This is a genomic window from Pseudonocardia sp. (genome assembly GCF_050250275.1).
GTDB lineage: Bacteria > Actinomycetota > Actinomycetes > Mycobacteriales > Pseudonocardiaceae > Pseudonocardia.
Genome location: NZ_JBFWOY010000023.1, coordinates 57,672 through 113,751, shown reverse-complemented (window position 1 = coordinate 113,751; position 56,080 = coordinate 57,672). Strand labels below are relative to the sequence as shown.

The window sequence follows — 56,080 nt, the reverse complement described above, 5'->3', positions numbered from 1 at the left end:
GCGCACGCTGCCGGCGTAGCCGTCGGTGGCGTAGACGGCCTCGCACGTCTCCTGCGGCAGCGCCAGCTGTGTGGTGCGCACGGCGTTGCCCGACGACGTCGCGTCGGCGAGCGAGCGGTAGATCTCGAAGTGCACGTGCGGCCAGCGGCCCCGGTAGCAGGCCGGGAAGATGCTGGTGAACGACACCTTTCCGGCGGCGTCGGCGGCCTGGACGCCGCGCAGGTAGTTCTCGCCCGCCGCGGCGCGGGAGTAGAGCGAGTAGTTGGCGTCGCGGTCGCAGTGCCACACGTAGACCGCGGCACCGGCCAGGGCGGCACCGGTGCCGTCGCGCAGGGTGAGGGCGATCTGCAGGGGCACACCCGCCGCGGTGGTCGTCGACGAGCCGAAGCTCGACCGAATGTCGCTACGGACGAGCCCGGCGTCGTCGAGGACATCGGGGACGTTGGAGCCGTCGGCCGGGTAGGGGCCGCCGGTCTCCTCGGGGATCGCGCCGGAGGCGGCGTCCCCGGCAGCGGCGGATCCCGGCACGGGCGCCGACGAGCATGCCGCCGCGAGCGTCACCGCAGCCCCGCCCGCGAGCAGCCCCAGCATCCGGCGGCGGCCGAGCAGCCGGGGCAGGTCGCGGGAGATGCCACCGAAGTCGTCGTGGTCGTCGGACATGCGCGCTCCTGAACAGTGGTGGCGGGGCGTTCCGTCACCACTGTCCCGAATACCCCCCGGCGCAGCCTGGGAGCGACCTGTGCGTCTGCTGTGCGTCGACCCGGATCAGCCCCGGACGACCTGCACCAGGTGCTCGACGGCACCGTCGAGGGCGATCTCGACGCGCTCGCCGCTGCGCCGGTCCTTGACCTCGATCTTGCCGTCGGCCAGCCCGCGGCCGACGACGACGATCGTCGGCACCCCGACGAGCTCGGCGTCGGCGAACTTGACCCCGGGCGAGGCCTTGCGGTCGTCGAGCAGCACCGAGAGCCCGGCGGCCTCCAGGTCGGCGGCGACCTTCGCACCGCCGGTCATGATCTCCTCGTTCTTGCCGGCGATCACGACGTGCACGTCGTAGGGCGAGACGGCGCGCGGCCAGATGAGACCGGACTCGTCGTTGCTCTGCTCGGCGACGACGGCGACGAGCCGCGAGACGCCGATGCCGTAGGAGCCCATGGTGATGCGGACGGGCTTGGAGTCGGGGCCCAGCGCGTCGAGGGAGAAGGCGTCGGCGTACTTGCGGCCGAGCTGGAAGATGTGGCCGATCTCGATGCCGCGCGCGCTCTCCAGCGGACCGCTGCCGTCGGGCGCCTCGTCGCCGTCGCGGACCTCGGCGGCCTCGATGGTGCCGTCGGGGGTGAAGTCGCGACCGGCGACGAGGTCGACGACGTGGTGGTCGTGCTTGTCGGCCCCGGTCACCCAGGCGGTGCCGGTGACGATCCGCGGGTCGACGAGATAGCGGACCCCGTTGGCGGCCAGCGAGCCCGGGCCGATGTAGCCCTTGACGAGGAACGAGTTCGCGGCGAAGTCCTTGTCCTCGAGCAGCGCCACCTCGGCGGGCGCGACGGCGGCCTCGAGGCGCTTCATGTCGACCTCGCGGTCGCCGGGGACGCCGACCCCGAGCAGCTCCCACTCGTCGGCGCCGGGCTGCCGCAGCTTGACCAGGACGTTCTTGAGGGTGTCGGCGGCGGTGAACCGACGGTCGAGGCCGGCGCCGTTGAGGAACGTCACCAGCGACTCGATGGTCGGGGTGTCGGGGGTGTGGTGGACCTGCGCGGCGGGCAGGCCGTCGACCGGCCGTGCGGGCGGCGCGGGGGTGACGACGGCCTCGACGTTGGCGGCGTAGCCCGACGCGGAGCGGACGAAGGTGTCCTCACCGGTCGCGGCCTCGGCGAGGAACTCCTCCGACGCCGAGCCGCCCATCGCCCCGGACGTGGCGGAGACGATGACGTAGCGCAGCGACAGCCGGTCGAAGATCTTCACGTAGGCCTTGCGGTGCAACGCGTAGGACTCGGACAGTCCCTCGTCGGTCAGGTCGAACGAGTAGGAGTCCTTCATCAGGAACTCGCGGCCGCGCAGGATGCCCGCGCGGGGACGCTCCTCGTCGCGGTACTTGTTCTGGATCTGGTAGAGCACGACCGGGTAGTCCTTGTACGACGAGTACTCGCCCTTCACCGCGAGGGTGAACAGCTCCTCGTGGGTGGGGCCGAGGAGGTAGTCGTTGCCCTTGCGGTCCTTGAGCCGGAACAGGTTCGGGCCGTACTCGGTCCACCGGTTGGTCGACTCGTAGGGGTCGCGCGGCAGCAGCGCGGGGAACTGGATCTCCTGGGCGCCGATGGCGTCCATCTCCTCGCGCACGATCTCCTCGATCCTGCGCAGCACCCGCAGGCCCAGCGGCAGCCAGGAGTAGACGCCCGGGGCGACTCGGCGGACGTAGCCGGCGCGGACCAGCAGCTTGTGGCTGGGCACCTCCGCGTCGGCCGGGTCCTCGCGGAGGGTGCGGAGGAACAGCGACGACATCCTGGTCAACACCCGCGCAAGGGTAGCGACGACCCCACGGGCACTTCGCCCCGGTTACGACCTCCGCGCCGACATCGGCTTGGATGTGCGGATGAACAGCCGAGTGGTGGTGCTGGTGGCACGTCCCACGCCCTCCGGTGTCGACGCCCGGTCACTCGCGGGGCTCGCCGCCGCGGTGGCGGCCACGGTCGACGGCCCCGTCCGCGTCGCGCATCTCGACCAGGCGGAGCCGTCGATCCACGACGTCCTCGACGAGGCGGTCCGCGAGGGCGCCGGCGGCGCCCTGCTGGTGCCGCTGGCGGTCCCCGCGGACGCCTATCTGCGCACGTGGATCGGCAAGGCGGTCGCGAACTGGCGCGAGACGCGGGCGCCGCTGACCCTCGACGTCCGGCTGGCCGGCGACCTCACCGCGACCGCGGGCGCGGCCGCCGCGGTCGCGGCCCTCACCGTCGACGGGGGCGCGGAGATCACCGCGTCGCCGGGCGGGTTCCGGGCGCCGTCGTGGTCGGAGCTACCCGGTCACGACCGGCATCTGCTGCTGTGCCGCGGGCCCCGCTGCACCGCCCACGGCGCCGGTGCCACCCACCGGGCCCTGACCGCCGCGACCCGCGACGACCCCCGCACCCTGGTGACACCGATCGGCTGCCTCGGTCCCTGCAACCTGGGCCCGATCGTGATCGAGACGCCCGGCCGGGACCCCGAGGGCACGTGGCACCAGCGCGTGGACCCGCAGGCGGCGACGGCGCTCGCGGCGCGACGGGCGGAGCTCAGTAGCGGTTGACCCTGGCGGCGGTGGCGGGTGCCGCGTCGATGTCCGCGGCCGGCACCGTCACGGCGGGCCGCCGGCTGCGGACGATCGTCCCCGCCGACGGGACGTCCTCGCGGGCCGGCCAGGTCGCGGACCCGTCGCGATGAACCGCGCCGACTGCGCGTCGACGTGGTCGATCGCCTTGTCCGCGATGGCGGCCGGCGGCTCCGGGACGATCTCCCGTAGCTCCGCCCCGGCGCCGATCACCTCATGCGGGCGAGGCCGGCCTCACTCGTGCAGAAGCGACGTGAGGTGTGCTCCGACCACCTCGTCCTCGATGAGGAACGCGTCGTGCCCGTACGGGGCGTCGATGACCTTCAGCTCCGCACCGGGGATGCCCTCGGCCATCTCGATCTGCTGCTCGAGCGGGTAGAGCCGGTCGGAGTTCACCCCGGCGACGAACGTCGCCGCCGTGACCCGCTTCAGGGCGGCCGCGACCCCGCCGCGGTCGCGGCCGACGTCGTGGGCGTTCATCAGTTCGGTGAGCCGCACGTAGGAGCCGGCGTCGAAGCGGCGCACCAGCTTCTCGGCGTGGTGGTCGAGGTAGGACTCGACGGCGTAGCGGCCACCGTCGAACGGGTTCTCCCCGTCCTGGGCCTCGCGGCCGAAGCGGGTGCTCAGCTCGAACCCGCTGCGGTAGCTCAGGTGCGCGATGCGCCGCGCGACGCCGAGCCCCGCGTGCGGGCCCTTGCCCGCGGGCAGGTCGTGGTAGTCGCCACCGTTCCAGCCGGGGTCGGCGCGGATCGCCGCGAGCTGCGGGGACGCCCAGCCGATCTGGTCGGCCGAGGTGGCCGCGGGCGAGGCGAGGACGAAGAGCCTGCGCACCCGGTCGGGCTGCGACGCAGCCCATTCGAGGGCCCGCATCCCGCCCATGGAACCACCGATCACGCACGCCCAGGTGTCGACGCCCAGCGCGTCGGCGAGGACGGTCTCGGCGGCGACGGTGTCGCGCGCGGTCACGATCGGGAACCTGCTCCCCCACGGCACCCCGTCGGGTGCCGTCGAGGACGGGCCGGTGGAGCCCTGGCAGCCGCCGACGACGTTGGGCGCCACGACGAACCAGTCGGCGGGGTCGAGCGCGCGGCCGGGGCCGACGAGCGCCTCCCACCAGCCGGCGGTGGGGTGCCCGGGGCCGGCAGGCCCGGCGATGTGACTGTCGCCGGTCAGCGCGTGCAGCACCAGCACCGCGTTGGAGCGGGCGGCGTCGAGCGTGCCCCACGTCTCGTAGGCGATCCGGACGTCGGGCAGGTCGCCGCCGGACTCCAGGCGCAACGTGCCGGGCAGCTGCACCCACTGTCGACGGCCGGGGTCGTCCCCCTCCCGCCAGGCACCGCTGGCGGGAGGGAGGACGATCTGTTCGGAGATGATGACGGCCTCTCTCAGGCGCCCTTGGCCGCGCGGAAGCCCGCGTCGAGGTCGGCCTTGATGTCCTCGATGCCCTCCAGGCCCACCGAGAGCCGGACCAGGCCGGGGCCGACACCCGTGGCCAGCTGCTCCTCGCCGGAGAGCTGGCTGTGGGTGGTGCTGGCCGGGTGGATGACCAGGCTGCGCACGTCGCCGATGTTGGCGAGGTGGCTGTGCAGCTCGAGGGCGTCGACGAACTTCTTGCCCGCCTCGACGCCGCCACGGATGTCGAACGCGACGACCGCGCCCGCCCCCTTGGGCAGGTACTTCTGCTGGGCCGCGTGCCACGGGCTCGAGGGCAGGCCGGCGTAGTAGACGGTCTCGACCTCGTCGCGCGCCTCGAGCCACTCCGCGATCGCCTGAGCGTTCTGGACGTGGCGCTCCATGCGCAGCGACAGCGTCTCGACGCCCTGGATGATCAGGAAGCTGTTGAGCGGCGCGATGGCCGGGCCCACGTCACGCAGCAGCTGGACGCGGAACTTGATCAGGTACGACAGGGGGCCGAGGGCGTCCCAGTAGTTGAGGCCGTGGTAGCTCGGGTCCGGCGTGGTGAGGCCGGGGAACCGGTCGGCGTGCGAGCCCCAGTCGAAGTTGCCGGAATCGACGACGATGCCGCCGATCGACGTACCGTGCCCGCCGAGGAACTTCGTCATCGAGTGGACGACGAGGTCGGCGCCGTGCTCGATCGGACGGACCAGATAAGGGGTCGGGACCGTGTTGTCGACGATCAGCGGGACGCCGGCCTCGTGGGCGATGTCGGCGACGAGCCGGATGTCGAGCACGTTGCTGCGCGGGTTGCCGATGGTCTCGGCGTAGAACGCCTTCGTGTTCGGGCGGACCGCGGCGCGCCACTCGTCGGCGTTGTCCGGGTCGTCGACGAACGTGACCTCGATGCCCAGCTTGGGCAGCGTGTAATGGAACAGGTTGTACGTGCCGCCGTAGAGGGAGGCGCTGGAGACGAAGTGGTCGCCCGCCTCGGCGATGTTGAGGATCGCCAGCGTCTGGGCGGCCTGGCCCGACGCGACGGCGACGGCCGCGATGCCGCCTTCGAGCGCGGCGATGCGCTGCTCGAGGACGTCCTGCGTCGGGTTCATGATCCGGGTGTAGATGTTGCCCAGCTCGGCCAGCCCGAACAGCGCCGCGGCGTGGTCGCTGTCACGGAAGGTGTACGAGGTGGTCTGGTAGATCGGGGTGGCCCGCGCGCCGGTGGTCGGGTCGGCGGTGGCGCCGGCGTGGACCTGCTTGGTCTCGAAGGACCACGCTGCGGTCGGGTCGGTGGGCTCGGTCACGATGAAACTCCTGCGTTCGTACGAGAAACGGCTGGATGGAGGGACGAGCGCGCGCCCGGATGCGGACATCCTGCGCGACCGGCCGGCCGACGGTCACCTCGGGGCCTGTGTGATCGGCCCCGGTGCGAGCATCCGCGCTCATGCGGACCGGGGACGTCGGCGGGTCGAGTCAGCGACCGCAACAGGCCGCGCTCGTGACCCGCATGTTGTCGACATGCAGGCGCGCCACGAGGTAGATCACCAAATGAAAATATCGGGTGCCCTGCCGCCTGCACAACCGGCCCCCGGGCCGGTTGGTAGCGTCCAGCGCCGTGCTCGTGCTGCTGCCGCCCTCCGAGACCAAGCGCGACGGCGGCGACGGCGCCCCGCTGCGCCTCGACGCCCTGTCGTTCCCCGAGCTCGGCGGAACGCGCAAAGTCCTGGCCGACGAGCTCGTCGAGCTGGCCGCCGACGTCCCCGCCAGCCGTGCCGCGCTGGGCCTGTCGCCGCGCCAGGACGACGAGGTCGCCCGCAACGCGGCGCTGTGGTCCGCGCCGACCCTGCCCGCGCTGCACCGCTACACCGGTGTCCTCTACGACGCGCTCGACGTCACGACGCTGCGAGGTGCGGCGGCGGCCCGGGCGCGGGCCCGGCTCGCCGTCGGTTCGGCGCTGTTCGGCCTGGTCCGCGCCGACGACCCGATCCCCGCGTACCGGCTGTCGGCGGGGTCGGCGCTGCCGGCGGGCGGCACCCTCGCGGCGCGCTGGCGGCCCGTCCTGGACCCGGTGCTCGCCGCTGTCGCCGCCCACGAGCTGGTGGTCGACCTGCGGTCCGGGTCGTATGCGGCGCTGGGCCGGGTTCCCGGCGCCGTCGACGTCACCGTCCTCGCGGAGAGGCCCGACGGCACCCGCTCCGTCGTCAGCCACTTCAACAAGGCCCACAAGGGTGCGCTCGCCCGGGTGCTGGCCGGGACCCGCGCCGAGCCGACCGACGCCGCCGGGGTCGCCACCATCGCCCGGCGGGCGGGGATGCGCGTGGAGCGACCCACCGCGTCGTCACTGTCCGTGATTGTCCCCGCCTGAGTCCATTGCGACCGACCTCCGTCCGGTTACGAGATCCGCGACACGCCCAGCGCGGTGTCCGATCCGGGCGAGTCGCCCGGTAGCGTCAGGATGCGGTACGGCCCGGCCCGCGGGCCCGAGCGGAGAGCCATGCGGACCCGGAGCAACCTGGCGATCGCCGTCGCGCTCGTCGCGGCAGGCCTGTTCCTCACCATGGCGTTGACCGCGCCGAAGGCCGAGGTCGACGGCGTGCCCGTGGCCGCCGAGGCCTCCGCCGGGGATCCCCCACCGCCGGCACCGCCGTCGCCACCGGAGTGGATGCGGCCGCTGAACCCGGGCGAACGGCCGCCGCAGTTCGTCCTGTTCTCCTTCGACGGCGCGGGCGCCGACTCGCACTGGAAACGGATCCTGCCCCTCGCGCAGCGGTCCGACGCGAAGTTCACCGGCTTCCTCACCGGCCTCTACCTCGTCCCGAACTCCGAGCGCACCCGCTACACCGGCCCCGGCCACGCACCCGGCAAGTCGTCGGTCGGGTTCGGCGGCACCGAGGCCGACATCGCCACCCGCATCGGCAACCTGAGGACGGCACTGGCCGCGGGTCACGAGATCGGCACCCACTACAACGGTCACTTCTGCGCGGGCGCCGAGCCGTCCGGGGCGAAGTGGACCACGGCGCAGTGGAACTCCGAGCTCGACCAGTTCTTCCGCTTCGTCCGCGAGGCGCCGGGCCTCGACCTGCCCGACGGCACCGTCAAGGGCGGGCGCACCCCGTGCCTGGAGGGCAAGAAGGACCAGTTCTTCCCGGCGATGCTCAAGCACGGGATGGTCTACGACAGCAGCGGCACGTCCGGCTCGCTGGCCTGGCCGTCGAAGGTCGCCGGGGTGTGGGAGTTCCCGATGCCCTCGGTCACCGTCACTGCGCTGAACAAGCGAGTGATCATGATGGACTACAACCTCTGGTACTCCATGAACGGCGCGAAGGACGAACCGGAGAAGGCGTCGCTGTTCACCGAGTGGACCGTGGCCGCCTACTTCAAGGCCTACGACGCCGCGTACTCAGGCAACCGGGCCCCGCTCGTCGTCGGCAACCACTTCAACGACTGGAACGGCGGGGCGTTCAGCACCGCCGTCGAGACGTTCATGGGCGAGGTGTGCCTGCGCCCCCAGACGGCCTGCGCCACCTACGGTCAGGTCCTGGAATGGATGAGCCTGCAGGACCCGGCGACCCTGGCGGCGCTGGAGGCCGAGCCGCAGCCGCGGCCCTGAAACTCGCTTGCGGCCCGACGTAGTGTGGGCAGTGCAGTGATCGCCGCACGGACGGAGCAGGGATGACGGGCAGGGACCGCGCCACCGGGTGACATGTCCCCGGGGGCGCACCGCGACGTTCTGTCGGCCCTCGTCCCGTGAGGTCACCCCGTGCCCGATCCTTCGATCGTCTGCTCCGGTCTGTCCTATGTCCTGCCCGACGGCACCGTCGTCCTCGACGGCGTCTCCTTCACCGTCGGCCCCGGCCTGACCGGGCTCGTCGCCCCCAACGGCGCCGGCAAGACCACCCTGCTGCGCCTCGTCGAGGGTTCGGCCGCGCCCACCACCGGCGCCGTCACCGTCGACGGCACCGTCGGGCTGCTCCCCCAGGAGCTGCCGTTCACCGACGACCTCACCGTCGCCGAGGTGCTCGGCGTCTCCGACACGCGAGCGGCGCTCGCCGCCATCGAGGCCGGCGACACGGGCGAGGACCACTTCGCCACGATCGGCGACGACTGGGACGTCGAGGAACGCAGCCGCGCCGAGCTCGACCGCGTCGGCCTCACCGACATCGGCCTCGACCGCACCCTCGACACCCTCTCCGGTGGGCAGGTCGTGTCCCTGGGCCTCGCGGCGCTGCTGCTGCGCCGCCCCGACGTCCTGCTCCTCGACGAACCCACCAACAACCTCGACCGCGCTGCCCGGGAGCGGCTGTTCGCCGTGCTCGACGGCCGGCCCGGGTGCGTGCTCGTCGCCACCCACGACCGTGAGCTGCTCGAACGCGCCGACCGCATCGCCGAGCTGGGCCGCGACGGCATACGGGTGTTCACCGGCAACCTCGACGCCTACACCGAGGCCGTCCGCGTCGAACGCGAGGCCGCCGAGCGCGCGGTCCGGTCGGCCGAACAGGACGTCAAGCGGGAGAAGCGGGCCATGCAGCTGGCACGCGAACGCGCCGACCGCCGGGCCAACACCGCCGCCCGTGGGGTCGCCGACGCGGGGCTGCCGAAGATCGTCGCCGGCAAGCTGAAGCGCAAGGCGCAGGAGTCGGCGGCGAGGTCCGACCGCACCCACGGCGACCGCGTCGACCAGGCCCGCACCCGCCTCGACGACGCCGAACGCGCCCTCACCGACGACGCGATGCTCGTGCTCGACCTCCCCGACACCACGGTGCCGGCAGGCCGCACGGTCGTTGCCGCGCAGGGCATCCGGGTGCGGGAGCTGTTCGGCGCCGGGGTCGACCTGACGATCCGCGGCCCGGAGCGGATCGCGCTCGTCGGCGCGAACGGCTCCGGAAAGTCGACGCTGCTGCGCGTGCTGTCCGAGGAGCTGGTCCCCGACGCGGGCGAGGTCAGGGGCGCCGGCGGCCGGGTCGCGCGGCTCTCCCAGCGCCTCGACCTGCTCGACCCGGCGCGCACGGTGCTGCAGAACCTGGAGGCCGTCACCGACGGGATGGCGCTGTCGCAGCGGATGACGTTGCTCGCCCGGTTCCTGTTCCCCGGCGACGAGGCGCACAAGCCGGTCGGGGTGCTCTCCGGCGGCGAGCGGCTGCGCGCCACCCTGGCCTGTGTGCTGCTCGCGCGGCCCGCGCCGCAGCTGTTGCTGCTCGACGAGCCCACCAACAACCTCGACATGGTCTCCACCGCGCGGCTCGCGGGCGCGCTGCGGGCGTTCCGGGGCGCGCTGGTCGTCGTCAGCCACGACGAGCGCTTTCTCGCCGACGCGGGGGTCGGTCGGCGGGTGGCGCTGGCGGCCGGCGCCCTGACCGACGCGGCCCCGGCCACCTGACCCGAGCACCCGGCCGAGCACCTGCCGGGGCGACGCGCACCGGGGCCGACCAGCCGTCGCGCACTCCGGGCCGACCAGCCGTCGCGCGGGGGTAAATGCGTTGCGGGCGGGGTGGGCCGTCCACCACCATCGTGCCCGGCCGGAAGAAGCCGGATGACGACGCGACCCAGGAGGTGCCGGATGTCGACCGCCGCCCGGGACCTGGCACGTCCTCGTCCCTTCCCCGCCCCACCGCTGGAACCCGTGCGCCCGTAGCGCACCCCGGTGGGGCCATCCGGTCAGGAGACCCACCCAGTGCCCACGCACGACGGTTCCTTCTCACGCGGCCGCCGTTCCGCACGCCGCCGCTTCGACGACGAGTACGACCCCGCCGACGACGCGTACGTCTCGCGCCGCCGGCGGCGCACCACCGGTCCGACCCCGCCGCCCGTCGAGCTCGACGGGCGCGCGGGCGAGGACGTCGACGGCCCACCCGAGGGCGACCGCTGGTCGACCTGGGACGGCGCCGACCACGGCCCCGTCCCGCGCCCGGACTGGGTGGTGACGGCGACCGGCGCCGTCGACACCGAGCTCGGCGTGCTCAAGACCGGCAAGGAGGCCGACGTCCACCTGGTCCGCCGCGGCGTTCCCGGCGATGCCGCGATCCTGCTGGCGGCCAAGCGTTACCGCTCACCGGAGCACCGGATGTTCCACCGCGACGCCGGCTATCTGCAGGGGCGGCGGGTCCGCCGGTCCCGGGAGACGCGGGCGATGGCGTCGCGGACCGACTTCGGTCGCGACCTGCTCGCCGGGCAGTGGGCGCGCGCCGAGTTCGCGGCGCTGTCCACGCTGTGGTCGGCGGGCCTGCCGGTCCCGTACCCGGTGTCGGTCGACGACACCGAGGTGCTGCTGGAGTTCGTCGGCGACGGGGAGGCCGCGGCACCGCGGCTGGCCCAGCTGCGCCCCGACCCCGACGAGCTGGCCGACCTCTGGGCGCAGCTGCGCGCGGCGCTGCAGGGGCTCGCCCGGCACGGCCTCACCCACGGCGACCTGTCGGCGTTCAACCTGCTGGTCCATCGCGGCCGGCTGGTGATGATCGACCTGCCGCAGGTCGTCGACGTCGTCGGCAACCCGTTCGGGCCCTCCTACCTGGGGCGTGACGTCGACCGGATCGGGGCGTGGTTCGCTGCCCGCGGGCTGCCGGACGCCGCGGCGGCCCAGGACGCGCTGCTCGCCGACCTGATGGGCGAGCTGGGGATCACCGGTCCGGCAACATCACACCCGTGAGGTTGTGGCCGGGCGCTCGGGTAGTCTCACGAGGAGCGTCCGGCCCGGCCGACCCCGGCCCGGTGACCCCGACAGGGTCGCACCCCGTTGTGGACGCGTCCGAAGTTCCATTCCCTGTGGGCGCTGCGTTGCGCCCGGGCTCGTCCCCGCAACAGCCCGCCCGTCCCTGTCGACGGGTGTGGCCGGCTCCGTGCGACGTGCCACGTCCGGAGGTCTTTTCTTGGCTCCCCAGCAGGCCCGTTCCTCGGGTCCCGCCGATCGTTCCGTCCGTTCGGGTGCGGGTCGTCCCCGTCCCCAGCGGGCCCGTGGCCGTGGGCGTGGTGGCGACCGCCGCCCCGCCGCGGCTCCCGCCCGTGCCGGCTCGCCGATGCCGGTCGAGCAGCTGTGGACGGCGCCCGAGTCGGGTATGCCGTCGTTCGCCGACCTCGGTCTTCCCGAGCCGGTGCTGCGCGCGCTCGCCGCAGAGGGCTTCACCGCACCGTTCCCGATCCAGGCGGCGACGCTGCCGGTCACGCTGAAGGGCCAGGACCTGCTGGGTCGTGGCCAGACCGGTTCGGGCAAGACGCTGGCCTTCGGGCTGGCCCTGCTGTCGCGGCTGGCCGGTGGCCGCGCGACGGCCCGCAAGCCCCGCGGTCTCGTCCTGGTGCCCACGCGTGAGCTGGCGCAGCAGGTCGTCGACGCGCTCGACCCGTTCGCGCGTGCCCTCGGGCTGCGCACCGCGGTCGTCGTGGGCGGGCTGTCGTTCAACCGGCAGGCCGACGCGCTGGCCCGTGGGGTCGACCTGCTGGTCGCCACCCCCGGCCGGCTGACCGACCACACCACGCAGCGCACCGCCGACCTGTCGGCCATCGAGGTCACCGCGCTCGACGAGGCCGACCGCATGGCCGACATGGGGTTCCTCCCCCAGGTCCGCGCCATCCTCGACCTCACCCCCGCCGACGGGCAGCGGCTGCTGTTCTCGGCCACGCTCGACGGTGACGTCGCCGCGCTCGTCTCGCGCTACCTGCACGACCCGGTGACGCGTGCCGTCGACTCGGCCCGGGCGTCGGTCGACACGATGGACCACCACCTGCTGCGGGTGGACTCCGCGGCGAAGGCCCAGGTCGTCGCCGAGATCGCCGCCCGCGAGGGCCGGACGATCCTGTTCGCGCGCACCAAGCACGGCGTCGACCGCTGGGTGCGCAACCTGCGCCGCGACGGGATCGTGTCCGTCGGTCTGCACGGCGGGAAGTCGCAGAACCAGCGCAACCGCGCGATCGCCGACTTCAAGGAGGGCCGCACCCCGGTCCTCGTGGCCACCGACGTCGCGGCGCGCGGCATCCACGTCGACGACGTGAGCCTCGTCGTGCACATCGACCCGCCGGCCGACCCCAAGGACTACCTGCACCGCGCCGGCCGCACGGCCCGCGGTGGCGAGTCCGGCACGGTCGTCACGCTGGTGACGCCGGAGGAGCGTCGCGATGTCGACACGCTGACCCGGCAGGCCGGGGTGCGCCCGACGGTGCACGACGTCTTCCCGGGGGCGGAGTCGCTGGCCCGGGTCACCGGCTCGCGCGAGCCCAGTGGTGTGGCGATCGTCGAGCCGAAGCCCGTGCAGGCCGCGCCGCGCGGTCAGGCCCGGCGTTCCGGCGGGCGCCAGGGCGGAACGCCCGGCGCCGGGAAGGCAGGGTCGGGCAGCGGCGCGCGCCGTGGCGCGCGCGGCGGCGGCACCGGCGGGGGCCGCCGGTCCTCCGGTGGCCGCTCCAACGCCGCCTGACCCGGGAACGACGAGAGAACCCGCCGCAACCCCGCTGCGGTGTCCGGTCCGGACACCGCAGCGGGGTTGCGGCTGTCAGGGGCTCAGCCGCCGAGGCCGAGGATCGACAGCACGCGCCGGGCGGCGGTGCCGCCGGCCTCCTCGGCGACGGCGAGCGCACGCGGCACGTCGAGGTCGTCGAGCAACGCGGCCGAGACCGCGGCGTCGGCGGCCGGGTTCTCGGTGACGCCGTGCGCAGCCGCGGCGTAGAGCCGCTCCAGCCGGGCCGCGGCCGCCTCGAGGTCCTCGACGCGGTAGTCCCAGGGTCGTGCCCACGCCCGGTCGACGAGCAGCAGCCGCAGCGCGGCGGCAGGCCACGTCTCCAGCACGTCGGAGACGAGCACCAGGTTGCCGGTCGACTTGGCCATCTTGCGGCCGTCGATGCCGACGGTGCCCACGTGCAGCCATGACCGGGCGAACGGCGTCACCCCGGTGACGGCCTCGGCCATCGCGGCCTCGTAGGCGTGGTGGGGGTAGCGCAGGTCGGCGCCGCCGACGTGGATGTCCAGTGCCGGGCCCAGCGTCGTCAACGACATCGCCGCGCACTCGGCGTGCCACCCCGGTCGGCCGCCACCCCACGGGCTGGGCCACGCCGCCTCACCGGGCGCGGACGCGCGCCAGATCACGACGTCGAACGGGTCGTCGCGGCCGTCGTCGCGGCGGTCGCCGTACTCGGCCGACAGCGCCGCGGCCTCGGCGGCACCGAGACCCGCGCGCTCGCGCACCCCGGCGCCGCGGAACCAGACGGTGCCGTCGCGGTGGTAGGCCGCGCCCCGCTCGATCAGCGCCGCTGCCAGCGACGCGACCTGGGCGACGTGGACGTGCGCGCGCGGCTCGTGCGTGGGGCGGCGGACGCCGAGGGCGTCCATGTCGCGGTCGAAGCGGAACTGCTGCACCGCGGCGAAGCTGTCGTAGCGGACACCGGCGCGGGCGGCCGCGGCGTCGAGGACGTCGTCGACGTCGGTGACGTTGCGGCAGACGTCGACGTCGACGCCGAGGTGGCGCAGCACGCGGGCGGCGACGTCGGCCCAGACGAAGGTGGCGGCGTGCCCGATGTGTGTCGTGTCGTACGGGGTGATGCCGCACACGTACATGCGGGCGCGGCCGACGACGGGCAGCGGGGAACCTGCGATGCGCAGCACGGTCAGCGGACCTCCGCCTTGCGTCCGGTGTGTTCCCGACGGTCGGTGCGGGCGCGGCGCGCGGCCCGGCGCAGCTGCAGGATGCGCAGCGATCCGGGGATCGCGACGAGCAGCACGCCGGCGACGGCCGCGAAGAGCAGCGCGACACCCGTCGGCAGGTTGCCGTCGAGCCCCAGGAAGCGGATCTGGACCTGGCCCAGGTTCTGCAGGATGAAGACCAGCAGGAGCAGCAGGACCAGCGCCGAGAGGATCAGCCCGATCCACAGGCCTGCCAGCCGCGACCGCGGTGGCGCCTCGGGCGGGGTGCGGTGGGGTGCGGTGTCGCCGGCGGCGTCGCGCTGCGCGGGGACGTCGGGCTCGTCGGCGGGCAGCCGCACCGGCACGGTCGGGCCGCCCGACGGGTCGGTGTGCACCGGCATCGTGGGCCCGCCCGACGGGTCGGCCGGCACGTCCACCGGGCGCATCGACGGGTCGGTGGCCGGGTCGGCGTGCGGATCGGCCCGGCCGACGTTTCCGGGCCGCATCGCTCCGCGCCCCGCGCGGCCCCGGTCGTCGGTCATGCTCGGACCCTCCTGTCACGCCGACACCCGCGAGGACTCGCCGGGTGTGGCGGAAGTATCCCGTACGTCTGCGTCCTGCCGACGGTTCGGTGGCACCGGCGGGGCCGCGTGTCGGAAACCCCGGGACGCGTCAGCCGCGGGCGGCCCGGTGCATCGGCACGTGCGCCACACCGTCCCAGTCGTAGGCCGGTCCGACGGCCTCGAAGCCGTAGCCGCGGTAGAAGTCGGCGAGATGGTCCTGCGCGTCCAGAACGCACTCCCCCGACCCGACCTCAGCCAGCGCGGCCTCGACGAGGCGGCGGCCCAGGCCGCGGCCCCGCACGTCGCGCGCGGTGCACAGGCGGCCGATGCGGTAGCCGCCACCGGGCTCCTTGAGCAGCCGGATGGTGCCCAGCACCGGCTCGGGGCTGCCGTGACCGGCCAGCCAGTAGTGCCGCGCCCGCGGCTCCAGGTCGCGCCCGTCGAGCTCGCCGTAGGCGCACGCCTGCTCGACGACGAACACGTCGACGCGCAGCCGCAACAGCGCGTAGAGGGTTGCGGCGTCGAGGTCGAGCGCCCAGCAGCGGCGAACCGTCGCGGCCATCGTGTCGGCCGGGCGGCCGTCCTGACCGGTCTCACTACTCACCGGGACTGCCTACCAGACGCGACGGCCCGGCGGGGCGACCGGACGGTGGGGTCGCGCGGCGCCACGTAACCTCCGGATGTGCGTCATCACGATCTCGTCGTCATCGGCACCGGCTCGGGGAACAGCATCGTCGACCATCGGTTCGCCGATCTCGACGTCGCTCTCGTCGAGCACGGCGTCTTCGGCGGCACATGCCTCAACGTCGGCTGCATCCCCACCAAGATGTACGTCTACTCCGCCGACGTGGCCGAGGCCGTCCGCAGGGCCGGACGCTACGGCGTCGACGCCACCCTCGACGGTGTGCGGTGGCCCGACATCCGGGACCGGGTGTTCGGCCGTGTCGACGCCATCGCACAGGGCGGCAAGGAGTACCGGATGGACCCGGTGCGCACGCCCAACGTCACCACCTACCTGGGTCATGCCCGGTTCACCGGCGACCGGACCCTCTCGATCGCACCGGTCGACGGCGGCCCCGCCGAGACCGTCACGGCCGACCGCATCGTCGTCGCCGCCGGGGGCCGCCCGCACGTGCCCGACCCGATCATCGACGCCGACGTCCCCTACGAGACGTCGGACACGGTCATGCGGCTGGAGAAGCTGCCGCAGCGCCTGGTGATCCTCGGCGGGGGGTTCATCGCCAACGAGTTCGCGCACGTTTTCTCGGCCTTCGGCGTGGCGGTGACGCTCGTCGCGCGCGGCGACCACCTGCTGCGGTTCGGCGACGAGACCCTCGGCCAGGCGTTCACGACGATCGCGCAGCAGCGCTGGGACGTGCGGCTGAACACCGTCGCCGAGAGCGCCCGCACCCTCGACGACGGCAGCGTGGAGCTCACCCTGACCGACGGCTCCACCGCGACCGGCGACGTCCTGCTGGTGGCGACGGGCCGGGTGCCCAACGGCGACCTGCTCGACGTGGCCGCGGGCGGCATCGCCACCCACCCCGACGGGCGCATCGTCGTCGACGACACCCAGGCCACGTCGGCTCCCGGGGTGTGGGCGATGGGGGACGTGTCGTCGGAGCACCAGCTCAAGCACGTCGCCAACCACGAGATGCGCGTCGTGCAGCACAACCTGCTCCACCCCGGCTCCCCGCGCCGCACCGACCACCGCTTCGTGCCGTCCGCGGTGTTCACCGAGCCGCAGCTGGCCGGGGTCGGGCTCACCGAGCGGCAGTGCAAGGCCCAGGGCCTCGACTACGTGACGAAGGTCCAGAAGTTCGGCGACGTCGCCTACGGCTGGGCGATGGAGGACACGACGGGGCTGTGCAAGATCATCGCCGAGCGCGGCACCGGCCGGCTGCTCGGCGCGCACATCATGGGCCCGCAGGCGTCGTCGCTGATCCAGCCGCTGATCCAGGCGATGACGTTCGGTCTCGACGCCCGCACGATGGCCACGGGCCAGTACTGGATCCACCCGGCGCTGCCCGAGGTGGTGGAGAACGCCCTGCTGGGCCTGCCGCTCGACTGACGGGTTCACCCACCGCGCCCCGGGTAGGCGACCCTTACCATGGGATCGATCCGCACCGGGGCCGCGCGGCGAACACCTGACGAGCCCCACCGTGCCCCCGCGGATGTGCCCCTGTGGATGTGAGGAAGCCATGACCGTTGCCGACAGCCCGGCCCGCCCGGCCGAGGGCGACGGGCCCGCCGACGGCCCCAAGCCGATTCTCGACGGCACCCGCGCGCTGCCCCAGCAGATCGGCGTCTACATCTTCGTGATGGTGCCGCTGCTGGCCCTGGTCGCCGCGGTCCCGCTGGCCGCGGTGTGGGGTCTGATCGGCTGGGTGGACGTCGCGATCGCGCTGGTGTTCTACGTCGTCAGCGGGCTGGGCATCACCGTCGGCTACCACCGCTACTTCACGCACGGCTCGTTCAAGGCGAACCGGCCGCTGCGGATCGCGCTGGCCGTCGCGGGCAGCCTCGCGATGCAGGGGCCCGTCATCGACTGGGTGGCCGACCACCGCCGCCACCACGCGTTCTCCGACAAGGAGGGCGACCCGCACTCGCCGTGGCTGTTCGGCACCGGTCCCGGCGGGCTCGCCAGGGGGTTCTGGCACTCGCACATGGGCTGGCTGTTCGACCGCGACCAGACCAACGAGGAGCGTTTCACCCCCGACCTGCTCGCCGACCCCGACATCCGCCGGGTCGACGCCCTGTTCGGGCTGTGGAGCGTGCTGACGCTGCTCGTGCCCGCGGGGCTGGGCGCGCTGTTCACGTGGTCGTGGCAGGGCGCGCTGACCGCGCTGTTCTGGGCGGGGCTGGTGCGGGTGGCGCTGCTGCACCACGTGACGTGGTCGATCAACTCGATCTGCCACATGTGGGGCGCACGCCCGTTCGCGGCCCGCGACCGGTCGGCCAACGTGTGGTGGCTGGCGATCGCGTCGTTCGGCGAGTCGTGGCACAACCTCCACCACGCCGACCCGACGTGCGCCCGCCACGGCGTCAAGCGCGGCCAGGTCGACCTGTCGGCACTGGTCGTCCGGGGCTTCGAGAAGGCCGGCTGGGCCACCGCGGTGCGCTGGCCGACCGAGCGCCGGCTGCAGCGGATCGCCCGGGAGTCGTAGGCCCCCGTTCCGTTCGTCCGCGTGCGGGCTGTCAGCTCGCGGCGGCCGTGCCTGCGACGCCGGGGCGGCCCGGGCCGGGGTCGAACGCTGCCGCCGGGGCGGGCTCGCCGCGCAGGTCCGCGACCAGCGCGGTGACCTCGGTCATGATCGCCGCGGTCGCCGCGTCGAGGTGGGTGCGGGTACGGGGCTTGCCCTCGAACGCCGAGAGGTCGACCGGCGGCCCGGCGACGATGCGGATCCGCTTGCGCGGGAACAGCGAGGCCTTCCCGTCCGGCGGGAGCACGTCCTGGGTCCCCCAGTTGGCGACGGGGATGACCGGCACCCCGGTGACCATCGCGATCCGGCCGATCCCGTTCTTGGCCTTCATCGGCCACCCCTCGGGGTCGGCCGTGTACGTCCCCTCCGGGTAGAAGGCGACGACCTCGCCACGCTTCAGCGCCTCGACGGCCTCCTTGTAGGCGTCGCTCGCCCGCGTCGACGACCGGTACACCGGGATGTGCTTCCCGCCGCCGAGCACCCACTTCACCACGGGCACCGACCACAGCTCGGACTTCGCCAGGTAGCGGGGGATCCGGCCGCTGGAGATGACGAACGCGGTGTCGAAGACGGGGTCGGAGAACGAGACGTGGTTGAGCGCGAGCAGCGCGCCACCGGTCTTCGGGATGTGCTCTCCACCACGGAACGAGGGCCGGGTGAGGAACATCGCGAACGGCCAGACGAGCTCGATGGCCAGACCGAACCAGAAGCCCGATCCGCGTCGCGCGCGGCGCAGCGTGAGCAGCACCTTCTCCCGCAGGGTCAGCGGCCGGTCGGCCGTGGTCCGTGGCATGTCGTCCTCCCGGCGGCCCCACCTGCGGGCACGCCCGGCCGGTGGGAAGTCGTGGTCTGGCCCTGATCCTCGCCCATTGTTCGCCGCGCGGAACCGGGCGGGGCGGGTGAGGATTTCAGATGTGACGTCCGTCCCGGGGCGCTCCGATCGTCGACGACGGGCGAACACCGGGTGCACCGCCCCTGTCCGAGGCCTTCCGGAGGTCCCGTGCCCGACCCGTCCCACGACGAGACCCAGCCGCGTGTCGAGCCGTTCGGCCCGGTCTCGGCGCGCCCCCGCGGCGCCGTCCTCGTCCTGCACGGCGGCCGCTCACGCAGCCGCGAACGCGCCCGTCGCGGGCTCGCCTACCTGCGGATGTTGCCGTTCGCGCGGGCCGTGAAGACGCCGCAGACCGCGGTGTACCTGCTGCGCTACCGGTTCCGCGGCTGGAACGGCGGCGCCCGCGACGCGCTGCGCGACGCCAAGTGGGCGGTCACCGAGCTGGGCCGGCTGCACCCGGGGGTCCCGATCGCGCTGGTCGGGCACTCGATGGGTGGGCGGGCCGCGCTCGGCGCCGCCGGCGGCGCCGGTGTCGTCGCGATCTGCGCGCTCGCGCCGTGGGTGACGGCCGACGAGCCGGTCGCGCAGCTGGCGGACCGCGCCGTCGTCATCGCGCACGGCGACCGGGAGCGCATGACCGACCCGGCCGGGTCCTACGCCTACGCGGTGCACGCCAAGCAGGTGACCGACCGGGTCGCCCGCTACGACGTGCTCGGCGACGGCCACGCGATGCTGCGCCGCGCCGGCGACTGGTCCTCATTGGTCCGCCGGTTCGTCCTCGGTGAACTCGGGATCGAACCGATCGATCCCGACATCGCGGACGCCATGCGGGAGCCGTCGCCCACCGGGCTGCGGCGGGAGCTGCACAGGCGGGACCACCACAGAGGAGCCGTGTCATGACAGCGGAGTGCACGACCGGCCGGCCGGCCGTGGCCGTCGTCGGTGGCGGGGTCGCCGGCCTCACGGCCGCGCACGTGCTGCACCGGGCCTGCGACGTCACCGTCTACGAGTCCGACGACCGCATGGGCGGGCACGCCCACACCCACGAGCTCGCGGGCCCCGACGGCGTGGTGCGCGGCGTCGACAGCGGGTTCATCGTCCACAACGAACGCACCTATCCGACGCTGCTGCGGCTGTTCGCCGAGCTCGGGGTGGCCACGCAGAACTCCGACATGTCGATGAGCGTGCGCTGCGACGGTTGCGGCCTCGAGTACGCCGGGGCCCGCCGCGCGCACGGACTGTTCCCACAGCTGTCCAACGTGGCGCGGCCCGCCTACGTGCGGATGCTGGGCGAGGTCGTGCGGTTCCACCGGCACGCACGACGGCTGCTCGCCGCCGCGGACCCCGACGCCGACGCGGTCACCCTGGGGTCGTTCCTCACGATCGGCGGCTACTCCCGCTACTTCGTCGACCATTTCATGGTGCCGGTCGTAGCGGCGGTGTGGTCGGCGGGCGCGACCGTGTCGCTGCGCTACCCGGCGCGCTACCTGTTCACCTTCCTGGCCCACCACGGGATGCTCGGGATCGGTGGCTCACCGCAGTGGCGCACCGTGTCCGGCGGGTCGCAGCGATACGTCGAGCGAGTGGTGAAGAACCTGCACGCGGTACGGACGGCCACACCCGTCGTCTCGGTGCGGCGAACCGGGGGCGGCGTCGAGATCCGCGACGCGGCGGGCGGGACCCGCCACTTCGACAAGGTCGTCGTCGCCACCCATCCCGACCAGGCACTGGCGATCCTGGCCGACCCCACCCCCGACGAGACGGCCGTCCTCGGGGCGTTCGCGTACTCGCGCAACGAGACCTGGTTGCACTCCGACACCTCGGTGCTGCCGCGCCGGTCCGGGGCGCGGGCGTCGTGGAACTACCTCAAGCCCCGCTGCGCCCCCGGCTCCTCGGGGGTGCTGGTCAGCTACGACATGAACCGGCTGCAGCGGCTCCCCGACGCGCCGCCCTACGTCGTCACCCTCGGCGGCGCCGGCCGGGTCGACGAGTCGCGGCTCATCGCGCGGATGACCTACGAGCACCCGATCTACACCCCGGAGTCCGTCGCGGCGCAGCGGCGCCTGCCCGGGCTGGCCACCGACGTCACCGCCTTCGCCGGGGCCTACCACGGCTGGGGCTTCCACGAGGACGGCGCCGCGTCCGGGGTGCGGGCCGCGGCCGCCCTCGGGGTGGCGTGGTGACCCGCGCCGGGGCCCGCGACCGCACCGGTGTCCTGACCCCCGCGCTCTACGACGCGACGGTCCGCCACGTCCGGCGCGCACCCGGGGCCGCGCAGGGCCGGGCGTTCGAACACGACGTCCACACCTGGCTCGTCGACCTCGACGCCCTGCCCCGGCTGCCGCGGCCGCTGCGCCCCTTCGCCCGCTTCGAGGCCCGCGACCATCTCGGCGACCCGGCGTCGACGATCCGGGCGAACGTCGACACCTACCTGGCCACGCACGGGATCGACCTGCGGGGCGGGCGGGTCGTGATGCTGGCCGACGCCCGCGTGCTCGGCCACGTGTTCAACCCGCTGTCGGTGTACTGGTGCCACGACCCCGCCGGGGCGCTCGTCTGCGTCATCGCGGAGGTGCACAACACCTACGGCGAACGGCACAGCTACCTGCTGCACCCCGACGAGCACGGGCGCGCCGAGACCGACAAGGACTTCTACGTCTCCCCGTTCCTCACCGTCGACGGCCGCTACCGGATGCTGCTGCGCACCCCGGGCGAGCGGCTGGCCATCGCCGTGACCCTGCACCAGGACGACGGGATCGCGCTCTCCGCGACGGTCGTGGGCAGCCGCCGGGCCGCCACGACCGGCTCCCTGGTGCGGACGCTGCTGCGTCACCCCCTCGCCACCCGCCGGACCTCGGCGCTGATCCGCCGCCACGGCATCGCGCTGTGGCTGCGTCGGCTGCCCGTGGTCCCCCGTCCGCCGCACGCACCTCAGGAGGGCGTCCAGTGACCACCGAACCGGTCCACCGTCCCGCTCGCGCCGTCCCGCGCCCCCACGAGGGCGTCTGGCCCGGCCTCGCCGACGTCCCCCACGCCCCGGTGCGGGCCCGGATCGCCGAGTCGCTGTTCCGGCGGGCGGTCCGCGACCTGGCGGTGACGGTCGTCCTGCCCGGCGGCGAGACCCTGGGCCGGGGCGGGCCCCGGATGGACATCGTGCGTCCCGACGCGTTCTTCGCCAGGCTCGCGACGTCGTCGAAGATCGGGTTCGGCGAGTCCTACATGGTCGGCGACTGGACCTCCCCGGCCGCCGCCGACCTGCTCACCCCGTTCGCCGCCACGCTGTCGCAGCTCGTCCCCCCTGCGCTGCAACGGTGTGCGCGGCGCTGGGTGGAGGCCCGCCGGCCCGACGACGAGGAGAACACCGTCGAGGGCGCGGCCGAGAACATCCACCGCCACTACGACCTGTCCAACGACCTCTTCTCGATCTTCCTCGACGAGACCATGTCGTACTCGGCGGCGTGGTTCGCCCCGGGCGAGGACGACCTCGCCGACGCCCAGCGGCGCAAGATCGACGGCATCCTCGACATGGCCGGCGTCGCCGAGGGGATGCACGTCCTCGAGATCGGCACCGGCTGGGGCGGCCTCGCGATCCGGGCGGCGCGACGCGGCGCCCGCGTCACGACGCTCACGGTCTCCGCCGAGCAGGCCCGCCTCGCCGAGGAGCGCATCACCGCCGCGGGCCTCGCCGACCGGATCCAGGTGCTGCTGCGCGACTACCGCGAGGCGCAGGGCAGCTACGACGCCGTCGTGTCGGTCGAGATGATCGAGGCCGTCGGCGAGCGTTACTGGCCGACCTACTTCGCGACGCTCGACCGCCTGCTCAAGCCCGGCGGCCGGATCGGGCTGCAGTCGATCACCATGCCGCACGACCGGCTGATGGTGTCGCGCAGCGACTACACCTGGATCCACAAGTACGTCTTCCCCGGCGGGCTGATCCCGTCGGTCGAGGCGATCGAGTCGAACCTCGCCGGGCACAGCTCGCTGCGGATCGCGCAGCGCCGCAGCCTCGGCCCGGACTACGCCCGGACGTTGGCGCACTGGAACGCCCGCTTCCAGGACCGTTGGCCCGACGTCGCCGCCCTCGGCTTCGACGAGACCTTCCGCCGGATGTGGGAGTTCTACCTCGCCTACTGCGAGGCGGGCTTCCGCGTCGGCTACCTCGACGTCTTCCAGTTCTCCCTCCGACGCCCGTGAGCCGCGGTGGCGGCCACCGCCGGCACCACCACCCGCGACCATCCCAGTGAGGAGCCAACGTGCCACGTCCCGTCGCGCCCCAGCTCGCCGACCTGCTCGAACGCGTCCTCGGGGCGGCGCTGCCCGTCCGCATCCGGGCCTGGGACGGCAGCGAGGCCGGCCCCACCGACGACCCGTCGGCACCCGTGGCCGTGCTGCGTCACCGCCGCGGGCTGCGCCGGCTGCTGTGGGCGCCCGGTGAGCTCGGGCTCGCCCGGGCGTTCGTCGCCGGGGAGCTCGACGTCGAGGGCGACGTCGCCGACGGGCTGTCGCGGTTCTGGTCGCTGGCCCGCGCGAACCAGCTCGGCGCGGTCTCGCCGAGCGCCGCCGACAAGCTCGCCGCCGCCGCGCTCGCCGCCCGGCTCGGTGTCGTCGGGCCGCCGCCCAAGCCCCCGACGTCGGAGGCCCGGCTCTCGGGCGGGCTGCACACCCGCCGCCGCGACCGGGACGCGATCGCCCACCACTACGACCTGTCCAACGACTTCTACGAGTTCCTGCTCGACCCGCAGATGGCCTACTCGTGCGGCTACTGGACCCGGGAGGCCGGACCCGGCTACGGCCTGGCCGACGCCCAGCGCGACAAGCTCGACCTGGTCTGCCGCAAGCTCGGGCTCGAGCCGGGGATGCGGCTGCTCGACGTCGGCTGCGGCTGGGCGTCGCTGCTGGTCCACGCGGCGCAGCACTACGGCGTGACCGCGGTCGGGGTGACCCTGTCGGCGCAGCAGCGCGACTTCGGCGTCGCCCGCGTCGCCGCCCTCGGGCTGTCGGACAAGGTCGAGATCCGGCTGCAGGACTACCGCGCGGTGACCGACCCGGGCTTCGACGCCATCTCGTCGATCGAGATGGGTGAGCACGTCGGCGAGGAGAACTATCCCGTCTACGCCGCGCAGCTGCACCGGCTGCTGCGCCCCCACGGGCGGCTGCTGCTGCAGCAGATGTCGCGGGGCGCGTCCGGCGCCAACAGCGCCCCGGGCGGCGGCGCGTTCATGGAACGCTACGTCGCACCCGACATGTTCATGCGCCCCCTGGGGTCGACGCTGAACTTCCTGGAGGAGGCCGGTCTCGAGGTCGTCGACGTCCACTCGCTGCGCGAACACTACGTGTGGACGGTCCGGCCCTGGCTGGACACGTTGCAGGACAACAGGGCCGAGGCTGTCCGGCTGGTCGGCGAGGAGCAGTTCCGGGTGTGGCTGCTCTACCTCGCGGGTGCGTCGCTGGCGTTCGAGGAGAACCGTATGGGCGTGCACCAGATCCTCATGGTCCGCGCCGGCGCCGACGGCCGCTCCGGCCTGCCCCGCAGCCGCACCCGGATCCTCGGTCCCGACCCCGCACTCGCCAGGTCGGCCGCCGACGTCATTCCGGCGGAGGTCGGGTCGGCGCGCGCCGAGACCCCGGTTCCGACGCGATGACCGGCTTCCCCTGGGCGGCCGTGGCCACGAACCTGTGGGTCACCGCGGTCGCCGTGCTGGTCGTCATGCTCGCGACGCTGGGCGTCGCGGTACTGCGGGGCGGGCGCCACGACGGCATCGACATCGTCTGGGGCGCCGGGTTCGCGGTGATCGCCGTCGTCACCCTGGTCCTGTCGGCGGGCGACGGCGACGCGTGGCGGCGCTGGCTGATCACCGCCCTCACCGTCGTGTGGGGCCTGCGGCTGGCCTGGCACATCGGGCGCCGCAACCACGGCAAACCCGAGGACGAGCGCTACGTGGCGCTCATGAAGGAGGCGAAGGGCAACCCGTACCTGCACGCCTTCCGCAAGGTCTACCTCACGCAGGGCGTCGTGATGTGGGTCGTGTCGCTGCCCGTGCAGCTCGGCCAGTACGGCACCGCCGGGGGCGTGCTCGCGGTCGTCGTCACCGTCCTCGGTGTGCTGTCGTGGTGCACCGGGTTCTTCTTCGAGACGGTCGGCGACGCCCAGCTCGCCCGGTTCACCGCGGACCCTGCCAACAAGGGCAGGGTCATGGACCGCGGCCTGTGGCGCTACACCCGCCACCCCAACTACTTCGGCGACGCCGCGGTCTGGTGGGGGCTGACCCTGATCTCCCTGCACCACCTGCCGGCGCTCGTCGGCCTCGTCTCCGCCGCGCTCATGACGTGGCTGCTCGCCAAGGGCACCGGGGCGAAGCTGCTCGAGTCCTCCATCGGGGAGCGCCGACCCGGCTACGCGGACTACGTTCGCCGTACCAGCGGGTTCATCCCCATGCCCCCACGCGCCCGATCGACCGAGAGGACACCCGATGAGGCCCGGTGACGTCGTCGACGACTTCGAGCTCCAGGACGAGACCGGAGCGGTGCGTTCCCTGTCCGGCCTGCTGGCCGACGGGCCGATCGTGCTGTTCTTCTACCCCGTCGCCTCCTCCGGCGGCTGCACCCGGGAGGCCTGCCACTTCCGCGACCTCGCCACCGAGTTCGCCGCGGTCGGCGCCTCACCCGTCGGCATCTCCGGTGACGACGTCTCCGCGCAGCGCCGCTTCGCCTCCGCCCACACGCTGGGCTACCCGCTGCTGTCCGACCCCGGCCACGCCGTCGCCAAGCGGTTCGACGCCTTCCGCCGCTGGCTGCCCGGCGGCCTGCACACCCGGCGGCGCACGTTCGTCATCGGCACCGACCGTCGGGTCATCGCCGAGTTCTCCAGCGAGACGAAGTTCGACCAGCACGCCGACGAGGCCCTCAGCGCCCTGCGCGCCCACCGCGCCGCATGACCCGGCCCGGCCACGCCGTCGTCACCGGCCGCACCGTCACCGCCTCCACCGTCGTCGCCGCGCCGCCCGCCGACGTCTTCGCCCTGCTCGCCGACCCCCACCGCCACCACGAGTTCGACGGCTCCGGATCGGTCCGCGGCGCCGTGACCGGCCCGCACCGGCTCGACCTCGGCGACCGGTTCTCGATGAGCATGAAGATCGGGCTGCCCTACCGCGTCACCAACACCGTGGTCGAGTTCGAGCCCGACCGCCGGATCGCCTGGTGCCACTTCGCCAGGGCCGTGTGGCGCTACGAGCTCGAGCCGGTCGGCGACGGCGCCGCGGCGGGCACCCGCGTCACCGAGACGTTCGACTACGGCACGTCGCCGTGGGCGCGGGGTCTGGAGCTCGCGAAGTTCCCCCAGGGCAACGCCAGGTCGATCCGCGACACCCTGCGCCGCCTCGCCGCGCTCTTCGCCTGACGGGCCGGGGAGCCGGCCGGCGCAGCGCTTAAGCTGGTGGCCATGCCTGCCCGCACGCTGCTCACCCCCGGCATCGTCACGCCCGAACGTCCCGTCCCCGCGCACATCCCGCGGCCGGAGTACGTCGGCAAGGACGCGCCCGCGCGGAGCACCGAGCCGTGGGTGCAGAGCGACGAGGTCATCGAGGCGATGCGCGTCGCCGGGAAGATCGCCGCACAGGCCCTCGCCGTGGGCGGGGCGGCCGTCCGGCCCGGTGTCACCACCGACGAGATCGACCGCGTCGTCCACGAGTTCCTCGTCGACCACGACGCCTACCCGTCGACGCTGGGCTACCGCCGCTTCCCGAAGTCGTGCTGCACCAGCCTCAACGAGGTCATCTGCCACGGCATCCCCGACTCGACGGTCGTCCAGGACGGCGACATCGTCAACATCGACGTCACCGGCTACATCGGCGGCGTCCACGGCGACACCAACGCCACCTTCCTCGCGGGCGAGGTGTCCGAGGAGGACCGGCTGCTCGTCGAGCGCACCCGGGAGGCGACGATGCGCGCCATCAAGGCGGTCCGCCCCGGCCGCGAGCTCAACGTCGTGGGCCGCGTCATCGAGTCCTACGCCCGCCGGTTCGGCTACGGCGTGGTGCGCGACTTCACCGGCCACGGCATCGGGCGCTCGTTCCACAGCGGCCTCGTCGTGCTGCACTACGACCAGCCCGACGTCGACACCGTCCTCGAGACGGGCATGACCTTCACGATCGAGCCCATGATCACCCTCGGCACGGTCGAGTACGACATCTGGGACGACGACTGGACCGTCGTCACGAAGGACCGGCGCCGCACCGCGCAGTTCGAGCACACCGTCCTGGTCACCGCCGACGGAGCCGAGATCCTCACCCTGCCCTGACCCCCGTCCCCGGGAGGCTCCCCATGGCCAAGGTCCATGACGGCATCACCGCGCGCATCGCCGACTGGGTGCACGAGCAGCCGATGTTCTTCGTGGCGACGGCCCCGCTCTCGGGCGACGGCATGGTCAACGTCTCGGTCAAGGGCACCACGGGCACGTTCCGCGTCGTCGACGAGCACACCTTCGCCTACGTCGACCTCACCGGCAGCGGTGCCGAGACCGTGGCGCACCTGCGGGAGAACGGCCGGATCTGTGTCATGTTCGTCTCGTTCGACGCGCGCCCCGACGTCGTGCGCTTCCACGGCACCGGCACCGTCGCGTTCCCCGGCGACCCCGGCTTCGAGGAGCGGCTCGCCCTGTTCGGCGACGCCGGGACCAGCCGCAGGGCCCCGGCCCGGGCGGTGGTCACGGTCGACGTCACCCGTGTCGCCGACGCCTGCGGCTACGCCGTGCCGCTGATGGAGCTCACCGGCGAACGCGACCTGCTCGACTCGTGGTCGGACTGCCGGACACCCGACGCGCTGGCCGACTACCGGGCCCGCAGGAACGCCACGAGCCTCGACGGACTGCCGGCGATCCCGGTCCGACGTCCCGGCGCCGTGGAACACACGGCGGGCAGCGACTGAGAGCGCCCCCGGGCCCCGAGCCGGGCGGGGTGCGGCTCACCCGTGGCAGCGCCCGGGGCAGGGTCAGTGGCGGGCCGCACGGGCGGCGCGGCGGTCGACGATCTCGGCGACGACGGCCGACACCCCCCGCCAGCCGATCAGCAGGACCGTGAGCGCGACGAGGGTGACGAGGGCGAAGGTCAGCGGCAGCCGGCCGGTGAACGCCGCACGCAGCAGCAGACCCAGCACGACCGTCCCGGCGAGCACGGTGCCACCCGCCACGAACCCCGCGGGCCGGGCCCGCACCCACGGCGTCGCCCAGGCCACCCCGAGCCCGATGACGAACGGCGCGGCCGTCACCAGGACACCGCCGACCCCACCGGCCTCCTCGTGGCTGGCGCGGCCGATGGCGGCGAACACGAGGACGGCGACGACGTCGGCGGCCAGGGCGAGAGCGGCGACGCGGGGCGTCCGGAGGGCGGGCACGCGCTCCAGGGTAGGCGGTGCCGTGCCGGACGAGCCCACGGCCGGCCGGGCACGTCAGCCGAGCGCGGCCAGGAACCGTTGCGCCACACCGACCGCCGGGCCCGAGGACCCACCGTCGACGACGAGCACCGCGAACGCCACGTCGCCCCGGTAGCCGACGAACCAGCCATGGGCCCGGTTGGCACCGTTGACGCTGTACTCGGCCGTACCGGTCTTGCCGAACACCTCGCCGCTGCGGGACAGGGCGGTCGCGGTGCCGCTGGTGACGACGGCGCGCATCATCGGCCGCAGCTGGTCGAGAACTGACTGCGGCGGTGGGGCGGTGGCCGGCTTCGTGGCGTCGGTGGCGCGGCCGCGGATGAGCTGCGGCACGACGGGGGCGCCCTTCGCGACGGTGGCCGCGACCAGCGCCATCCCAAACGGGGTGGCGACGACGTCGCCCTGGCCGAACCCGTCCTCGGCGCGCTGCACGCGGTCGGGCGCGGGCGGCACGGACCCGGTGACCGTGGTGAGGCCGGGGACCGCGAAGTCGGCGCCGAAGCCGAGCTGCAGCCCCGCAGTGGGCAGCGCGTCGGCCGACATCTGCGCCGCGAGCTGCGAGAACGTGGTGTTGCACGACCGCGCGAACGCCTGGGTGAGCGGAACGGTGCCGAGCTCGAAGCGGTCCTCGTTGGGGACGAGCCTGCCGTCGATCGTGGTGGTTCCCGGGCAGGGCTGCGGGGAGTCGGCGGTCACGCCGAGCGTCTCGAGCGCCCCCGTGGCGGTGACGATCTTGAAGGTCGAGCCGGGCGGGTACCGGCCGGTGAGCGCGATCGCGCCTGCGGCGTCGGCCTGGGTGTTCTGCGCGACGGCCAGGATGTCGCCCGTCGACGGGGACAGCGCGACGAGCGCGACCTGCTGCGGCAGCGACTCGACCGCGTCCTCGGCCGCGTTCTGGACGGCGTGGTCGAGGGAGAGCGTGACCGTGGTGCCCGGCGTCGGGGGCTGCTCCTGCAGCGTCGCGATCGTCGCGCCACCGCCGCCGAGGATCTGCACCGACCAGCCGGCGACACCGGTGACCTGCGGCGTCACCTCGGTTCGGACGGGGGTGAGCACCTGGCCGGCGAAGCCTGCGGACTGCGCGAGCAGCCGGGTCTGGGTGGCGAACCGCACGCCCGGCAGATCGTGGATGGCGTCCTTGACGGTGCGGTAGTCGGTGTCGCGCAGGACGGCGACCGAGTAGCCCTGCCCCGCGGGGGCGGCGCCCGCGCCGTCGGCGATCGACCGGCCGGTGATGCCGGGGACCAGCGGGGCGAGCGCGCGGGCGAGGGCCCCGGTGACGGCCGCGAGATCTCCTGCGGCCGTGCGGTCGAGCAGGATGTTGACCACGGGGGTGGGCGCGAGCAGCGGGGTGCCGCCGCGGTCGACCACCGGGGCCGGCTCGGGGGTGTCGACGACCAGCGACAGCCGCTGCCCGGCCGCGAGCTCCGGGTGGATCGCCGCGGGCGTCCAGTGCACGGTCCAGCCCGCGTCGGCCTGCGGCGCCGCGCGGGCCTGGATCTCGCCGAGGTAGCCCCAGCGCCGGTCCTGCCCGAGATCCCACGCCACGTCGACCGAGGCGGTGGCCTTGTCGCCCGCGGTGCGGACCTGGCCGAGGGTGGCGGTGAGCCCGGCGGGGGCGAGAGCCTTGCGCACGTCGGCCAGCGCCGCCTGCGCGGCCGCCGGGTCGTCGGTGAGGCGGGCCGCCCCCGCGTCGTCACCGCGGGTCCACGCGTCGAGGTAGGCCTGGACGGCCTTCTCCTCGCCGCTGGGGCCGAAGACCGAGCAACCGCCGGCGACGAGCGCGACCACCAGCAGCCCCGCGAGCAGCCCGAGCCGCCGGGGGCTCACGACGCGACGACGGGGAGCGGTCACGCGCCCGAGTATGCCCGCCGACCCCGACGATCCCGGCGCACCCGCCCGGCGAGGTCCTCGGGACCCACGTTCGGGCGACCCCACAAGGTCAGAACAAGACCGTCGCGAAGCTCGCGACCTGCGTGAACCCGATCCTGCTGTACACGGACCGGGCGACGTGGTTGAAGCCGTTCACGTACAGGCTGGACACGCGTCCCAGCGCGGCGAGCCGGTCGGCGACCGCGGCGGTGCCGACGGTCCCGTAGCCCTGCCCACGTTTCGACGGGTGCACCCAGACCCCCTGGATCTGTCCCACCTGCGACGACAGCGCCCCGATCTCGGCCTTGAACACGACCTGACCGTCCTCGAAGCGGGCGAACGCGCGCCCAGCGGACACGAGCTCGGCGACGCGCGCCCGGTAGCCGGCGCCACCGTCGCCCGCGCGCGGGTCGACGCCCACCTCCTCGGTGAACATCGCGACGGCGGCGGGCAGGTAGGCGTCGATCTCCTCGGGCCGCACCGGCCGGACCAGCGGGTCGGGCGCGATCGTGGGCGGTCCGGCGAGGACCATCAGCGGCTGGTCGGGCCGCACCTCGCGGGCCGGCGCCCAGGCCGGCGCCAGCTCGTCCCACAGCGGCAGGACCAGCTCCGCCCGCCCGACCAGCGACGAGCAGCCACGCCCGTGGCGGCGCGCGCGGTCGGCGAAGCTGCGCAGCGCGGACCGCTCCCCGCGCAGCGGGACCAGGTTCGCGCCGGAGAAACAGAGCCCGTCGAGCCGGGGTCCGACCGACCACAACTCCCCACCCAGCCGCCACGGATCCAGACCGGCGACCTCGACGCGGGCGGCGACCATGCAGGCGGCCACGGGATCGGCCTCCAGGGCGGCCCGGACCCCGGCACGGTCACGGTCGTCGAGCAGTCGAGCACCCGCGACTCTGAGCACCCTCCTACGGTGCCACACCGGAGCGCCGGTGCCCATGTGAGGCCCGGTTTCGGCTCGATCTCGGATCACGTGGTGCGGCCCCCCGGTGACGCTGTCGGCGTCAGCCGACGACGACCTCGGGCTCGCCCTCGCCCGCCATCGTCTCGGCGATCTTCAACGCCTCCTCGATGAGGGTCTCGACGATGGCGTGCTCCGGGACCGTCTTGATCACCTCGCCCTTGACGAAGATCTGACCCTTGCCGTTGCCGGAAGCGACCCCCAGATCGGCCTCGCGCGCCTCCCCCGGACCGTTGACGACACAGCCCATGACGGCGACGCGCAGCGGCACCTCCATGCCGGTGAGACCCGCGGTGACCTGCTCGGCGAGGGTGTAGACGTCGACCTGGGCGCGCCCGCACGACGGGCACGACACGATCTCCAGGCGCCGCGGCTTGAGGTTGAGCGACTCCAGGATCTGGCGGCCGACCTTCACCTCGTTGACCGGTGGCGCCGACAACGAGACGCGGATGGTGTCGCCGATGCCCTGGGACAGCAGCGCGCCGAACGCGACCGCGGACTTGATCGTGCCCTGGAACTCCGGACCGGCCTCGGTGACGCCGAGGTGCAGCGGGTAGTCGCACTGCTCGGCGAGCAGCTCGTAGGCGCGCACCATGACGACGGGGTCGTTGTGCTTCACCGAGATCTTGACGTCGTGGAAGTCGTGCTCGGCGAACAGGCTCGCCTCCCACAGCGCCGACTCGACCAGCGCCTCCGGGGTTGCCTTGCCGTACTTCTGCAGCAGCCGCTTGTCGAGCGAGCCCGCGTTGACGCCGATGCGGATCGGGGTGCCGTGGTCGCGCGCGGCGGCCGCGATCTCCTTGACCTGGTCGTCGAACTTGCGGATGTTGCCCGGGTTCACCCGCACCGCGGCACAACCGGCCTCGATGGCGGCGAACACGTACTTGGGCTGGAAGTGGATGTCGGCGATCACCGGGATCTGCGACTTCTTCGCGATCGCCGGGAGCGCGTCCGCGTCGTCCTGGCTCGGGCACGCGACGCGCACGATGTCGCAGCCCGCCGCGGTGAGCTCGGCGATCTGCTGCAGGGTCGAGTTCACGTCCGCGGTCAGGGTGGTGGTCATCGACTGCACGGAGATCGGGTGGTCGCTGCCGACGCCGACGCCCCCGACCTGCAGCTGCCGGGTCTTCCGGCGAGGAGCGAGGGTCGGGGCGGGTGCGGCGGGCATGCCCAGGGAGACGCTCACGACCCCCAGTATCCTCCGCGCGGCGCCGACGTGCCGGGGGCGTGGCCGGAGCCACGCCGACCGCGCGCCGACCTGCGGCGGGCGGGCAGGCGGCGGGTCAGGTCCGGCCCTTGTTCTCCTGCGCGTCCTGCAGGGTCGAGGAGTGCGGCAGCCACGTCGCCAGCTCGACGGGCCAGCCGTCGTCGGCCAGGACCCGCACGACCGACGGGTCGTCGTCGATGACCGAGGCGATGGTCCGGGTGCGGGCCAGCTCGCGCAGCACCTCGCGTTTGACCCACCGGGCGGGGCGGTAGTCGTCGTCCTCACGCATGTGGAGCGGCCCGGTCGGCAGCCCGTGCCGGGCCAGCCAGCGCTCGGTGAGCCGCCGGTTGCGCTCCGGGCGACCGGTCAGGTAGATGACGTCGTGGTCGGCCAGCGCGGCCCGCAGCCGGCGTGCGCCCTCCTCCAGCAGCGGGTCGCGGTCGGCCGCGGTGAAGAAGCGTTCCCAGCGGTTGACGTCGAGATGGTGGAGGCGGTGGGTGACGTCGGCGAGCACGCCGTCGATGTCGAACACGGCGATCGGCCGGTCCGGACTGTCCGCAGCGGCCACTACTGGAACGGCCGGATCGGGTTGACGATGTCGGCGGTCAGGGTGAGCAGGCTGATCGCGCCGCCGATCAGGATGACGACATAGGTCAGCGGCAGCAGCTTCGTGTAGTCGACGGGCGGCATCGCGACCTTGCCCAGCCGCGCCCGGATCCAGTCGCGCACCCGCTCGTAGAGGTTCACCGCGATGTGCCCGCCGTCCAGCGGCAGCAGCGGCAACAGGTTGAACACGCCGACGAACAGGTTCAGCACCACGAGCAGCTGCACGAACACCTGCCACAGCCCGCGCTCGGCGAGGTCACCGCCGATGACGCTGGCCCCGACGACGCTGACCGGGGTCTCCAGGTCGCGCTCGCCGCCGCCGATGGCGTCGATCAGGCGCGGCACCTTCTCCGGGAACATCAGCAGGCCCTGCCACACCTGCGCGAACATCTGCCCGGTGTAGGCGAACGTCGCGGGCACGGCCGTGAGCGGGTTGTAGTCGAAGATCAGCTGCTGGGAGACGCCGATGGCGCCGACCTCGCGGGGCGCCCCGGTCCGCGGGTCCAGCCGCTGGACCTTCGTGACGTCCATCGACAGCGCCAGGCGCTCACCGCCCCGGTCGACGACGACCGGGGTCGGCCCGTCGGCCGCCTGGATCAGCTTGACGGCGTCGGTCCAGGTCGGGGTGGCCGTCCCGGCGACCGAGACGATCGTGTCGCCCGGGCGCAGCCCGGCGTCGGCGGCCGGGGCGGCCACGCCGGGACCGCACGGCTCGAGCGCCGACGGTGAGGTCTGGTTCGCCGCGCAGCTGATCTGCCCGGCCGTCGGGGTGTCGGCCACGTTGGGCAGGCCCGACGTCAGCGCCAGCACGTAGATCAGGATGATCCCGATGAGGAAGTGCGTGGCCGACCCGGCCGACAGCACGACGACGCGCTGCCACGTCGGCTTGCGGAAGAACGCGCGCGGCCGCTCCTCCTCGCTCACCTCGTCGAGCGCGGTCATGCCGGCGATGTCGCAGAACCCGCCGGCGGGAATCCACTTCATGCCGTACTCGGTCTCGCCGCGGCGGAACGAGAAGATCTTGGGGCCGAAACCGATGTAGTACCGGCGGACCCGCATGCCGAAGGCCTTGGCGGTGACCAAGTGCCCGGCCTCGTGCAGCGCGATGGAGATCGCGATGCCGAGGGCGAACAGCACGACGCCGAACGCGAATGCCACTAGTCAGAGCCCTTCTCAGCCGATCGATGCGGCGAGCTCGCGGGCCCGGGCGCGCGCCCAGCCCTCCGCTGCCAGCACGTCGTCCACGGTAGCGGGATCGCCGGACCAGCCGTCGGCGGCCGCCAGCGCCCGCTCGACGACCTCGGTCACACCCAGGTACGACAGCCCCCCGGCGACGAACGCGGCGACGGCCTCCTCGTTGGCGGCGTTGAACACCGCGGGCAGGCAGCCCCCCGTCGTCCCCGCGGCGCGGGCCAGCCGCACGCCGGGGAACGCGTCGTCGTCGAGGGGTTCGAACGTCCACGACTGCGCGAGGTCCCACGTGCACGCCGCCGCGGCGCCCGGCACCCTGGCCGGCCAGCCCAGCGCCAGCGCGATCGGCAGCCGCATGTCCGGCGGGCCGGCCTGGGCGATCGTCGAGCCGTCGACGAACGTGACCATCGAGTGCACGATCGACTGCGGGTGCACCACGACGTCGATGCGGTCGTAGGGCACGTCGAACAGCAGGTGCGCCTCGATCAGCTCGAGCCCCTTGTTGACCAGCGTCGCCGAGTTGATCGTGACGACGGGGCCCATGTCCCAGGTCGGGTGCTTCAGCGCCTCGTCGAGGCCGACGTGGGCGAGGTCGGCGCGGCTGCGGCCGCGGAACGGCCCGCCCGACGCCGTGAGCACCAGGCGCGCCACCTCGCCGGCCGTGCCGGCGCGCAGGCACTGCGCCAGCGCCGAGTGCTCCGAGTCGACCGGGACGATCTGCCCCGGCGCCGCCGCGTTCGTGACCAGCGCGCCGCCCGCGACCAGCGACTCCTTGTTGGCCAGCGCCAGGGTCTCCCCCGCCGCCAGCGCCGCCAGCGTCGGCCCCAGCCCACGCGAGCCGGTGATCCCGTTGAGGACGACGTCGGCAGGTGTCGTCGCGGTCAGCTCCGTCGCCGCGTCCGGCCCGTCCAGGACCTCGACGCCCGGCAGCTCGGCGCGCAGCGCCGCCGCGGCGGCGGGGTCGGCCACCGCGACCCGCTCGACACGGTGGGCGCGGGCCTGTGCCGCCAGCAGCCCGACGTCACCGCCGCCCGCCGCGAGCCCGGCCACGGTGAACCTGCCCTCCGCGTGGTCGACGACGTCGAGGGCCTGGGTGCCGATCGAGCCGGTCGAGCCCAGCACGAGAACCGACCGCGGATCCTGGGAATTGGCGCTCATCACCGCACATCATCCTCGGCCGGGCCTTGTGCGAGGATGTGCCCCGCAGGCATCTCGTTCAGGAGGACGGCGTGGCAGGTAGTGAGCTGGCGAAGCGACCCGGTACCGAGGTCGACCCGCTCGACGAGCCGTCGGCGGAGTGGGGCTGGCACGGGAGCTTCCCGAACGGCACCCTCATCGCGGCCGTCGCGACCGTGATCATCCTGCCGTTGCTGCTGATCGGCCACCACGCCAGCTGGACCGAGATCCTGTGGATGGTCGTCCCGGCGCTGTTCGTCCTCGGTGGCGTCATCGGCGGCCTGGCGAAGCGCCGCAACGCCTGGCGCCGCTGACCCGAGGCGCGCCGCCATGGCCGAGCGGGCGGGCCCGGCCGTCGAGCTCGAGGTCGGCGACCGGACGGTCCGCATCTCCAACCCCGACCGGGTCTACTTCCCGGCCCGCGGGGAGACCAAGCTCGACCTGGCGAAGTACTACATCGCCGTCGGTGACGGGATCGTCCGCGCCCTGCGCGACCGGCCCTGCATGCTCCACCGCTTCCCGACGGGCGTCACCGGCGAGAAGGTCCACCAGAAGCGGCTGCCCCGCGGCGCGCCCGACTGGGTCCCCACGGTGCGGGTGCACTTCCCCCGCTACAACCGCCACGCCGACGAGCTGTGCGTCGCGCACGTCGCCGACGTCGTGTGGGCCGTGCAGATGTCGACGGTCGAGTTCCACCCCTGGAACTCCCGCGCCGCCGACACCGAGAAGCCCGACGAGTGGCGCATCGACCTCGACCCGATGCCCGACGCCACGTTCGACGACGTGCGCCGCGTCGCCGCGATCGCCCACGAGGTCCTCGACGAGCTGGGCGCCACCGGCTGGCCGAAGACCTCCGGCGGCTCGGGGATGCACGTCTACGTGCGGATCGAGCCACGTTGGGGGTTCTCCGACGTCCGCCGCGCCGCGCACGCCTTCGCCCGCGAGGTCGGCCGTCGCGCCGGGGATCTCGTCGATCTGACATGGTGGCGCAAGGACCGCGACCCGGCCTCGATCTTCGTCGACTACAACCAGAACGCCCGCGACCACACCATCCGCAGCGCCTACTCCGTCCGCGGGGTGCCCGAGGCCGTGGTCTCGACGCCGATCCGCTGGGACGAGGTCGCCGACGTCGACCCCCGGGACTGCACGATCGCCACGGTGCCGGCCCGCGTCGCCGAGCTGGGCGACCTGCACGCCGGTATCGACGACGCCGTCTTCGTCCTCGACGAGCTCCTGGAGTGGGCCGACCGCGACGCGCGCGACACCCCCGACGAGGAACCACCGGACCTCGACGACCTGTGATCCCGTGCGCGCGGCGGCCGTCTCGTCGGCCAGGGCTCCCACGGGCGCCGGCCGAGGTCGTCGACCGCGCGGGCGACGTCGTGGGCCCGCCCGGCTCACGTCGTACGTGCGTGAGGACTCCCGGGCTCCCCTCATGACGGGCGTCCGCCGGCCCGAGCGTCGGGCCGGGGCGGGTGTCACGCCCGGGCGTCGCCGGATCAGGGCCCATCCGGGACCGTGGTGTCGGCCTGCGGCGCAAGGTGTGCGACTCCCGGTCCGTCGAGCCGTGGCCGGGCGACCGCGCCGCGACCGGTGACGAGCAGCAACAGCGCCCCGGCCGGACCACGGACCTCCGCGCCCGCGCCCGCGGCCCACTCCGCGTCGGTCGCGACCAGACGCAGCCCCCGCAACCGTCGCTTCGCCCAGAACGGCCATCCCATCCGCCACACCCGGTCCAGCCCGGCGACGGTCCCGGCGAGCGGCATCGCGACGTCGCGCCCCAGGGGGATCGCCACGTCCTGGACGTGCACGATGGTGTCGAACAGGAGGTTGCGCCAGGTGGTGATCGCCGGTCGGCGGCGGTTGTCGGCGTCGGACCGCAGCCCGGCGACGAGCTCCGCGGTCGGCCGCGCCGCCCAGCGGACGGTCATGTCGTGGTTGACCCGGTCGACGTCACCGCGGGCGCGAAGGCACTCGTAGAGGATCCGGCCGATCCCCGGCGAGTGCGGGGTGAGCGCGAGGTGGGCGGCCACGTCACGCACCCGCCATCTCGCACACAGCGAGGGCGCCTCCCACTCCTGCGGGGTCAGGTCGGCGAGGAGGTCGGCGAGCACGCGGCGCTGCTGCGCGATCACACCCCAGGCCTGCTCCTGCTCCATCACGCACCTCCGACTCGTCAGAGAGTCTGACCATTAAGTCAGAGGATCGTACTATCGTCAACCCGTGCCGGACGACGCGCTCAACCTGGGCCTGCTGCTGTTCATCCCCTACCGCGCCATGGAGGACCGGGTGTTCGACGAGCTCGCTGCGGCCGGCTTCGGCGACATCAGCCGCGCCCAGGGCCGGCTCTTCCAGCGGATCGGCCCGAACGGCAGCCGCCTCACCGAGCTCGCCCGCCAGAGCGGCGTCACCAAGCAGACCGCAGGCTTCCTCGTCGACCAGCTGGAGGCCGCCGGCTACGTCACCCGCGTCCCCGACCCGTCCGACGGGCGGGCCCGGCTCGTCGTGATCGCCCCGCGCGGGGCCGCCGCCGTCGCCCGCTCGGTCGGGGTCGTGGCCGACGTCGAGCGGGAGTGGACCGCGCACCTGGGCGCCGAACGCACCGAGGTCCTCCGCACGCTGCTCACCGACCTGCGCGCGGCCACCGACCCCTACGCCTGAGCCGCCCCGCCCCGCCACGCCCGAGCCGCCCCGCCCGAGCGCCCCTATGCCTGAGCCGCCTCGCGCAGCCGCGAGAACTCCTCCGCCATCGCCGCGCGCGACCAGTGCGCGTTGAGGCCACTCGGGTTGGGCAGGACCCAGATCCCGGTGTCCCCCGACGTCTCCGCCTGCGGCCCGACCGCGGCCTTGGGACAGGCGAACGCCGTCCGGTACGCGGTCACCCCGACGACGGCGAGCCAGCGCGGCCCCTCCTGCGCCACGAGGGTCCGCAGCCGTTCGCCGCCGGCGCGCAACTCCTCGTCGGAGAGCTCGTCCGCGCGGGCCGTGGTGCGCGCCACCATGTTCGTGATGCCCAGCCCGAGACCGCGCAGCTCACCCTGCTCCGCCGGGAGCAGCAACCGCGGGGTGAAGCCGGAGTCGTAGAGCACCGGCCAGAACCGGTTGCCGGGCCGGGCGAAGTGGTGCCCGGTCGCCCCCGACAGCAGCCCCGGATTGATACCGCAGAACAACACCCGCAACGCGGGGTCGCCGGGACCGGGCAGGACGTCGTCGATCGTGCGCTCGCGGGCCGCCTCCAGCTCCGCCGCGGTGAACCGTGACGCCATCGAAGTACCCCTTCCCGCTCGATCCTGTCGGAGTATCCCGGCAGGATGTGCCGCGTGGACCTGCCCGTGATGCCCCCGGTGAAGCCGATGCTGGCCAAGCCCGTCGCCACGATCCCCGACGGCAGGCACTACGAGCCGAAATGGGACGGCTTCCGGTCGATCATCTTCCGCGACGGCGACGAGGTCGAGATCGGCAGCCGCAACGAGCGGCCGATGACCCGGTACTTCCCCGAGGTCGTCGCGGCCGTGAAGGCCAACTTCCCCGACCGGGCGGTGATCGACGGGGAGATCATCGTGGTCGACCGGGAACGCAACCGGCTCGACTTCGAGGCCCTGCAGCAGCGCATCCACCCCGCCGACTCCCGCGTCCGGCTGCTCGCCGAGCAGACCCCGGCCAGCTTCGTGGCGTTCGACCTGCTGGCGCTGGGCGACGACGACCTCTCCGAACGCCGTCTCGACGAGCGCCGCACCCTGCTGGAGCAGGCGCTGGCCGACGCGGCACCCCCCATCCACATCACGCCCGCGACGCAGGACCCGGTGCTGGCCGAGCAGTGGTTCCGCGAGTTCGAGGGCGCCGGTCTCGACGGGTTGATCGCCAAACCGCTCGACCTCACCTACCAGCCCGACAAGCGCGTCATGGCCAAGATCAAGCACGAGCGCACCTGCGACTGCGTGGTGGCGGGCTACCGCGTCCACAAGTCGGGCCCGGACGCGATCGGGTCGCTCCTGCTCGGCCTGTTCGACGAGCGCGGCACCCTCGCCTCCGTCGGCGTCATCGGCGCGTTCCCGATGGCGCGGCGGCGCGAGCTGTTCACCGAGATGCAGCCCCTCGTCACCGAGTTCGACGGGCACCCCTGGAACTGGGCCGCCCACGAGCAGGGCGAACGCACCCCGCGCAAGAACGAGGGCAGCCGCTGGAACGCGGGCAAGGACCTGTCGTTCGTGCCGCTGCGCCCCGAACGCGTCGTCGAGGTCCGCTACGACTACATGGAGGGCATCCGGTTCCGGCACACCGCGCAGTTCGTGCGCTGGCGCGACGACCGGACCCCCGAGTCGTGCACCTACGAGCAGCTCGAACAGCCGGTCAGCTTCGACCTCGGCGAGGTCCTGGGGCTGCCCGACCAGGAGGGTGCCGGAGAACGCCGGCCGTAGCGAGCGGCGTCCGGGCGGTGTCATCGCACGCCGGGCAGGTGCGGCGACACCGCTGTCGTGGCGACGCGCCTGCCCAGCGCCGCGAGGGCGCCGCCTGGGCGTCGCGCCGCAGGCCCGAGCGCTCCTGGCTACTTGTGGGCCGCGGCCAGCTGGCCGCACGCCGCGTCGATCTCCTGGCCGCGGGTGTCGCGGACGGTGCACGCCACCCCCGCTGCCTCGACGCGGCGGACGAACTCGTCCTGCACCGGGCGCGGGGACGCGTCCCACTCGCTGCCCGGTGTCGGGTTGAGCGGGATCAGGTTGACGTGCACCCGCTTGGTGCCGATGCGCCGGCGCAGCAGCGTGCCGAGCAGGTCGGCGCGCCACGGCTGGTCGTTCACGTCGCGGATCAGGGCGTACTCGATCGACACCCGACGGCCCGTGGCCTGCGCGTAGCGGCGCGCCGCGTCGAGCACCTCGCCGACCTTCCACCGGTTGTTCACCGGGACCAGGGTGTCGCGCAGCTCGTCGTCGGGCGTGTGCAGCGACACCGCGAGTGTCACCGGGAGACCCTCGGCGGCCAGCTTGTCGATCGCCGGGACGAGCCCGACCGTCGACACCGTGATCCCGCGCGGTGAGATGCCCAGCCCGTCGGGCGCCGGGGAGGTGATGCGGCGCAACGCCGCCACGACCCGGTTGTAGTTCGCCAGCGGCTCGCCCATCCCCATGAAGACGATGTTCGACAGCCGCATCGGCGCACCCAGCTTGCCGTCACGCGCCGCCGCCGCGGCCTGACGCACCTGGTCGACGATCTCGCCCGTCGACAGGTTGCGCTGCAGCCCGCCCTGGCCCGTCGCACAGAACGGGCACGCCATACCGCAGCCCGCCTGGCTGGAGATGCACACCGTCGCCCGGTCCGGGTAGGCCATCAGCACCGACTCGGCCAGCACCCCGTCGTGCCCGCGCCACAGCATCTTGCGGGTCGCCCCGTCGTCGCAGGACTGCTCGGTGACCGGCGTGACCAGCGGCGGCAGCAGCGACGCGAGCGTCTCGCGCGCCGCGGCGGGCAGGTCGGTCATCTCCTCGACGTCCGCGGTGAGCCGGCCGAAGTAGTGCCGGGCCAGCTGGTCGGCGCGGAAGCCGGGCAGACCCAGATCGGTCACCGCGGCCTTGCGGTCGGCGGGGTCGAGATCGGCGAGATGACGCGGCGGGAGGCCGCGCTTCGGAGCATCGAAGACGAGCGGGAGGGAAGTCATGACCCACCCGATTGTGCCAGGTCCGACGTCAGAGCCCCCGGGCCGCCGCCTGCGCCGCGATGACGTCGGGCACGCGGGTCTCGAAGTCGTACAGCCGCGCCCACGTGGGCGTGACCGTCAGCACGGCCATCCGGTCGTAGAGCGCGCGGACGCCGGCCTCGAAACCCTCCCACGCCTGCGGCGCCACCAGCTTGCGGGCGCCGTCGAGGAACACCTCCGGCACACCGTCGACGATCTCGACCGTCGTCGTACCGCGCACCAGGAGCACGTGCGGGGGCTGCTCGTCGGTGTCGACGGTCAGCGCCACCGTCGGGTTCGCCTGCAGCGCGGCGACCTTGGGCGCCTTCGCGACGGTCGCCATGACCAGCGCCGACCCCGTCCACGCGTACCCCATCGGCACGACCCGCGGTGTCCCGTCGAGCGCGGTGTAGGCCAGCCGCGCGGGGATCCGCGCGGCCATCAGCTCCTGGGCCAGTGGCTCGGCCAACGTGGCCAGGACGTCCTCGGCGCGCATCGCCGTCCCCTCCCCGGCGGACCAGGCGGCCCACCCGTCGCCGATATGACGACCCGGCCGGCCCGAACTCATCGCCGCGCAGCTACGGACCCTGCCGAAGCCGGGCTGCCCGGACAGCGCCGTTCCTGCCCGCGGGGGACGTCAGCGGACTGTCGCCCCGCGGCTTCGGGCCGGGTCAGGTGTGCGGGCCCCGGGCCCGGACGGGTTCGGTGACGCGGTCGTGCGCACCGTCGGCGCGGGTCCGGACGGTCGGGCCGTACGGGTCGCCGGCGTGCGGACCGGCGTGCGGACCGCCACCGGGCAGCCCGCCACCGGGCGCTGCGGCTGCGGGTGAGGCGGCTGCGGGTGAGGCGCTCTGCGGGCCGCCACCGGGCGCGACAGCGCCGTGCGGAGCGCCACCGGGCACGGCAGCCGCGGGCGCGGCAGCACCCTGCGGACCGGCACCGGGCACGGCAGCCGCGGACGCGGCAGCACCCTGCGGACCGGCACCGGGCACGGCAGCCGCGGACGCGGCAGCACCCTGCGGACCGGCACCGGGCACGGCAGCCGCGGACGCGGCAGCACCCTGCGGACCGGCACCGAGCGGACCGGCACCGGGCGGACCGGCACCGAGCGGACCGGCACCGGGCGGACCGGCACCGGGCGGACCGGCACCGGGCGGACCGGCCGGACCGCGGCGGGGTCCGGCACCGGGCGAGGGCTGCCGCGGCGGTCTGGCAGGAGCCTGCCGGGGGGCAGGCGGGCGCTGCGGCGCAGCGCCCCCGGCCGACCGCGGCGCCGGCACGGGCGGCCGGGAACCGGACGGGGTGAACATCGTGGGCTGCCCGCTCCGCCGCTCCTCGCGACGTTCACGCGGGGTCCGGATCGACCGCAGCCGCTTACGCAGCCACCGCCCGCCCGCCCGCACCGACGGCCCACCCAGCACGCCGGTGCGCACGGCGCCCGCACCCCACAGCAACAGCGCCCCGCCGAAACCGACGATCCCCTGCGGCGCTGAGGCGCCGACGGTGCCGAGCGCCACCACCGCACCGGCCGCGGCCAGCACGAGCAGCCCGCTGCCGACGGCGACGAACGAGCGCGACCCGACGATCGGCGCCACGGAGAACAGCGTGATCGCGACCAGCGCCGACGCCACCGGCACCGCCACCTCACCCCACGACACCATCCCGAGGCCGATGAGCGCGGCGACGGCCAGCACCCCTGCGACGACGCCCTGCCGGACCAGCCGGGCCCGCCTCGCCGCGCCCAACGGCCGACCGTTGCCCTGGCGGCCGCGGACCAACGTCCACAGCACACCCGTGGCTCCGAGTCCCACCGCCATGAGAGCGGTCCCTGCGCCGCCCGAGAGGGCTAGCGCGCCGGCGATCCACCACACCACACCGAGGACGGTCTCGATCTGGGGAGCGGCCACCCCGTCGGGGAGCCTGATCGGTCGCGTCATGCCACCCACGGTAGCCAAGCGGGCGCGACGACGTCGGGCTCCGCCCCCGCGCCCCACACCGGTCCCACACCCGCCCTGTCATTGTTGAATCCGCAACGGAACTGCCCCGCGGCGATGCCACCCCCGAACGGCGCCCGCACCACCACCGGGAGACGACCCATGCCGCCCACCGACGAGCCCGCCGCGACCGACATCCCGCCGGGCTCCCCCGCATCCCGACTCCTGTCCCGCCGCGCGGTCGTCGCCGGTGCGGGCGCCGCCGCGATCGGCGCCGGCCTGCTCGTCGCCGGCTGCTCGGCGGACCCGGGCTCGGACAGCGGCGCCGGGGCCGGCAGCGGCTCCGGATCAGGGGGCGGTTCCGGGTCGGGCAGCGGCTCCGGCGGCTCCGCGTCCGGCACGCTCGGGCCGGCCACCGACGTCCCCGTCGGCGGCGCGAAGATCTACGGCGACCAGGGCGTCGTCGTCACCCAGCCGACGGCCGGGAACTACGCCGGCTTCTCGACGCGCTGCCCCCACCAGGGCTGCCAGGTCAACGAGATCGACGGCGCCTCGATCATCTGCCCCTGCCACGGCAGCATGTTCGCCCTCGACGGCGCCGTCGAGCAGGGCCCCGCACGGACCGGCCTCGTCCAGAAGGCCGTCACCGTCGAGAACGGCCAGATCGTCCTGAGCTGACACCGGGCAGGTCAGGGCGTGACGAGCCCCGCGGGGGTGCGCCGCACGTGCACCCGGTAGCCGACCGGGATCGTCAGGCCCGGGGTCTCGGCGATCGCGCGGGCGGCGACCTCCCGGGAGAACTCGATACCCAGCACCGCCTCGAGGGTGGCGCGGTCGGCGAAACGCCAGATCGTGTCGACGCGGCGCATCCCGAACCCGCGGGCCGCGAACCAGCGCTCCACCGCCCCCGCGTCGTAGCGCGGCAGGTCCGCCGACAGCCACGACCCGTAGGGCCCGGCAGTGAAGTCGAGATCGACGATCGCGAGCGCGCCGCCCGGTCGCAGCACCCGGTCGGCCTCGGCCAGGCCCGCCTCACAGCCCGCCCCGAAGAAGTACGCGGTGCGGGCGTGGACGAGATCGGCGGAGGCGTCGGGCAGCGGCAGCTCGGCGGCCCCCGCCTGCACGACGCGGACCCGGTCCAGCCCTGCGACCCGCGCCCGGGCCCGCTCGACCAGCGGCGGATGCGGCTCCACCCCGACCACGGACGCGGCGTCGCGGGCGAAGAACGGCAGATGGAAACCGTCGCCGCAGCCGATGTCGACGACATCGGCACCCGCCCACGGCGTCGACGCCCGCAGCACGTCCCAGATCGCGCCGTCGACGTCCTGCGCCTCGTTCTCGCGCTCGTAGATCTCCGGCCAGTTCCAGATGTTCGGGCTGGGGATCGTCGGGCCCGGCTTCGGCTGCCCACCGAAACCGGCGTACAGCTTCGCCGCGCCCACCTCGACCGCCGCCTCAGCCGACCGGCAGCGCGATGCCCAGCACCAGCCACGCCACGAACGCGGCCGGGAGCATCGAGTCGAGCCGGTCCATCAGACCGCCGTGCCCGGGCAGCATCGTGCCCATGTCCTTGATCCCCAGGTCACGCTTGACCAGCGACTCGCACAGGTCACCCAACGTCGCGGTCACGACGAGCAACGCGCCGGTGATCGCGCCGATCCACCAGCTGTCGCCGAGCAGCAGCACCACCGACAGCGCACCCGCCATGGTGCCCGCGACGACCGACCCGGCGAAGCCCTCCCACGACTTCTTCGGGCTGATCGTCGGTGCCATCGGGTGCCGTCCCGCCAGCACGCCCGCCGCGTAGCCGCCGACGTCGGAGGCGACGACGCAGATCATGAACGTCAGCACCCGGCCCACACCGTCGGACGGCAGGACCAGCAGCACGGCGAACGTCGCGAACATCGGCACGTAGGCAGCGGCGAACAAGGTCGCGCCGACGTCGCGCAGGTAGCCGTCGGCGCCCCGGCGCATCCGCCAGATCATCCCGACCAGCGCCGTCAACCCGAACGCGGCGAGGAGGCCCTGCAGCCCGAACGGCCAGCTCAGCCACACCATCGCCTGCCCGCCGACCAGCAGCACCGGCAACGCCACGGTGATACCCGCCGCCCGGCGCAGCGCCCCGGCCAGCTCCCACGCGCCGACGGCCACCGCGACCGCGATCACACCGACGAAGAAGTGCCGTTCCAGCAGCAGCGACGACAGGATGACGGCACCGAGCCCGACGCCGACCCCGATGGCCGCGACGAGGTTGCGCCCGGCGCGCGACTGGCGCTTCTGCGGCCCGGCGTCCGGGTCGTCGCTCACCGCGCCCACCACGGGCTCCCCGGCCCCCGCCCGCGCGGCGGCCTCGCTCGGCAGCCCTGCCCCGGTCGACAGCCCTGCCCCGGTCGACAGCCCTGCCCCGGTCGACAGCCCTGCCCCGGTCGACAGCTCTGCCCCGCTGGACAGCTCTGCCCCGCTGGACAGCCCTGCCCCGGTCGAGGGCCCCGCCCCGCTCGACGGCGCGCCGTTCGCGGGCACTCCGCTCGACGGCGTCCCGTTCGGGGGCACTCCGTGCGACGGCGCCCCGTCCGGCGGCGCGACCCTGCCCCGGCGAGCGGGGCGGCCGGGCACCGCTGCGGCCTCACCGGAGAGGCTCACGCGGCACTGCCGTGGACGGGGCGAGACATCTGCTCAGACCTCGAGGAGCTCGGTTTCCTTGTGCTTCACCAGCTCGTCGACCTGGTGGACGTACTTGTCGGTCGTGCCCTGGAGTTCCTTCTCGGCACGCCCGACCTCGTCCTCACCCGCCTCGCCGTCCTTGACGATGCGGTGCAGCTCCTCCATCGCCTTGCGACGCAGGTTGCGGATCGTGACCCGGGCGTCCTCACCCTTGCCGCGCGCGACCTTGACCATCTCCTTGCGCCGCTCCTCCGACAGCTGCGGGATCACCACGCGGATGATCTGCCCGTCGTTGGAGGGGTTGACACCGAGGTCGGAGCTGCGGATGGCCTTCTCCAGCGCCTGCAGCTGCGATATGTCGTAGGGCTTGATGACCGCCATCCGCGCCTCGGGGACGCTGATCGACGCCAGCTGGTTGAGCGGCGTCATCGCCCCGTAGTACTCGACGACGATGCGGGAGAACATCGAGGGCGTCGCCCGGCCGGTCCGGACGGCAGCGAGGTCGTCCTTGGCCACGGAGACGGCCTTCTCCATCTTCTCCTCGGCATCGAAGAGGGTCTCGTCGATCACGTCTGCTCCCAGCGTTCAGGCGGCGACGGCCGGGTCAGTTCGCCCGGTCGGTGTCCGGCGTGGTCACCAGCGTTCCGATCCTCTCACCGCGCACTGCGCGCGCGATGTTCCCCTCGGTGAGCAGGTTGAACACGATGATCGGCATCCGATTGTCCATGCAGAGGCTGAACGCCGTGGCGTCGGCCACCTTGAGACCCCGCTCGAGTACCTGCTGATGGGTGATCTCGGTGAACAGCGTGGCGTCGGCGTGGATCTTCGGGTCGGCCGTGTAGACACCGTCCACACCCTTGGCGAGCAACAGGGCGTCGCACCCGATCTCCAGCGCACGCTGGGCACCCGCGGTGTCGGTGGAGAAGTACGGCATGCCGACGCCCGCGCCGAAGATCACGACGCGGCCCTTCTCCAGGTGACGCATCGCGCGGCGCGGGATGTACGCCTCCGCGACCTGGCCCATCGTGATGGCGGTCTGCACACGGGTGTCGATCCCGTGGCTGCGCTCCAGGAAGTCCTGCAGCGCGAGGCAGTTCATGACCGTGGCGAGCATGCCCATGTAGTCGGCCCGCGAGCGGTCCATGCCGCCCTGCTGCAGCTCGGCGCCGCGGAAGAAGTTGCCGCCGCCGATGACGACGGCGACCTGCGCGCCACTCGCGACGACCTCGGCGATCTGGCGGGCGACGGTCTGCACGACCTGCGGGTCGACGCCGAGCCCCCCACCACCGAACATCTCACCGCCGAGCTTCAGCAGCACACGGCGAAATCCGGGGCGGGGGGTGGCGTCGACCTCGTCAGTCATGCTCGAAGACCTGCTCAGGCCTGTCCGACCTCGAAGCGGACGAACTCCTTGACCGTCACGCCGGCCTCGTCGAGGAGCGCCTTCACGCTCTTCTTCGGGTCCTGCACCGACGGCTGCTCGAGGAGCACGACGTCCTTGTAGAAGCCGTTGACGCGCCCGTCGACGATGCGGGCCAGCACCTGCTCGGGCTTGCCCTCCTCGCGAGCGGTGGCCTCGGCGATGCGCTTCTCGTTGTCGATGACGTCGCCGGGAACCTCGTCGCGCGTGGTGTAGCGCGGGCGGGCCGCGGCGACGTGCATCGCGACACCGCGGGCGGCGTCGTCGCCGGCGGCGGAGTCGGACGCCTCGTAGGACACCAGCGCGCCGATGGCCGGCGGCAGGTCCGAGGACCGGCGGTGCAGGTACAGCGCGACCGGGCCGTCGAGGTGGATGTAGCGCTTGAGCTCGAGCTTCTCGCCGATGCGGGCCGACAGGGCCTGCACGGCGTCGGCCACGGTGCCACCGTCGAGCTGGGCCTTGGCCAGCGCCTCGACGTCGGCCGGCTTCTGCTCGACCGCCACGGCCAGGATCTTGTCGGCCAGGCTGATGAAGTCGTCGCTCTTCGCGACGAAGTCGGTCTCGCAGTCGAGCTCGACCATGGTGCCGCCCTGCGCCACGACCAGGCCGTTGGAGGTGGAACGCTCGGCGCGCTTACCCACGTCCTTCGCGCCCTTGATGCGCAGCAGCTCGACAGCCTTGTCCAGGTCGCCCTCGGACTCCTCGAGCGCCTTCTTGCAGTCCATCATCCCGGAGCCGGTGAGCTCACGGAGCCGCTTGACGTCGGCGGCGGTGTAGTTCGCCATCGCTAAGTCTCTTCGTCCTCTGGTCGGTTCGTGAAGATCGTGTCCGGGACGGACCGGACCGCGGGTGGGCCGGACCCGGCCCACCCGCGGTACGACGGGTCAGCTCGCGGACTGGGTCCCGTTGCTGGTGGTGGCCGGGGCCGCCGCGGCAGCGGCGTTGGGGGCCTCGGCAGCGGCACCGGCGGCGGACAGGCTCGCACCGTCCGAACCGACCTCGCCGCCGTTGGCCAGCAGGTCCTGCTCCCACTCGGGGAGCGGCTCGTCGCTGCCGACCTCAGGCTTGCCCTCGGCACCGTCACGGCCACCGCTGCGCGCCGAACGGGCCATCAGGCCGTCGGCCGCCGCACGGGCGATGACCTTGGTGAGCAGCGCGGCGGAACGGATCGCGTCGTCGTTGCCCGGGATCGGGAAGTCGACCTCGTCGGGGTCGCAGTTCGTGTCCAGGATGGAGACGACCGGGATGCCCAGCTTGCGAGCCTCGCCGACGGCGATGTGCTCCTTCTTGGTGTCGACGATCCAGACGGCGCTGGGAACCTTCGACATGTCGCGGATGCCGCCGAGGGTCTTCTCCAGCTTCCCCTTCTCACGGGTGAGCATGAGGATCTCCTTCTTGGTGCGACCCTCGAAGCCCCCCGTCTGCTCCATCGACTCCAGCTCCTTGAGGCGCTGGAGGCGCTTGTGCACGGTCTGGAAGTTGGTGAGCATCCCGCCCAGCCAGCGCTGGTTCACGTACGGCATGTTGACGCGGCCCGCCTCTTCGGCGATGGCCTCCTGCGCCTGCTTCTTCGTGCCGACGAACATGATCGTGCCGCCGTGGGCGACGGTCTCACGCACGAACTCGTAGGCGCGGTCGATGTACGACAGCGTCTGCTGGAGGTCGATGATGTAGATGCCGTTGCGCTCGGTGAGGATGTAGCGCTTCATCTTCGGGTTCCAGCGCCGGGTCTGGTGCCCGAAGTGCACACCCGAGTCCAGCAGCTGCTTCATGGTGACGACGGCCATAGCCGATGTTCACCTCTCGATCAGGCGCGGCACCTGCCGCGCTCACGGTTCTCGCCGACCACCGGTCGATGGTCCGCCCTGGCGCCGCGCCGGACCCGGACCCGTTCGCCCTCGACCTCCCGCGGACGGGACGCGTGGGCTCGCAGGACCGCCCGGGTACCGTCCGCGCCCACCGAACCGGGAACCGGCAGCGGGCGAGGCACGCGAGCGCGCGAAGTCACCTCGCAAAGCTCCGAGGTGCAGGTCGAGTGTACGCGTCGGCCCGATCGCCCCTCACCCGGCGTGGCTCCCGCACAGCGGGTTGTCCACAACGCGCGCAACGATCCACACCTGCCCCGCCGACAGCCCCGGTCGCGGCCCCGGCGGCGCAGGCTCGACGGGTGTTGCGGAGATCGACGCTCGCGCTGGTCGCGGTGGCCCTGACCGTCCTCGGCGCCCCGGCCGCAGCGGCGTCGCCGCCGGTCGGGACGCAGCACCTCGGCGTACCCGACGGGACCGCCCGGTACGGCTGGCCGCTGCGACCGGTGCCCCGGGTCGCCGAACGGTTCCGGGCGCCGTCGCAGCGGTGGACCGCCGGCCACCGGGGCGCCGACCTCGTGGGCACGCCGGGGCAGGAGGTCCTCGCGGCCCGCGACGGGGTCGTCGCGTTCGCCGGGCCACTCGCCGGGCGCGGTGTCGTCTCGGTACTGCACGCCGACGGCCTTCGCACCACCTACGAACCGGTCGCCGCGTCCGTCGCGGTCGGCGACGTCGTCGCCCGCGGCGCGGTGCTGGGGGCGCTCGAACCCGGCCACGCCGGCTGTCCCGCTCCGGCGTGCCTGCACTGGGGTGTGCGCCGGGGCGAGGCCGACTACCTCGACCCGCTGGTCCTCGTCGGCCCCGGCCGGGTCCGGCTGCTCCCGGCCCCGCAGCGTTGGCCGTGGTGACCGCCCGACGGACGCCGAGCCGGCTCGCGGGTCAGCCCGCGACGGCCTCGTCCATCCTGCCGCGCAGCCGCCCGACGAGGCGCCCGTGCAGCTGGCACACCCGGGACTCGGTCACCCCCAGCAGGGCACCGATCTCGGCGAGGGTGCGGTTCTCGACGTAGTAGAGCTGTACGACGAGCCGGTCCCGCTCCTCCAGCCCGAGGACCGCCTCGGCGAGCTCACGGTAGGTCTCGCGCAGCGCGAAGGCGGCCGCGGGATCGGGGGCGGCGTCGTCGACGACGTCCTCCGCCACCGCCCCGGGCCGACGCTCCCGCAACGCCTCGACGCTGACGAGGCGGCGGTGCTGGGACAGCCGCAGCAGGTCGCGCGTCGAGATGCCCAGCTCGGCGGCGAGCTCGGCGTTGGCAGGCGACCGCCCCAGGCCGCGCTCCAGCCGCTCGCGGGCGCGGTCGATCTCCCGCAGCCGCGTCCGGACGGTGCGCGGTACCCAGTCCTGGGCCCGCAGCTCGTCGAGCATCGCGCCACGGATCCGTTGTGCCGCATAGCTCTCGAACCGGATTCCGCGGCCGGGGTCGAATCGGGTGATCGCGTCGAGCAGGCCGAACACGCCGGCCTGGACGAGATCGGCGACGTCGACGCTGGCGGGCAGCCCGACCGCGATCCGGGCCGCGACCCCCCGAACGAGGGGGGCGTAGTGGGCCACGAGGAGGTCCCGCACGGCGCGGTCGCGTCCGCCGCCCCGGCACCCCCACAACTGCGCGACGCCGTCCACGTCGGCGTCGGCGGCGTCGGCGGCGTCGGCGAGGTCGGCGGCGGCGTCCGCGGGGTCGGCGGCGGCGGGGTCGGCGAGGGCAGAAGGGCCGGCGGCGGCGTCGAGACCGGCGACGGCGTGGGGACCGGTGCCGGTGGCCGAGGCGGCGGCGTCGTGGGGGTCGATGCCGGCGGCGCCGGCGGTGTCGCCCGCGTCGCCGGCCACCGGACGCGACGTGTGCGACGGGACGTGCCCGTCCTCGTCGGCGGGGTCGTCGACGAGGACCAACAAGGCCGGCGGCACACCCGCTCCGGCGTCCGCCGGCGGGTCGCCGACGGGTGGCCAGGCCGGGAGAGCGGGCAGGACCGACGCCGGCGGCATCGTGCCGACCGCCCCATCGCCCAGCAGGACTGCCCCGGTTGCCCGGTTCAGGACCTCGGTATCCGGTTCGTGTCCCATCAGCGTGTCAACGCCGCCGACCCCGGAATGGTCACGCAGCGCAGTCGATTTGGGTCCTGCGGACCCGGCACCGGGGACCGGATCGGCGGGTGCGGCGACGTCGTCGCGACTGGTCGACAGCGCGGAGACGAGCGCTGCGACAAGCTCACTGACCTGCATGTTTGCTGCCAGCAGTGGCTCAGGCCCTGGGGTGCGCCTGGTCATGGACCACCTTCAGTCTGTCGACTGTGACATGGGTGTAGAGCTGCGTGGTCGACAGCGTAGCGTGACCAAGGAGTTCTTGGACGTGCCGAAGGTCCGCGCCGCCCTCGAGAAGGTGCGTGGCGGCGGCGTGGCGCAGGCCGTGCGGCCCGATGTCGGGGGCGCCCGGCACGGCGGCCACGGCGTCGTGGACGACCGAACGTGCGATGCGCGGATCGAGCCGGCCCCCGCGGGCGCCGAGCAGCAGCGCGGGCGGGCTGTCGGGGCGGGCGAGGGCCGGGCGCCCGACGGCCAGCCAGCGTTCGAGCGCCCGTTCGGCGGGGACGCCGTGGACGACGACGCGCTCCTTGCCTCCCTTGCCGAGGACCCGCAGGGTGCGACTGCCGCGGTCGAGGTCGTCGACGTCGGCGCCACAGAGCTCCGACACCCGCACCCCGGTTGCGTAGAGGACCTCGAGCAGGGCGAGGTCGCGCAGCGCAACCGGGTCCTCCTGCGCGGCGCCGGAGACGGCGGCGTCCATGAGGTCGGCGGCCTGGTCGGCGCGGAGCACCGTGGGCAGGGCGCGCTGGACCCGAGGTGAGTCGAGACGGTCGCCGGGGTCGGTGGCGAGCCGGCCGGTGCGGTGCGCCCAGCCGGTGAAGGTGCGGGCGGCGGCGGCGCGGCGGGCGAGTGTGGAGCGACCGGCCCCACCCGTGTGGGCGGCGGCGAGCCAGGCGCGCAGCAGGCCCAGGTCGAGCGCGGCGAGGTCGTCGCCGGGCACGGTGCGCAGCAGGGACGCGACGTCGCCGCGGTAGGCCCGGACGGTGTGCGCGGAACGCCCGCGCTCCCGGTCGAGGTGCACGACGAACGCCTCGAGGTGGGCGTTGAGGCGGTCGGGCAGGTCGGCAGGAGTGTCCCGGCGGGCGGAGCGGCGCGTCCCCATCGGGTCACGGTCATCGCGGTCGCGCGCCGGGTCAAGCGCGCCACGCCCAGGGGCGCCTGGCTTCTCACCTGGACGGGAGGGCTCGCTGCCAGAGCCCGTCGCGGTACTCGGCCATGCCGAGCCGTTCGAGGTCGAGCAGCCCGGTGCGGACGGTCTCGAGCGGCAGCCCGGCCTCCATCGCGAGCCAGCGCACGTCGCGGGCGGCGCGGCTGGGCAGGGCGTCGTGGACGGCCGCCTGGGCGGCGTCCAGCCGGTCGGTCGGGCGCGCGGGGCGGCCGGGTTCGACGGCCAGGTCGACACCCAGCCTGCCGACGGCCTCCAGCACCTCCTCGGGCCGCGTCACCAGCAGCGCCCCGTTGCGGACGAGCTCGTGGCACCCGGCGGAGGTTCCCGACGTGACCGGACCCGGCACGGCCATGAGGATGCGGCCGAGGGCGCGGGCGTCGGCTGCGGTGCGCTGCGCGCCGCTGCGCAGCCCCGCCTCCACGACGACGGTGCCTGCGCCGATGCCGGCGATCAACCGGTTGCGGACCAGGAAGCGGTGGCGCGCGGGCACCGCACCGGGCGGGTACTCGCTGACCACCAGCCCGGTCGCGGCGATGCGGTCGAGCAGTTCGGTGTGGGCGGCGGGGTAGGCGCGGTCGATGCCGCAGGCCAGGACCGCCAGCGTGGGCCCGTCGGCGACGAGCGATCCTCGATGTGCCGCGGCGTCGATGCCGAACGCCGCCCCGGACACGACGGCCGCGCCGGCGGCGGCCAGCCCACCGGCCATGTCGCTCGCGATGTGCACGCCGTACCCGGTGGCCGCTCGGGCACCGACGATCGCGACCGACCGCTCCGCGATCTCGCCGAGGCGAAGCGGTCCGCGCACCCACAGCGCGAGGGGCGCGCCGAGCTCACGGGTGCCGGCCGCCGGGTAGGCCGCGAACGCCCAGCGCGGCCAGTCGGTGTCCTCCGGGACGAGCAGCCGTGCCCCGACGGCGGCGGCGGCCTCGAGGTCGGCGTCGACCCGGTCGACGGTGCGCCGGGCGCCGGTCGCGGACCGCACGACGTCGGGCGTCGCTCCCCGGCGGATCCGTTCGGCCGCCTCGACGGGTCCGACGTGGTCGACGAATGCGGCCAGCGCCGCGGCCGGTGGCTCGGCGACCCGCGACAGGTACGCCCGCGCGCGCCGGACCTCGGGATCGGGCGCGGTCATGCCGCCCTCCGGTCGCGGAAGTACAGCGCCGCCTCGACGGCCTCGCGGTCGGGCCGGTCGCGACCGGCCAGGTCGGCGATGGTCCACGACACCCGCAACGCGCGGTCGGCGCCACGGGCCGTGAGCTCGCCGACCCGCAGGGCCGTCTCCAGCGGTCGCAGCACGGCCGCCGGGAGCGCGAAGCGCGAGCGCAGGACGGGCCCCGGGACCTCGGCGTTGGTCCGCCAGCCGTGCGCCGACCAGCGTTCGGTCGCCGCGGCGCGGGCGGCGAGCACCCGGGCCCGTACGGTCGCGGTGCTCTCCCCGGGCACGTCTCCGGTCAGGGCCGTGACGGGGTGCATCCAGGTGCGGAGGTCGACGCGGTCGAGCAACGGGCCCGACAACCGGCCGAGGTAGCGGCGTCGGACGAGCGAGGTGCAGACGCAGTCGCGGTCGTGCGCAGGGGCACAGGGACACGGGTTGGCCGCCAGGACGAGCTGGAACCGGGCCGGGTAGCTCACGGTGCCCTCGGCCCGGGAGATGCGCACCTCGCCTTCCTCGAGCGGCGTGCGCAGCGACTCGAGCAGCCGGGCACCGAACTCTGCGCTCTCGTCGAGGAACAGGACCCCGCGGTGCGCCAGCGACACCGCGCCGGGACGGGCGATGCCGCTGCCCCCGCCGACGAGCGCGGCCGTCGACGTCGAGTGGTGCGGCGCGACGAAGGGCGGCACGGTGCTCAGCGCGGTACCGGCGGGCAGCCGCCCCGCGACGGACCGGATCGCGGCGAGGGCGAGGGCCTCGTCGGCGGGCAGGTCGGGCAGCAGACCGACGATGCGTCGCGCGAGCATGGTCTTGCCCGTGCCGGGCGGCCCCACCATGAGCATGTGGTGCCCACCCGCGGCCGCGACCTCGAGCGCGTGCCGGGCGTCGGACTGGCCGACGACGTCGGCGAGGTCGGGCTGGGCGTCGCGGGGAGCCTCCTCGACCTGTTCGGGCCGGTGGAGCGCGCGGCCGTCGATCAGGAAGTCGACGGCCTCGGTGAGGGTGCCGGCGCCGTGGATCTCCAGACCTGTGACCAGGGCCGCCTCTGCCAGTGCCGCGACCGGCACGACGACGCGCCGCATCCCGGCCGCACGGGCGGCCAGCAGACACGGCAGCACGCCGCGCACGGGCCGGAGCCGGCCGTCGAGGGCGAGCTCACCGAGCAGGACCGTCCGGTGGAGCGCCTGTTGCGGCACGGTGCGGGCCGCGGCGAGCACTCCGCACGCCAGGGCGAGGTCGAATCCCGATCCCGTCTTGCGCAGCGTCGCCGGTGAGAGGGCGAGGACGATCCGCTCGTTGGGCCAGGTGTGTCCGGAGTTGACCACGGCGGCGCGGACCCGGTCGCGCGACTCGTGCAGCGCGGCGTCGGGAAGCCCGACCAGATGGATCCCGGGCAGCCCGCCGCCGATGGCGGCCTCGATCTCGACGACCGTGCCGTCGACACCCTGCAGCGCGACCGACCACGACCGTGCCAGGCCGCCCATCAGAACGCCTCGCGGTAGTGCTGGATCGTCGCGGGTCTGCCCGGTTCGAGCAGGACGGCGAGCACGTCGAACCTGATCGGGCACCACCGCACCTGGTGCGTGGCGAGCCATACGTCGGTGATCCGGCGGATGCGGGCCACCTTGCGCGGCGTCACCGACTCGGCCGGTTCGCCATAGGCCGTGCCCGACCGCGTCTTGACCTCGGCGATCACGAGGACACCGGCGTCGGTGGCCACGATGTCGAGCTCGCCCTCGCGGCACCGCCAGTTGCGCGTGAGCACGACCAGCCCTTGCTTCTGCAGGTACTGCGCCGCCACGTCCTCGCCGCGGCGGCCCAGCACGTCCTTCGCTGCCATGCCGTCCACGATGGGCCGCGCGGCGGGCCCACGGGCCCGGTCCCGCCTGCCTGTGGACCGCCGGCGTCGTATGTGGACAACTCGGGCGTTCCTGCGCGTCTCGCGGCAGGGTTGTCGGTGCGCGGCCGGTACGGGATCCGGGTGACACAGCGGATGTCGCGTCGCCGGTCTGCCTGGTTGCGACGAACGGATACGCCATCCACCGCCGGACCCGGCGTCGTCGGCGGCGCGCGCTCCAGGCCGGAGGTCAGGGCGTACTCCGCCCGGCCAGCGACGACGCGGCATGGTGGCGTTGCGGGCCGAGCTGATCAGCGCGGTCGCGAGCCGGTGCCCGTGCACACCGCACGGTCAGCGCCTGCCCCGACCGGCCCACGCGCCCCCGGCGCCCCGGAGGCGGCGAGGTCGGCCCGTGTCAGGAGCCGAACGGCCCGTCGTCGGGCAGCCGCAGGTCGGGCTTGTCGAGCTCCTCGATGTTGACGTCCTTGAACGTCAGCACCCGCACGTTCTTCACGAAACGCGCCGGCCGGTACATGTCCCACACCCACGCGTCGGACATCCGGACCTCGAAGTAGATCTCGCCGTCGGCGTTGCGGGGCGCGACGTCGACCGAGTTGGCGAGGTAGAAGCGGCGCTCGGTCTCCACGACGTAGGAGAACTGGGCGACGATGTCGCGGTACTCCTTGTAGAGGGTGAGCTCCATCTCGGTCTCGTACTTCTCGAGATCCTCGGCGCTCACGACCCGACTCCTCCCCCGGCGGCCATCACCGGGTGTCCCGATGACGTTCCGGACCCATTGTGGACCAGTACCCGTTCGGCTCCTGCAGCGGCGGCCGCTCCCGCCACGTTGACGAAGGAGTAGCGGTGCTCGGCGCAGGGTCCGTGGGTGGTGAGCGCAGCATCGTGCACCGGGGTGCAATAGCCCTTGTGCAGGGCGAACCCGTACTGCGGGAGCCGC

At 73.8% G+C, this 56,080-nt stretch carries 58 protein-coding genes (2 of these 58 only partly in view); 25 read left to right on the top strand and 33 right to left on the bottom strand.

The annotated features are described in order from the left end of the window. Both AB7F12_RS20905 and AB7F12_RS20900 read right to left on the bottom strand, forming a co-directional pair. On the bottom strand, nt 1-660 hold the 5' portion of the coding sequence (locus AB7F12_RS20905; RefSeq protein ID WP_428500726.1) for an intradiol ring-cleavage dioxygenase. The gene continues 123 nt to the left of window position 1, outside the view; 660 of the gene's 783 nt are visible here — the first part of the coding sequence; its start codon is at nt 658-660; the stop codon falls past the left edge of the window. A gap of 105 nt (nt 661-765) precedes the next feature. Further along, nucleotides 766-2,511: a proline--tRNA ligase gene (locus tag AB7F12_RS20900; RefSeq protein WP_428500725.1), complete on the bottom strand. Its 1,746-nt coding sequence runs from the start codon at nt 2,509-2,511 to the stop codon at nt 766-768. A 79-nt stretch (nt 2,512-2,590) separates the two neighbouring features. Between AB7F12_RS20900 and AB7F12_RS20895 the strand changes: the two genes are divergently transcribed. Next, nucleotides 2,591-3,280: a (2Fe-2S) ferredoxin domain-containing protein gene (locus AB7F12_RS20895; protein WP_428500724.1), complete on the top strand. Its 690-nt coding sequence runs from the start codon at nt 2,591-2,593 to the stop codon at nt 3,278-3,280. Nucleotides 3,281-3,291: 11 nt separating this feature from the next. Further along, a complete protein-coding gene (locus tag AB7F12_RS20890; RefSeq protein ID WP_428500723.1) occupies nt 3,292-3,414 on the top strand; it encodes a hypothetical protein in 123 nt (40 codons plus the stop codon). A gap of 121 nt (nt 3,415-3,535) precedes the next feature. On the opposite strand, the gene metX is transcribed toward AB7F12_RS20890, so the two are convergent. Then, nucleotides 3,536-4,660 carry a homoserine O-acetyltransferase MetX gene (metX, locus tag AB7F12_RS20885; protein WP_428500728.1) on the bottom strand — a complete coding sequence of 375 codons (1,125 nt, stop codon included), beginning with the start codon at nt 4,658-4,660 and terminating at the stop codon, nt 3,536-3,538. A gap of 26 nt (nt 4,661-4,686) precedes the next feature. Continuing rightward, entirely contained in the window at nt 4,687-6,000 is a 1,314-nt protein-coding gene (locus tag AB7F12_RS20880; RefSeq protein ID WP_428500722.1) for a bifunctional o-acetylhomoserine/o-acetylserine sulfhydrylase, read from the bottom strand. Between the two features lie 311 nt (nt 6,001-6,311). Here AB7F12_RS20880 and yaaA point away from each other — a divergent pair, with 311 nt between their 5' ends. From yaaA to AB7F12_RS20855, 5 genes are all read left to right on the top strand, one after another. Next, on the top strand, nt 6,312-7,061 hold the full coding sequence (yaaA, locus tag AB7F12_RS20875) for a peroxide stress protein YaaA (protein WP_428500721.1): 750 nt from the start codon (nt 6,312-6,314) through the stop codon (nt 7,059-7,061). A 129-nt stretch (nt 7,062-7,190) separates the two neighbouring features. Beyond that, nucleotides 7,191-8,306: a polysaccharide deacetylase gene (locus tag AB7F12_RS20870; RefSeq protein ID WP_428500720.1), complete on the top strand. Its 1,116-nt coding sequence runs from the start codon at nt 7,191-7,193 to the stop codon at nt 8,304-8,306. Nucleotides 8,307-8,456: 150 nt separating this feature from the next. Next, the gene (locus AB7F12_RS20865) at nt 8,457-10,073 is read left to right on the top strand and encodes an ABC-F family ATP-binding cassette domain-containing protein (RefSeq protein ID WP_428500719.1); all 1,617 of its coding nucleotides are present in this window, start codon (nt 8,457-8,459) and stop codon (nt 10,071-10,073) included. Between the two features lie 294 nt (nt 10,074-10,367). Further along, entirely contained in the window at nt 10,368-11,339 is a 972-nt protein-coding gene (locus AB7F12_RS20860; RefSeq protein ID WP_428516768.1) for a serine protein kinase RIO, read from the top strand. 367 nt (nt 11,340-11,706) lie between these two features. Continuing rightward, nucleotides 11,707-13,095 carry a DEAD/DEAH box helicase gene (locus tag AB7F12_RS20855; protein ID WP_428500717.1) on the top strand — a complete coding sequence of 463 codons (1,389 nt, stop codon included), beginning with the start codon at nt 11,707-11,709 and terminating at the stop codon, nt 13,093-13,095. Between the two features lie 83 nt (nt 13,096-13,178). On the opposite strand, the gene AB7F12_RS20850 is transcribed toward AB7F12_RS20855, so the two are convergent. The 3 genes from AB7F12_RS20850 to AB7F12_RS20840 all read right to left on the bottom strand — a co-directional run bounded on the left by AB7F12_RS20850 (nt 13,179) and on the right by AB7F12_RS20840 (nt 15,461). After that, entirely contained in the window at nt 13,179-14,276 is a 1,098-nt protein-coding gene (locus AB7F12_RS20850) for a class I tRNA ligase family protein (RefSeq protein ID WP_428500716.1), read from the bottom strand. A 2-nt stretch (nt 14,277-14,278) separates the two neighbouring features. Next, nucleotides 14,279-14,836: a lipopolysaccharide assembly protein LapA domain-containing protein gene (locus AB7F12_RS20845; protein ID WP_428500715.1), complete on the bottom strand. Its 558-nt coding sequence runs from the start codon at nt 14,834-14,836 to the stop codon at nt 14,279-14,281. A 130-nt stretch (nt 14,837-14,966) separates the two neighbouring features. Next, nucleotides 14,967-15,461 carry a GNAT family N-acetyltransferase gene (locus tag AB7F12_RS20840; protein ID WP_428500714.1) on the bottom strand — a complete coding sequence of 165 codons (495 nt, stop codon included), beginning with the start codon at nt 15,459-15,461 and terminating at the stop codon, nt 14,967-14,969. A 78-nt stretch (nt 15,462-15,539) separates the two neighbouring features. Here AB7F12_RS20840 and AB7F12_RS20835 point away from each other — a divergent pair, with 78 nt between their 5' ends. Continuing rightward, entirely contained in the window at nt 15,540-16,928 is a 1,389-nt protein-coding gene (locus tag AB7F12_RS20835) for a mycothione reductase (protein WP_428500713.1), read from the top strand. A 130-nt stretch (nt 16,929-17,058) separates the two neighbouring features. After that, nucleotides 17,059-18,024 carry an acyl-CoA desaturase gene (locus AB7F12_RS20830; RefSeq protein ID WP_428500712.1) on the top strand — a complete coding sequence of 322 codons (966 nt, stop codon included), beginning with the start codon at nt 17,059-17,061 and terminating at the stop codon, nt 18,022-18,024. A gap of 31 nt (nt 18,025-18,055) precedes the next feature. On the opposite strand, the gene AB7F12_RS20825 is transcribed toward AB7F12_RS20830, so the two are convergent. Continuing rightward, nucleotides 18,056-18,853, bottom strand: a complete 798-nt coding sequence (locus tag AB7F12_RS20825) for a lysophospholipid acyltransferase family protein (RefSeq protein ID WP_428500711.1) — start codon at nt 18,851-18,853, stop codon at nt 18,056-18,058. A gap of 207 nt (nt 18,854-19,060) precedes the next feature. Here AB7F12_RS20825 and AB7F12_RS20820 point away from each other — a divergent pair, with 207 nt between their 5' ends. From AB7F12_RS20820 to AB7F12_RS20775, 10 genes are read left to right on the top strand one after another with little or no spacing between them, the layout of a single operon-like run. Next, nucleotides 19,061-19,792 carry an alpha/beta fold hydrolase gene (locus AB7F12_RS20820; protein WP_428500710.1) on the top strand — a complete coding sequence of 244 codons (732 nt, stop codon included), beginning with the start codon at nt 19,061-19,063 and terminating at the stop codon, nt 19,790-19,792. Beyond that, on the top strand, nt 19,789-21,075 hold the full coding sequence (locus AB7F12_RS20815) for an NAD(P)/FAD-dependent oxidoreductase (protein WP_428500709.1): 1,287 nt from the start codon (nt 19,789-19,791) through the stop codon (nt 21,073-21,075). Before AB7F12_RS20820 ends, AB7F12_RS20815 begins: the two co-directional genes overlap by 4 nt. Further along, entirely contained in the window at nt 21,072-21,842 is a 771-nt protein-coding gene (locus AB7F12_RS20810) for a DUF1365 domain-containing protein (RefSeq protein WP_428500708.1), read from the top strand. The genes AB7F12_RS20815 and AB7F12_RS20810 overlap by 4 nt, the downstream gene beginning before the upstream one ends. Beyond that, on the top strand, nt 21,839-23,086 hold the full coding sequence (locus AB7F12_RS20805; RefSeq protein ID WP_428500707.1) for a class I SAM-dependent methyltransferase: 1,248 nt from the start codon (nt 21,839-21,841) through the stop codon (nt 23,084-23,086). Before AB7F12_RS20810 ends, AB7F12_RS20805 begins: the two co-directional genes overlap by 4 nt. A 59-nt stretch (nt 23,087-23,145) precedes the next feature. Then, nucleotides 23,146-24,534: a class I SAM-dependent methyltransferase gene (locus AB7F12_RS20800; protein WP_428500706.1), complete on the top strand. Its 1,389-nt coding sequence runs from the start codon at nt 23,146-23,148 to the stop codon at nt 24,532-24,534. Further along, nucleotides 24,531-25,376 (top strand): DUF1295 domain-containing protein, encoded by an 846-nt coding sequence (locus AB7F12_RS20795; RefSeq protein ID WP_428500705.1) that lies wholly within the window; start codon nt 24,531-24,533, stop codon nt 25,374-25,376. The genes AB7F12_RS20800 and AB7F12_RS20795 overlap by 4 nt, the downstream gene beginning before the upstream one ends. After that, on the top strand, nt 25,363-25,827 hold the full coding sequence (locus AB7F12_RS20790) for a peroxiredoxin (RefSeq protein WP_428500704.1): 465 nt from the start codon (nt 25,363-25,365) through the stop codon (nt 25,825-25,827). Before AB7F12_RS20795 ends, AB7F12_RS20790 begins: the two co-directional genes overlap by 14 nt. Next, nucleotides 25,824-26,288, top strand: a complete 465-nt coding sequence (locus AB7F12_RS20785) for an SRPBCC family protein (RefSeq protein ID WP_428500703.1) — start codon at nt 25,824-25,826, stop codon at nt 26,286-26,288. The genes AB7F12_RS20790 and AB7F12_RS20785 overlap by 4 nt, the downstream gene beginning before the upstream one ends. A 42-nt stretch (nt 26,289-26,330) precedes the next feature. Next, a complete protein-coding gene (gene map, locus AB7F12_RS20780) occupies nt 26,331-27,188 on the top strand; it encodes a type I methionyl aminopeptidase (RefSeq protein ID WP_428502078.1) in 858 nt (285 codons plus the stop codon). Between the two features lie 23 nt (nt 27,189-27,211). Then, complete coding sequence (locus AB7F12_RS20775; RefSeq protein ID WP_428502079.1) at nt 27,212-27,814, top strand: pyridoxamine 5'-phosphate oxidase family protein; 603 nt, start codon at nt 27,212-27,214, stop codon at nt 27,812-27,814. Between the two features lie 63 nt (nt 27,815-27,877). On the opposite strand, the gene AB7F12_RS20770 is transcribed toward AB7F12_RS20775, so the two are convergent. The 7 genes from AB7F12_RS20770 to dxr all read right to left on the bottom strand — a co-directional run bounded on the left by AB7F12_RS20770 (nt 27,878) and on the right by dxr (nt 35,313). Further along, complete coding sequence (locus tag AB7F12_RS20770; RefSeq protein ID WP_428502080.1) at nt 27,878-28,279, bottom strand: DUF3054 domain-containing protein; 402 nt, start codon at nt 28,277-28,279, stop codon at nt 27,878-27,880. 54 nt (nt 28,280-28,333) lie between these two features. After that, the gene (locus AB7F12_RS20765; protein ID WP_428502081.1) at nt 28,334-30,172 is read right to left on the bottom strand and encodes a penicillin-binding transpeptidase domain-containing protein; all 1,839 of its coding nucleotides are present in this window, start codon (nt 30,170-30,172) and stop codon (nt 28,334-28,336) included. Between the two features lie 88 nt (nt 30,173-30,260). Next, on the bottom strand, nt 30,261-31,094 hold the full coding sequence (locus tag AB7F12_RS20760; protein ID WP_428502082.1) for a GNAT family N-acetyltransferase: 834 nt from the start codon (nt 31,092-31,094) through the stop codon (nt 30,261-30,263). A gap of 100 nt (nt 31,095-31,194) precedes the next feature. Beyond that, a complete protein-coding gene (gene ispG / locus AB7F12_RS20755) occupies nt 31,195-32,319 on the bottom strand; it encodes a flavodoxin-dependent (E)-4-hydroxy-3-methylbut-2-enyl-diphosphate synthase (RefSeq protein ID WP_428502094.1) in 1,125 nt (374 codons plus the stop codon). Nucleotides 32,320-32,434: 115 nt separating this feature from the next. Then, nucleotides 32,435-32,926, bottom strand: coding sequence for an LNS2 domain-containing protein (locus AB7F12_RS20750; protein WP_428502083.1), 492 nt, complete (start codon nt 32,924-32,926; stop codon nt 32,435-32,437). Beyond that, nucleotides 32,926-34,122: a M50 family metallopeptidase gene (locus AB7F12_RS20745; protein WP_428502084.1), complete on the bottom strand. Its 1,197-nt coding sequence runs from the start codon at nt 34,120-34,122 to the stop codon at nt 32,926-32,928. Before AB7F12_RS20745 ends, AB7F12_RS20750 begins: the two co-directional genes overlap by 1 nt. Before the next feature lie 15 nt (nt 34,123-34,137). Then, on the bottom strand, nt 34,138-35,313 hold the full coding sequence (gene dxr / locus AB7F12_RS20740) for a 1-deoxy-D-xylulose-5-phosphate reductoisomerase (protein WP_428502085.1): 1,176 nt from the start codon (nt 35,311-35,313) through the stop codon (nt 34,138-34,140). 71 nt (nt 35,314-35,384) lie between these two features. On the opposite strand from dxr, the gene AB7F12_RS20735 reads away from it, so the two are divergent. Then, a complete protein-coding gene (locus AB7F12_RS20735; protein ID WP_428502087.1) occupies nt 35,385-35,645 on the top strand; it encodes a DUF2631 domain-containing protein in 261 nt (86 codons plus the stop codon). Nucleotides 35,646-35,661: 16 nt separating this feature from the next. After that, a complete protein-coding gene (gene ligD, locus AB7F12_RS20730) occupies nt 35,662-36,633 on the top strand; it encodes a non-homologous end-joining DNA ligase (RefSeq protein WP_428502088.1) in 972 nt (323 codons plus the stop codon). Nucleotides 36,634-36,830: 197 nt separating this feature from the next. Here ligD and AB7F12_RS20725 read toward each other — a convergent pair whose 3' ends face one another. Beyond that, nucleotides 36,831-37,490, bottom strand: coding sequence for a maleylpyruvate isomerase family mycothiol-dependent enzyme (locus AB7F12_RS20725; protein WP_428502089.1), 660 nt, complete (start codon nt 37,488-37,490; stop codon nt 36,831-36,833). 64 nt (nt 37,491-37,554) lie between these two features. Between AB7F12_RS20725 and AB7F12_RS20720 the strand changes: the two genes are divergently transcribed. After that, nucleotides 37,555-37,992 (top strand): MarR family winged helix-turn-helix transcriptional regulator, encoded by a 438-nt coding sequence (locus tag AB7F12_RS20720; protein WP_428502090.1) that lies wholly within the window; start codon nt 37,555-37,557, stop codon nt 37,990-37,992. Between the two features lie 44 nt (nt 37,993-38,036). Here AB7F12_RS20720 and mug read toward each other — a convergent pair whose 3' ends face one another. Beyond that, on the bottom strand, nt 38,037-38,597 hold the full coding sequence (gene mug, locus AB7F12_RS20715; protein WP_428502091.1) for a G/U mismatch-specific DNA glycosylase: 561 nt from the start codon (nt 38,595-38,597) through the stop codon (nt 38,037-38,039). A 54-nt stretch (nt 38,598-38,651) separates the two neighbouring features. On the opposite strand from mug, the gene AB7F12_RS20710 reads away from it, so the two are divergent. Further along, nucleotides 38,652-39,749, top strand: coding sequence for an ATP-dependent DNA ligase (locus AB7F12_RS20710; RefSeq protein ID WP_428502092.1), 1,098 nt, complete (start codon nt 38,652-38,654; stop codon nt 39,747-39,749). A 128-nt stretch (nt 39,750-39,877) separates the two neighbouring features. Here the strand turns inward: AB7F12_RS20710 and rlmN are convergent, their stop codons facing one another. The 3 genes from rlmN to AB7F12_RS20695 all read right to left on the bottom strand — a co-directional run bounded on the left by rlmN (nt 39,878) and on the right by AB7F12_RS20695 (nt 42,939). Then, nucleotides 39,878-40,984: a 23S rRNA (adenine(2503)-C(2))-methyltransferase RlmN gene (gene rlmN / locus AB7F12_RS20705; RefSeq protein WP_428501284.1), complete on the bottom strand. Its 1,107-nt coding sequence runs from the start codon at nt 40,982-40,984 to the stop codon at nt 39,878-39,880. Nucleotides 40,985-41,012: 28 nt separating this feature from the next. Continuing rightward, nucleotides 41,013-41,498, bottom strand: coding sequence for a pyridoxamine 5'-phosphate oxidase family protein (locus tag AB7F12_RS20700; RefSeq protein ID WP_428501283.1), 486 nt, complete (start codon nt 41,496-41,498; stop codon nt 41,013-41,015). Between the two features lie 175 nt (nt 41,499-41,673). Beyond that, nucleotides 41,674-42,939, bottom strand: a complete 1,266-nt coding sequence (locus AB7F12_RS20695; protein ID WP_428501282.1) for a hypothetical protein — start codon at nt 42,937-42,939, stop codon at nt 41,674-41,676. 159 nt (nt 42,940-43,098) lie between these two features. On the opposite strand from AB7F12_RS20695, the gene AB7F12_RS20690 reads away from it, so the two are divergent. Next, nucleotides 43,099-43,614 (top strand): Rieske (2Fe-2S) protein, encoded by a 516-nt coding sequence (locus AB7F12_RS20690; protein WP_428501281.1) that lies wholly within the window; start codon nt 43,099-43,101, stop codon nt 43,612-43,614. 11 nt (nt 43,615-43,625) lie between these two features. Here the strand turns inward: AB7F12_RS20690 and AB7F12_RS20685 are convergent, their stop codons facing one another. From AB7F12_RS20685 to rpsB, 6 genes are all read right to left on the bottom strand, one after another. Then, nucleotides 43,626-44,378, bottom strand: a complete 753-nt coding sequence (locus tag AB7F12_RS20685) for a class I SAM-dependent methyltransferase (RefSeq protein ID WP_428501280.1) — start codon at nt 44,376-44,378, stop codon at nt 43,626-43,628. Between the two features lie 13 nt (nt 44,379-44,391). Next, complete coding sequence (locus tag AB7F12_RS20680) at nt 44,392-45,243, bottom strand: phosphatidate cytidylyltransferase (RefSeq protein ID WP_428501279.1); 852 nt, start codon at nt 45,241-45,243, stop codon at nt 44,392-44,394. 369 nt (nt 45,244-45,612) lie between these two features. Beyond that, nucleotides 45,613-46,170 (bottom strand): ribosome recycling factor, encoded by a 558-nt coding sequence (gene frr, locus AB7F12_RS20675; protein ID WP_428501278.1) that lies wholly within the window; start codon nt 46,168-46,170, stop codon nt 45,613-45,615. 34 nt (nt 46,171-46,204) lie between these two features. After that, a complete protein-coding gene (gene pyrH, locus AB7F12_RS20670) occupies nt 46,205-46,963 on the bottom strand; it encodes a UMP kinase (RefSeq protein ID WP_428501277.1) in 759 nt (252 codons plus the stop codon). Nucleotides 46,964-46,977: 14 nt separating this feature from the next. Then, a complete protein-coding gene (gene tsf / locus AB7F12_RS20665; protein ID WP_428501276.1) occupies nt 46,978-47,805 on the bottom strand; it encodes a translation elongation factor Ts in 828 nt (275 codons plus the stop codon). 99 nt (nt 47,806-47,904) lie between these two features. After that, nucleotides 47,905-48,807: a 30S ribosomal protein S2 gene (gene rpsB, locus AB7F12_RS20660; protein ID WP_428501275.1), complete on the bottom strand. Its 903-nt coding sequence runs from the start codon at nt 48,805-48,807 to the stop codon at nt 47,905-47,907. A gap of 380 nt (nt 48,808-49,187) precedes the next feature. Between rpsB and AB7F12_RS20655 the strand changes: the two genes are divergently transcribed. Further along, on the top strand, nt 49,188-49,733 hold the full coding sequence (locus AB7F12_RS20655) for a M23 family metallopeptidase (protein ID WP_428501274.1): 546 nt from the start codon (nt 49,188-49,190) through the stop codon (nt 49,731-49,733). A gap of 31 nt (nt 49,734-49,764) precedes the next feature. On the opposite strand, the gene AB7F12_RS20650 is transcribed toward AB7F12_RS20655, so the two are convergent. From AB7F12_RS20650 to AB7F12_RS20620, 7 genes are all read right to left on the bottom strand, one after another. Then, nucleotides 49,765-50,787 carry a FliA/WhiG family RNA polymerase sigma factor gene (locus AB7F12_RS20650; RefSeq protein WP_428516770.1) on the bottom strand — a complete coding sequence of 341 codons (1,023 nt, stop codon included), beginning with the start codon at nt 50,785-50,787 and terminating at the stop codon, nt 49,765-49,767. Nucleotides 50,788-51,121: 334 nt separating this feature from the next. Further along, nucleotides 51,122-52,066, bottom strand: coding sequence for a tyrosine recombinase XerC (locus AB7F12_RS20645; RefSeq protein WP_428501272.1), 945 nt, complete (start codon nt 52,064-52,066; stop codon nt 51,122-51,124). 64 nt (nt 52,067-52,130) lie between these two features. Next, nucleotides 52,131-53,264 (bottom strand): DNA-processing protein DprA, encoded by a 1,134-nt coding sequence (gene dprA, locus AB7F12_RS20640; protein ID WP_428501271.1) that lies wholly within the window; start codon nt 53,262-53,264, stop codon nt 52,131-52,133. Further along, nucleotides 53,261-54,769 carry a YifB family Mg chelatase-like AAA ATPase gene (locus tag AB7F12_RS20635; protein WP_428501270.1) on the bottom strand — a complete coding sequence of 503 codons (1,509 nt, stop codon included), beginning with the start codon at nt 54,767-54,769 and terminating at the stop codon, nt 53,261-53,263. Before AB7F12_RS20635 ends, dprA begins: the two co-directional genes overlap by 4 nt. Next, nucleotides 54,769-55,125, bottom strand: a complete 357-nt coding sequence (locus tag AB7F12_RS20630; protein WP_428501269.1) for a YraN family protein — start codon at nt 55,123-55,125, stop codon at nt 54,769-54,771. The genes AB7F12_RS20635 and AB7F12_RS20630 overlap by 1 nt, the downstream gene beginning before the upstream one ends. 412 nt (nt 55,126-55,537) lie before the next feature. After that, nucleotides 55,538-55,861 carry a DUF2469 domain-containing protein gene (locus AB7F12_RS20625; RefSeq protein WP_013676795.1) on the bottom strand — a complete coding sequence of 108 codons (324 nt, stop codon included), beginning with the start codon at nt 55,859-55,861 and terminating at the stop codon, nt 55,538-55,540. Beyond that, on the bottom strand, nt 55,858-56,080 hold the final stretch of the coding sequence (locus AB7F12_RS20620) for a ribonuclease HII (protein ID WP_428501286.1). It continues 494 nt past the right edge of the window; 223 of the gene's 717 nt are visible here — the last part of the coding sequence; its start codon lies beyond the right edge, outside the window; it ends in the stop codon at nt 55,858-55,860. Before AB7F12_RS20620 ends, AB7F12_RS20625 begins: the two co-directional genes overlap by 4 nt.

Excerpts from the sequence above, each read along its gene's own strand:
- AB7F12_RS20775 (WP_428502079.1), top strand. The coding sequence starts at position 27,212 with ATGGCCAAGGTCCATGACGGCATCACCGCGCGCATCGCCGACTGGGTG.
- ligD (WP_428502088.1), top strand. The coding sequence starts at position 35,662 with ATGGCCGAGCGGGCGGGCCCGGCCGTCGAGCTCGAGGTCGGCGACCGG.
- AB7F12_RS20700 (WP_428501283.1), bottom strand. The coding sequence starts at position 41,498 with ATGCGCGCCGAGGACGTCCTGGCCACGTTGGCCGAGCCACTGGCCCAG.
- rlmN (WP_428501284.1), bottom strand. The coding sequence starts at position 40,984 with ATGACTTCCCTCCCGCTCGTCTTCGATGCTCCGAAGCGCGGCCTCCCG.
- AB7F12_RS20645 (WP_428501272.1), bottom strand. The coding sequence starts at position 52,066 with ATGGGGACGCGCCGCTCCGCCCGCCGGGACACTCCTGCCGACCTGCCC.
- rpsB (WP_428501275.1), bottom strand. The coding sequence starts at position 48,807 with ATGGCCGTCGTCACCATGAAGCAGCTGCTGGACTCGGGTGTGCACTTC.
- AB7F12_RS20690 (WP_428501281.1), top strand. The coding sequence starts at position 43,099 with ATGCCGCCCACCGACGAGCCCGCCGCGACCGACATCCCGCCGGGCTCC.
- map (WP_428502078.1), top strand. The coding sequence starts at position 26,331 with ATGCCTGCCCGCACGCTGCTCACCCCCGGCATCGTCACGCCCGAACGT.
- AB7F12_RS20845 (WP_428500715.1), bottom strand. The coding sequence starts at position 14,836 with ATGACCGACGACCGGGGCCGCGCGGGGCGCGGAGCGATGCGGCCCGGA.
- ispG (WP_428502094.1), bottom strand. The coding sequence starts at position 32,319 with ATGCCCGCCGCACCCGCCCCGACCCTCGCTCCTCGCCGGAAGACCCGG.
- dxr (WP_428502085.1), bottom strand. The coding sequence starts at position 35,313 with ATGAGCGCCAATTCCCAGGATCCGCGGTCGGTTCTCGTGCTGGGCTCG.
- AB7F12_RS20895 (WP_428500724.1), top strand. The coding sequence starts at position 2,591 with ATGAACAGCCGAGTGGTGGTGCTGGTGGCACGTCCCACGCCCTCCGGT.
- AB7F12_RS20870 (WP_428500720.1), top strand. The coding sequence starts at position 7,191 with ATGCGGACCCGGAGCAACCTGGCGATCGCCGTCGCGCTCGTCGCGGCA.
- AB7F12_RS20825 (WP_428500711.1), bottom strand. The coding sequence starts at position 18,853 with ATGCCACGGACCACGGCCGACCGGCCGCTGACCCTGCGGGAGAAGGTG.
- AB7F12_RS20725 (WP_428502089.1), bottom strand. The coding sequence starts at position 37,490 with ATGGAGCAGGAGCAGGCCTGGGGTGTGATCGCGCAGCAGCGCCGCGTG.
- dprA (WP_428501271.1), bottom strand. The coding sequence starts at position 53,264 with ATGACCGCGCCCGATCCCGAGGTCCGGCGCGCGCGGGCGTACCTGTCG.
- AB7F12_RS20695 (WP_428501282.1), bottom strand. The coding sequence starts at position 42,939 with ATGACGCGACCGATCAGGCTCCCCGACGGGGTGGCCGCTCCCCAGATC.
- AB7F12_RS20815 (WP_428500709.1), top strand. The coding sequence starts at position 19,789 with ATGACAGCGGAGTGCACGACCGGCCGGCCGGCCGTGGCCGTCGTCGGT.
- AB7F12_RS20785 (WP_428500703.1), top strand. The coding sequence starts at position 25,824 with ATGACCCGGCCCGGCCACGCCGTCGTCACCGGCCGCACCGTCACCGCC.
- pyrH (WP_428501277.1), bottom strand. The coding sequence starts at position 46,963 with ATGACTGACGAGGTCGACGCCACCCCCCGCCCCGGATTTCGCCGTGTG.
- AB7F12_RS20795 (WP_428500705.1), top strand. The coding sequence starts at position 24,531 with ATGACCGGCTTCCCCTGGGCGGCCGTGGCCACGAACCTGTGGGTCACC.
- AB7F12_RS20630 (WP_428501269.1), bottom strand. The coding sequence starts at position 55,125 with ATGGCAGCGAAGGACGTGCTGGGCCGCCGCGGCGAGGACGTGGCGGCG.
- AB7F12_RS20855 (WP_428500717.1), top strand. The coding sequence starts at position 11,707 with ATGCCGGTCGAGCAGCTGTGGACGGCGCCCGAGTCGGGTATGCCGTCG.
- AB7F12_RS20635 (WP_428501270.1), bottom strand. The coding sequence starts at position 54,769 with ATGGGCGGCCTGGCACGGTCGTGGTCGGTCGCGCTGCAGGGTGTCGAC.
- AB7F12_RS20830 (WP_428500712.1), top strand. The coding sequence starts at position 17,059 with ATGACCGTTGCCGACAGCCCGGCCCGCCCGGCCGAGGGCGACGGGCCC.
- mug (WP_428502091.1), bottom strand. The coding sequence starts at position 38,597 with ATGGCGTCACGGTTCACCGCGGCGGAGCTGGAGGCGGCCCGCGAGCGC.
- tsf (WP_428501276.1), bottom strand. The coding sequence starts at position 47,805 with ATGGCGAACTACACCGCCGCCGACGTCAAGCGGCTCCGTGAGCTCACC.
- AB7F12_RS20790 (WP_428500704.1), top strand. The coding sequence starts at position 25,363 with ATGAGGCCCGGTGACGTCGTCGACGACTTCGAGCTCCAGGACGAGACC.